The following is a 57,509-nucleotide window of genomic DNA, read 5'->3' on the forward strand; positions in this document are numbered from 1 at the left end:
CAAAAAACAACTCGTTTTTCTCCGCCTGCTTTAATTTGGGGACTTATTGGACAGCCCCAGTCAACATAGGCTTGGCCCTCACCGTGTTTCCTTGATCACATTGCGAATGGTTCCAGTTTGTACGTTGCTGAACGGGCGCTTGCGCTTTTGATCCGTCCAGCTCCAGCGCCCAACAACTAGCAAACTTCACCCTTCTCCATTGCGATAAGTCAACATCGGTTCGTTCCTCACCGTGTTTCCTTTATCACATTGCGAAGGGTTCCAGTTTGTACGTTGCTGAACGGGCGCTTGCGCTTTTGTACTTCTCCAAAGTTTGCCATGCCTACGCCGGGTTGGGTATAGTGGAATTGGTGAATACTTGATACAAATTTGAATGAAAACGAGGTGTCCCATGTTTACGGAAACTCGATTGACACAAGGCGTCCGCCTGTATGTACGCAGGACCGAACAGTTTAAAACGGTCACGTTCTCGATTCGCTTCAAGCAGCCGCTGACTTCAGAGGGGGCTTCAGAGAGGGCCGTCCTGGCCAACATACTGGAAGACAGTACTGAAACCTATCCGAGCCGCGCTGCCCTCCGACAGGTACTCGAGACCATGTACGGAACTCTTTACTATACAGATGTCGGCAAACGGGGGGGCTACCACTATCTGTCGGTTAACGCCGAGTGTGTGGATGACCGGCTCATCCGTGACGAAAACATCACGGACTGGACGATCCGTCTTCTGGCGGATGCCGTGCTCCGGCCGAATCTTCAGGATGGTGTATTCAAACAACAGGTGTTCGAGCGGGAAAAGCAGACTGTGCTTGAACGTGTCCGCTCCCTGTATGACGATAAGACACGCTTTGCGCAGCAGCGTCTGCTGACGCTCCTGCGCCCGGAAGGCCCGGAATCCATACGCGCCACAGGAGAGGAGGCTCATCTTGAGGCGCTGACGCCTGAAAAGACAATGGCGGCCTATCGCAGGATGATCGACGAAGATGAGATCGAAATCTACGTCGTCGGAGCTGTCGATGAAGAGGCTGTCACATCCGCGCTAAAGGAAGCGTTCCATTTCGAGGGGAGGGTTCCGGCCGTGCTGCCTGAGAAAGCGGAACGCGGAAACGGCAAGGAAGGACGGGTGTCCGAAAAGCAGAACATGAAACAGGGCAAGCTGCATATCGGCTTCAGCACTCCTGTTCTGTTCGGCACCGAAGATTTTCCGAAGATGCAGCTGGCGAACGGCATCTTCGGCGGCTTCCCGCATTCAAAACTGTTCATGAACGTCCGGGAAAAGGAAAGCATGGCCTACTATGCAGCGAGTTCTTATCTTTCCCGCTACGGATTGATCACAGTGTCAGCCGGAATTGACGCGGATCTTGCCGACAAGGCCACCAAACTGATTGACGAACAGCTTGAGGCGATGAGGGCAGGCGAGATTTCTGATGAAGAGCTGAGCCAGACAAAGGCAATGCTCGCCAATCAGCTCCGGGAAGCTCTGGATTCTTCTAGGGGCCAGATCGAGATTTTCGACCAGTACAAGGATCTGCCGGGAGGATTCACACCGGAGGGCTGGATTACAAAATGGGAACCCGTCACGCCTGAGGATATCCGGAAAATGGCCGAAAAAATTGAACGCCAACTTGTCTATCTGCTCTCCGGAAAGGAGGAATCTGCTGATGCAAATGCTTGATTACAGCCGCGTCAATGAAAAGCTCTACCACGAGACCCTTCCAAATGGGCTGCAGGTTTTCATACTGCCGAAATCCGGTTTTTCAAAGACTTACGTTTCGTTTACGACCAAGTACGGCTCCATCGACAATACCTTCACCCCGCTCGGCAAAGATGAAGTTGTCCGCGTCCCTGACGGAATCGCGCATTTCCTCGAGCATAAAATGTTCGAAAAGGAAGACGGCGATGTATTCCAGAAATTCGGGATGAACGGGGCGTCCGCAAATGCCTTTACATCATTTACACGGACCGCTTATCTGTTTTCCGCTACGGACAACCTTTATCCGAATACGGAATTGCTCCTGGATTTTGTGCAGGCACCTTATTTCACAGAGGAGACCGTTGAAAAGGAAAAAGGGATCATCGGCCAGGAAATTACGATGTATGATGACCTTCCGGACTGGCGGGCCTATTTTGGCACAATTGAAAACCTGTACAAAGAGCACCCTGTGAAGATCGACATTGCAGGAACGGTCGAATCGATATCGGACATCACGGCGGATCACCTGTATGAGTGCTACAATACGTTTTATCACCCATCCAACATGCTCCTGTTTGCGGTCGGTTCAGTCGATCCCGAGGAAATGATGGAGTTTATCCGTAAAAATCAGGCGTCGAAGACATTCGACAAGCCGGAACGCATCGTCCGGCAGTTCCCTCAGGAAAAGATGGAATCAGCCGTGAAGGAAGGCAGCCTGGAGATGGATGTCTCCAAGCCGAAGGTCCACGTCGGCATTAAACTTCCGGCATTGTCGGAAGAGGGGCTGCAGGGGCTGAAGGAGGAACTGGCTTATCAGATTCTGATCGACCTTCTGTTCGGCAAAACCTCGAAGTTCTATACAGAAGCGTATGAGGAAGGTCTGATCGATGAATCGTTCTCCACAGATTTCACCGCCGAAGAAGGGTTCGCCTTTTCGGTGATCGGCTCAGATAGCGCCAAGCCTGAAGAGCTGACCCGGAAAATCTATGACACGCTGCAGCGGGCATCAGATAAATTTCCATTTGGACAGGACGACCTGGAACGCCAGCGCAGGAGAAGGATCGGCTTCTTCATGCGCGCCTTGAACTCTGTCGAATACATCGCCAATCAGTTTACCCGATATGCATTCAACGGCATGAATCTGTTTGACACCGTAACCGCGTTGGAGGCGCTGGAAGTTAAGGATCTCCAGACAGTTCTCGCTCCGCTTGCCGATGAGCAGGCGCGCACCGTCTTTACCGTAAAACCTCCGGCGAATGGCGGGTGAGCCCGCTCAGGACTGCGGCTGTACTCGGTGCATCCGGAGGCATCGGTACGGCTGTCGCTGAACGGCTTGCCGCCTCAGGGTGGTCGCTATACCTTCATTACAACGCTTCCCGTGAGCCGGCTGAGGCATTGCAGAGCCGGCTGACAGAAGCATTTCCGGACCAAAGATTCGTGGCAGTGCAGGCGGACTTTGCCGTTCCGGACGGAGGAGAGCGCCTGGCCGCGGCTACAGGCGGCCTTCAGGCGGTTGTCTCCTGTACCGGGCAGGGAATGGCCAAGCTGATGTCGGATACGGATATGGATGACCTGGATGCACTTTGGCGTGTGCATGTTGCCAATCCTATGCGGTATATCGGCCTGGTTTCAGAAAAACTCAGGCGCCATCCCGTTTCCCATGTGGTCATGATCGGTTCGATCTGGGGAGACACGGGTGCTGCCGGCGAGGTGGCCTATTCTGCTGTCAAGGGTGCCGTCCACGCATTCGTCAAGGCATATGCCAAGGAAGCAGCCGCCTCCAATTTGCTTGTGAACGCGATCTCGCCAGGTTGGATCGAAACGGAAATGAACAGTCACCTTGATGAAGAAGAGCGGCGGATGGCTTTCGGAGAAATTCCCCTGATGCGTCCCGGTTCTCCGGAGGATGTGGCCGGTGCCGTAGATTTCCTGCTCGGAGAACAGGCGAGGTACATCACCGGGGAAATCATCCGGGTCAATGGCGGCTGGTATATCTGAAAGATGGCGGCAGACTGGAGCAACCGGCTCCGGTCCGCCGCCTTTTGTTGCGAAAACCGCCCGGCTATCTCTTTTCTTCAATAGGCAAATCCGATATGATAGAACTACATTGCGCATCCGGCGCCGATGGAGGCGACCCAAGTTGAGTGAATGGTACATGGAATATGAAATCGAAGTAAACCGGCCGGGGCTTCTGGGGGAAATTTCCTCACTTCTCGGCCTGCTCCGCGTCAATATCGTGACGATCAACGGAGTGGACCAGGGCAGGAGGGGCATGCTGCTCCGGACGGAAAATGATGATGCCATCGAACGGTTTGAGCTGATCGCTTCCACGATGGACATGATTAATGTCAGGAAACTGCGTCATCCCAAGCTCCGCGATATCCTGGCCGTCCGTCACGGCCGATACATTCAGCGGGATGCAGATGATAAGAAGACATTCCGTTTCGTGCGGGATGAGCTCGGCATCCTCGTCGATTTCATGGCGGAGATCTTCAAACAGGAGGGCCACAAGCTGATCGGAGTACGCGGCATGCCGCGGGTTGGCAAGACGGAATCGGTTGTGGCGGCGAGTGTAAGCGCGAATAAGAAATGGATCTTCCTTTCTTCGACGATGCTCCGGCAGACTGTCAGGAGCCAGCTTGCCGGTGATGAATTCTCCCCGGATAATGTCTTTATCCTGGACGGGATTGTAACCCGGAAAGCGTCGGACGAACGGCATATGCAGCTCGTCCGCGAGATTATGCGCCTTCCGGCAATCAAAGTAGTGGAACATCCCGATATGTTCGTGCGTCTTTCCGAATACACGATGGAGGACTTCGATTACATCATTGAAATCCGTCGTGACGAAGATGAAGAGATCACCTATGAGAAGCTGGAAGAGAACGACAGGATGTCGAGCCGGAGCGGGATGGATTTCGGATTCAATATTTGATAGGCAGGTGTTTCGGTTGTCCGAATTGGGCGCTCGGCTAAAACAGGCGAGGCAGGAAAAAGGCTACTCGCTTGAAGATTTACAGGAAATCACAAAGATACAGAAACGCTATCTTGCCGCCATCGAGGAAGGCAAGTTCGGCATCATGCCCGGCACTTTCTACGTCCGGGCATTTATCAAGCAATATGCTGAGGCGGTTGGCCTCGACGCGGATGAAATGCTTGCCATGTATAAGGCGGAAGCACCGGAACCGCCTCTGACAAGTGAAGCATCGGGCATGACGGCCCCTGCAATGAGGCGGACCTCCATGAGACGTGCCGGCAAAACAGCCGAAGCGATGCCAAAAGTCATTCTGGCGCTGTTTATTGTCGTGGCAATCGGCATCGTCTGGTTCCTGAAGGCTAACCAGGCTTCAAACACTGAACCGGCTGAGGAAATTGCCGAGACGGAGAGCACGGTGCAGGTCCAGCAGGTGGGTCCTGAGGAAAACGGAGAAGGCGCACCAACGGAAGACGGGGAAGCGGATAAAGAGGAGCCGGCAGAAAAAGAGGCGGAAAAAGAAACAGAAAAAGCCGAACAGCCGGAAGAACCGGAAGCACCCAAGGCCACTCTCGCGGTTGACAGGTCCGAAGGGGAAAACACCTTTTATAACCTCGCCGGCACCGACAAGGCGACCGTAACGCTTACGGGGAAAGGGCGTTCCTGGATTACTGTTACAGACAATACCGGTAAGCAGTACTTCAGCAAAAGCCTGGAAACCGGACAGACAGAGACAATTGAGGCACAAGGGGTCCAATGGCTCCGATTCCGTATCGGTTATGTGCCTGGCGTGGAAATCGCTGTGAACGGCAATCCGCTCACCTATGCAATTCCCGGGGCGGAGCGGGTGACCCAGAACATCATTATCCAGATTGGATCTGTACAATAGTCATCTTCAGGGATGACTTATTTTTTTTGAAAGGCGGAATCATACATGAATTTACCGAATAAAATCACCGTGGCCAGGATTCTGCTGATCCCGGTGTTTATCCTCTTCATGCTTGCCGACTTCGGGATGGACACCATCAGCGCCGGCGGAGTGGATCTCCCGATTGAGCATCTGATCGGTGGAGTAATCTTCATCATTGCTGCACTGACAGACTGGTTTGACGGCCATCTTGCGCGCAAATACAACCTCGTCACGAATATGGGAAAATTCCTCGACCCTCTGGCTGACAAGCTTCTTGTCTCGTCGGCACTCATCATCCTTGTGGAAATGGGCTTTGCGCCATCTTGGGTTGTCATTCTCATCATCAGCCGCGAATTTGCGGTGACCGGACTTCGCCTGATCCTTGCCGGCGGAGGTGAAGTCGTGGCGGCGAATATGCTCGGGAAGATCAAGACGACCACACAGCTGATCGCCACCATCTTCCTTCTGCTCCATAATGTCTTCTTTGAAGCTGCGGGCATCCCGTTCGGCACGATCATGCTATATATCGCACTCTTCTTCACGGTTTGGTCAGGTGCAGATTACTTCTATAAAAACCGCCGTGTACTGCTGGAATCCATGTAAGGGGGAGTCGTCATGAAAGCGGAAATCATTGCTGTCGGTTCTGAATTGCTTCTTGGGCAGATCAGTAACACGAATGCCCGTCATATTTCGGCAGGCCTTGCCGAAATCGGAATCAGTGTTCATTACCATACTGTGGTCGGTGACAACGCGGATCGGCTTGGCCAAGCCATCCGGATCGCCGAGTCCCGCTCGGATCTGCTGATCTTCACCGGGGGGCTCGGCCCGACAAAAGATGACCTGACGAAAGAAACCATCGCCCGCCATGCCGGAACCCGACTGGTGTATGACGATGAAGCACTCGTCTCGATCCGGGCCTGGTTCGACCGCATGGGGCGCGAGATGACGGAGAACAACAAGAAACAGGCACTGATCCTCGAAGGGTCAACGGTGCTGCAGAATCACCATGGCATGGCTCCCGGTATGTTGCTTTCCGCGGACGGTCATCATTATCTTCTCCTGCCGGGACCGCCCAAGGAAATGGAGCCGATGTTCACCGTTCTGGCGAAACCGCTTCTAGCCCGGCTTGCCGGCTTCTCGGGACCGATCGCATCAAAAGTTTTCCGTTTTTACGGAATCGGAGAGGCTGAACTGGAACACCGGATGGCCGACTTGCTGGACAACCAGTCCAACCCTACACTTGCACCCCTCGCGTCCGATGGTGAAGTGACGATCAGGGCGACCGCAAAAGCGGCAACGCGGGAAGAAGCGGAGAAGCTGCTGGATGGTTCTGAAACTGAAATCCGCAAGATTGCAGGCAAGCACCTGTATGGCTATGACGATGAGACACTCGTGTCGAAAGCGGCAAGCCTTCTGATCGGAAACGGCCTGACGATATCCGCCGCGGAAAGCCTGACGGCCGGATTGTTTATGTCGGAACTTGCGGAACAGCCCGGCATCAGTGCCGCGTTGGCGGGTGGCATGGTGACTTATACTGCACAAGCAAAACAAGAACAGCTCGGACTTCCGGAATCCCTTCTGGAGGAGAAGGGGGCAGTCAGTGAGGAGACTGCCACTGCAATGGCGGTGGCGGTAAGAGGGAAGTTCGGCACCGATTTCGGCGTCGGGCTGACCGGGGCAGCGGGACCGGACCCTCATGACGGCAAGCCCGGCGGCACCGTCTGGATTGCCATCGCTTCCGGAGAAGGTATCCGGACACGCCGTCTTCTCCTATCCGGCATGCGCAACACAAATCGGATCCGAGCCGTAAAGGCTGCAATGCATATGCTGATCAATATTATCAGCGAAACGTCTGCCCGCTCTGAATAAAAAAGAAAAATGAGGCGCCGCGAATTTCAATTTCGGCGCCTTTTCTGATGCTGAAATTGAAAAACAGCCTTTTCTAAAGCCTTGAATTTAAAATACGGTATGCATAAAAGTCGAATGGATGTTCGCTTTTTTCTTGTGTTTTTCTCAATAACCGAGTATAGTAGAGACAGTAAGAAAACCAGCATATACCCATGAGGAGGAACAAGTTTGAGCGATCGCAAAGCTGCATTGGATATGGCACTAAAACAGATTGAGAAACAATTCGGGAAGGGTTCCATCATGAAACTCGGCGAGCAGACAGACCGCGAGATTTCCACATCCCCGAGCGGCTCGCTCACACTCGACGCCGCACTCGGCGTAGGCGGGTACCCGCGGGGCCGGGTTGTCGAGATCTATGGACCGGAAAGCTCCGGTAAGACGACGGTTGCCCTGCACGCCATCGCGGAAGCACAGGCGGCAGGAGGCACGGCCGCCTTCATCGACGCGGAACACGCTCTCGATCCGGTCTATGCACAAAAGCTGGGCGTTAACATTGACGAACTACTTCTGTCCCAGCCGGATACGGGGGAACAGGCACTGGAAATCGCAGAAGCGCTCGTACGCAGCGGCGCGATCGACATCCTTGTCGTTGACTCCGTTGCGGCGCTTGTGCCGAAAGCGGAAATCGAAGGCGAGATGGGGGATGCCCACGTAGGCCTCCAGGCCCGCCTCATGTCCCAGGCGCTCCGGAAACTCTCCGGCGCGATCAATAAATCGAAGACCATCGCGATCTTCATCAACCAGATCCGTGAAAAGGTCGGCGTCATGTTCGGTAACCCGGAAACCACACCGGGTGGCCGTGCGCTTAAATTCTACAGTTCTGTCCGGCTTGAAGTCCGGCGTGCGGAAGCGATCAAGCAAGGCAACGACTTCGTCGGTAACCGGACCCGGATCAAGGTCGTCAAAAACAAAGTGGCTCCACCGTTCCGCACAGCGGAAGTTGACATCATGTACGGTGAGGGGATTTCCCGTGAAGGGGAGATCATCGACCTTGGCGCGGAAGAAGATGTCATCCAGAAAAGCGGTTCTTGGTATTCATACAATGGCGAACGCCTTGGACAGGGCCGCGAGAATTCCAAGCAGTTCCTGAAGGAGCACCCTGAAATCCGTAAAGAGATTGCAGGTAAGATCCGTGAAGCCTACGGCTTGAACGGCCCTCAGATTGCTGCACCTGAAGAAGAAGAGTCCGAAGATGAAATCTTTGACCTGCTCGTGGATGACGAAAAGTAAGAAACTGTCCGGTTTCCGACCGGATCCTGCCGGCAGCGGCGCCCGTTCTTTCTGAAGAACTGCGGCCCCGCTGCCGGTTTTTTATAGGGAAGGGCACCATCGCGGAAAAGGGCTTCACCCCGGAAGGGAAATGCCCTGAAACTGCATTCGCCCGACCTTGACAGCGCTTTTAACCGCCGGTACAATTGAAGATGGATAGATTTATCCAATGACCATCATGACAGAATTTATGCAAGACCGGCATGAACAGCATGAATGCCCGGCATGACGCCGGACAGGTTTGAACAGACGAATGAAAGCAGGGGGAGGTGACCTCAATGGTTGAAGTGATCATCTCCGCTTTGCTCGGACTCATCGTCGGTGCAGTTGTTGGCTATTTTGCCTTGAAACAAGTGAACGATTCTAAAATGACCGGTGCGAAGCAGTCTGCCGAATCCATCGTGGAAGACGGCAGGCGCGAAGCGGAGGCACTGAAAAAAGAAGCGCTACTTGAAGCGAAAGATGAAACTCACAAACTACGGACAGAAGCCGAATCGGAAATCCGGGAACGCCGTGCGGAACTTCAGCGGCAGGAGAGCCGGCTGTTGCAGAAGGAAGAGAATCTTGACCGCAAGGAGGATGCGCTGAACAAACGTGAAGCGGGTCTGGAGCGCAAGGAAGACGCTTTGGCCGAACGACAACAGCATATCGCACAGATGGAGAGCAAAGCGGAACAGCTCATGAGCGAACAGCAGACTGAGCTTGAACGCGTATCGGCACTTACCAGGGACGAGGCACGGCAGATGATCCTATCGGAAGTGGAAACTGAGCTTTCGACGGATATCGCCGTCATGACCAGGGAAGCCGAACTGCGGGCGAAAGAAGACTCCGATAAAAAAGCCCGCGAGATTCTGTCACTGGCACTGCAGCGTTTTGCTGCCGACCACGTGGCTGAAACGACAGTATCGGTGGTCAACCTGCCGAATGATGAGATGAAGGGCCGGATCATCGGACGAGAGGGCCGGAATATCCGAACTCTCGAAACGCTAACCGGCATTGACCTCATTATCGACGACACACCGGAAGCGGTTATCTTGTCTGGCTTTGATCCGATCCGCCGCGAAATTGCACGGTTGGCATTGGAGAAGCTGGTACAGGATGGACGGATCCACCCGGCCCGCATCGAAGAAATGGTGGAAAAATCCCGCAAAGAGGTCGACGAGCAGATCCGCGAAGCGGGCGAGCAGACGACATTCGATCTGGGAATCCACAATCTCCACCCGGATCTCATCAAGATCATCGGCCGGCTAAAATACCGGACAAGCTATGGCCAGAACGTCCTGAAGCACTCAAAGGAAGTGGCCTATCTTTCTGGTCTGCTTGCAGCGGAGCTCGGATTCAAGGATTCCGACATTGCGCTAGCACGCCGTGCCGGATTGCTGCATGATATCGGGAAAGCGATTGACCACGAGGTGGAAGGCAGCCACGTCGAAATCGGTGTAGAACTTGGCTCGAAGTACAAAGAGCATCCGGTTGTCATCAACAGCATCGCGTCCCACCACGGGGATACCGAGCCGACTTCGGTGATCGCAATTCTCGTGGCGGCAGCCGACGCTCTGTCGGCCGCACGCCCGGGCGCGCGGAGCGAGACGCTGGAGAACTATATCCGCCGTCTTGAAAAGCTCGAGGAAATCGCTGAAGACTATGATGGTGTCGAGAAGTCCTATGCCATCCAGGCAGGGCGTGAAGTTCGCATCATCGTACGTCCGGATCAGGTGGACGACATTACCGCCCACCGGCTCGCAAGGGATATCCGGAAAAGGATCGAAAGCGAACTCGATTATCCGGGTCACATCAAAGTGACTGTCATCCGGGAAACCCGGGCAGTCGAATACGCAAAATAACAGCACGCAAAGGCTTCCCGGGAAAGTCCGGGAAGCCTTTTTCATTGCTGAAACGGAAAGGGGAGAGAACGAATGAAAATATTGTTTATCGGAGATATTGTCGGCGAACCCGGTATGGACATGGTCCGGCGTACATTGCCTGGACTGCGGAGGAAATATTCACCGGATGTGGTCATTGCCAACGGAGAAAATGCGGCATCGGGCAAGGGGCTGCGGCGCCAGGATTATGACGACCTCATCTTCGGAGGGGTGGACGTCATTACGATGGGGAACCACACTTGGGATAAAAAAGAGATTTTTGACTTCATTGACGGGACGGATGCGCTGATCCGGCCGGCAAACTTTTCGGCGGAAGCACCGGGACGGGGAATGACGACTGTCACGAAGGAAGCTGGCCTGCTGACGGTCATCAACCTTCATGGACGGGCGTTCATGCCGCCCCACAATGATCCTTTCGAAGTGGCGGATGAGCTGATCGTTCAAGCCAAAGCCGAGTCGCCGCTTGTGTTCGTAGACTTCCACGCGGAAGCGACAAGCGAGAAGATTGCGATGGGTTGGCATCTGGACGGCCGGGTGACGGCTATGGTAGGAACCCATACCCATGTCCAGACCGCGGACGAGCGGATCCTTCCGGGAGGCACGGCTTATCTTACAGATGCAGGGATGACCGGTCCGTATGACGGAATTCTTGGCATGAGAAAAGAAGAAGTTCTGTACCGCTTCCGCACCAATCTGCCTGCGCGTTTCGAGGTTCCCAAAAAAGGCCGTACCCAATTGGGTGGCTTTTTCGTCGAAGCCGACCCGAAATCCGGAAAGGCCGTCCGGTGTGAAAGAATCCTGATCAACGACGATCATCCGCTAAAAGGGTGAGCAGGCCATTTTGGCCGTCTGTTCATGCGCTATCCGGCAACCGCATACAATATGGCATGGAAGAGTCCGGTTCCATAAGAGCGGAAAAACAGGAGGGATAGGCATGGACTCATTGAAAGTATCCTCACGATCCAATCCGAATTCTGTCGCAGGAGCACTGGTCGCGGTTATCCGGGAGAAAGGATATGCTGAAATGCAGGCTGTCGGGGCCGGAGCACTGAACCAGGCAGTCAAGGCTGTCGCCATCGCACGGGGATTTGTCGCTCCGAGCGGCAATGACCTGACCTGCTCGCCGGCCTTCACAGATATCCTGATTGCCGGAGAGGAACGGACAGCCATGAAACTGCTTGTTGAAAAGAGAAAACGGTGAACTGTCGGCCTCCCGATCCGGGAGGCCGTTCGGTTTGAAACGCGCCCGTCCAGATGTGTCAATGTGCCGACATTCGGACGCCCGGCTTGTCGCATGCATGCCCCGTCTCGTATAATGAGGGAAACCATCCGGTCAACGGCCGGTGAAATTTGTCCGATTGCCGCCCCGGCAAACTGCGGACGGCAGAAAAGGTGGATATGATGGAAAAAACATACACGAAACACGAAATTATCGAGAAGGCGAAAGAACTGGCCGGAATGATCTCCCAGACCGAAGAAGTGGACTTCTTCAAGCGTGCGGAGGCGCAGATCAACGATAACCAAAAGATCCGGGAAAAAATCGCCAGCCTGAAGAGTCTCCAAAAACAGGCGGTCAATTTCCAACAGTATGGCAAGGAGCGAGCTCTCGGCCTTGTCGAAAACAAAATCGAACAGATCGAGAAAGAGATTGACGAAGTCCCGATTGTCCAGGAGTTCAAACAATCCCAGATCGAAGTGAACCAACTGCTTCAGCTCGTGTCCAATACGATTGCGAATGACGTGACCAACCGCATCATCGAGTCCACCGGAGGAGACGTTCTTCGCGGTGAAACAGGCTCTATGGTACGCAACGCTCCCGGTGGCAAACAATAACCGAAAGTCCGAAGGAAGAATTTCCTTCGGGCTTTTTTCACTTCCTGGGCGAATGATGCATAGGATGGAAGTGAACCGAAGAAGGAGGGTTGACCCTGAAAAACTTGCGGCAGATCGTCACGAAAGCGGTAGTCGCCAAAGGAAAGAAGAGATCGGAGTCGACGGAGGTGCTGCGGCCGCCAAATAAGCCGTCGGGCATCCTGGGCTGCTGGATCATCAACCACACCCACCAGTCCAAGAAGTACGGCAAGTATGTAGAAGTGTCCGGCAAGTTCGACATCAACGTCTGGTACTCCCACCATGATCACTCGAAGACGTCGGTTTACACGGAAACAATCAGCTACCGGGACAGAGTCCGGCTCCATTACCGGGACGGTGCGACCGGCGGACACGAAGAAGTGTACATCAAGGTCATCCAGCAGCCGAACTGCACAGAGGCGGTCATCACCAAGTGCGGAGAGAAATTCAGCGTTTCGGTCGAGCGCGAACTCCTTGCAGAGGTGGTCGGAGAGACGAAGGTATGCGTTCAGGTACATCCGGATGACTTTGAGGAAGAATGGCGTTTTGATGATGAGAGTTCGTCATCTTCTGACGGACATGGTGAAGGAAAAGATTATACAAAAGGATTTGGGCACGAGAAGGGCGAGTCCGACAAGGATTCCAGCTCACTCTAAAAGCCGGGGAGCTTCCCCGGTTTTTTCTGTTGTCCGGGTCTCTGATATAATTGAAGGAATACTGAGGTTTACGGGAGTTGTGCAACGATGACAGTAAAAACATTAACACCGATGATGAGGCAATACCTCGAGATCAAGGAAGACTACAAGGACGCTTTCCTGTTTTTCAGGCTGGGCGACTTTTACGAAATGTTCTTTGAGGACGCGCTCAAGGCGTCGCAGATTCTCGAAATCACATTGACTGCAAGAGACGGTGGGCAAACGGGGAAGATCCCGATGTGCGGCGTGCCGTATCACTCTTCCGCCGGTTATATCGAAACGCTTGTCCGCAAAGGCTATAAGGTCGCAATCTGCGAGCAGACAGAGGATCCTGCGCTTGCCAAAGGGATCGTCAGGCGGGAAGTCATCCAGCTGATCACACCCGGGACCCTCACGGAAGGAAGGACTGTCGGTGAGAAGTCCAACGTATATATCGGATCAGCGGGAAGAACACGGAAAGGCGAATACGCACTGGTGCGCATTGATCTGTCGACCGGCGAAGGAACTGCAACCTATGCAGGCCACGATCCAAAATCGCTTATTTCCGAAGCGGAGGCGCTTCAGATCCGGGAAATTGTCGTTCCGGATGAACTGTACCTGGATCTGCACGAGCAGGCCCAGTCGCGGTCGATCCTGCTGTCTATTGAAAACGACGAATCAGAACAGGAAGGTGAGGCAGTGCTCACGGGAGCATGCCCGGAACCGATCCGGCCTTCCGCGGTGCGATTGCTCCGGTATCTGGACCGGACACAAAAACGGTCGCTGTCCCATCTCCGCCCGGTTGTTTACCGTGAGCGGAAATCCGTTTTATCCATCGATCCGAACTCCAGAAGGAACCTCGAACTCGTCCGGTCGATCAGGGGCGGCGGAGAAAAAGGCTCGCTGTTCTGGCTGCTGGACGAAACAGTGACAGCGATGGGCGGGAGAAAGCTCAAACAGTGGATCCATGAGCCGCTGGCCGAGAAGCGCGCCATCCTGGACCGGACAGATGCTGTGGAGGAGCTGATCGGTGATTTCTTCGTACGGGGCGAAATCCGTGAGCTCCTGAAGGGGGTTTATGATATCGAACGGCTGGCGGGCAAGATTGCACTCGGGAATGCCACCGGCCGGGAACTGGCCCAGCTCCGCAGATCCCTCTCGCAGGCCGGGCCGATCGGGAGAGCACTCGAGTCTTCCGGAGGAGATAAGCTGAAGGCAATGGGAGGAGCGATCGATCCATGTGCCGCTGTTCTCGGAATTCTGGAGAAGTCCATCACTGATGATCCCCCTCTCAGCAACAAGGAGGGCGGCGTGATCCGTGAGGGCTATCATGAGCGGCTGGATGAGCTGCGCGATGCCTCAAGGAACGGGAAGGACTGGATTGCCGCTCTGGAAGCGGAAGAGCGCCGAAAGACCGGCATCAAATCGCTTAAGATCGGCTACAACAGGGTATTTGGATACTATCTCGAGGTCACCAAGTCGAATGTCCACCTCGTGGATCAGGAGCGTTATGACCGGAAGCAGACGCTGGCCAATGCGGAAAGGTACATCACTCCTGAACTCAAGCAGAAGGAAGCGATCATCCTCAACGCAGAAGAAGAAGCGCTTCTTTTGGAAGCGGAGCTGTTCCAGGCAGTCAGGGAAGAGGTGAAGCAGCATATCCCCAAGATTCAGGGCCTTGCCGACCGCCTCAGCACCCTGGATGTCCTGACCGCTTTTGCGGAAGTATCGGAAAAGTACCGGTTTGCGAAGCCCGCCTTCCACGCCGGCCGTGAGATGAAAATCACAGGAGGCCGTCATCCGGTAGTCGAAAAGATGCTTGATGACGGATCATACGTGCCAAACGACTGCATCCTGGATGAAGGGGCGAATATGCTTCTTATCACAGGTCCGAATATGTCAGGTAAAAGTACATACATGCGGCAGGTCGCGCTGACTGTCATTATGGCGCAGATCGGCTGCTTCGTTCCTGCAGACCATGCTGAGCTTCCGGTGACTGACCAGATATTCACGCGCATCGGCGCTGCGGACGATCTGGCCGGAGGGCAGAGCACATTCATGGTCGAGATGATGGAATCACGGCTGGCTCTTGCAAATGCGACCCCGGAGAGCCTGCTGCTTTTCGACGAGATCGGGCGGGGCACCTCCACTTATGACGGGATGGCCCTTGCACAGGCGATGATGGAATACATTCATGATGAAATCGGTGCGAATACACTCTTCTCCACCCACTATCATGAATTGACCGGCCTTTCCGAGACGCTCGGCCGTCTGCAAAACGTCCATGTGGCAGCAGCCGAACAAAACGGGCGGGTCATTTTCCTTCATAAGGTGAAGGAAGGGGCTGCGGATAAGAGTTACGGGATCCAGGTAGCCGAGCTTGCCGGACTTCCGGAAAGTGTTATCCGCCGGGCTGATGAACTGCTTGGGGAATTCGAAGCCGACCGGCCCGCGAATGCTCCACAGTCAGAACCTGCAGGCCAGATGTCATTATTCGATGAGGTCCAGGAAGAATCCATGCAAAACGCCAAAGCGCCGGTATCTGATCTGTCGGATGAAATTGAACGGCTGGACCTTCTACGTATGACCCCGATGGATGTTTTCCAATGGCTGCACGGCATGCAGGAACGACTGAGACAGAACGGAAGGTGATCTGATGGGACATATTGTTCTGATGGATGAGCCGCTCTCCAATAAAATCGCAGCAGGCGAAGTGGTGGAGCGGCCGGCATCTGTCGTGAAAGAACTTGTTGAGAATGCAATAGATGCCGGCGGCAATTCAATCGAGGTGAGGCTGGAGGAAGCAGGACTCACCTCCATCCGGGTGACCGACAATGGAAAAGGGATGGACGCGGAAGACGCCCTGCTCTGCTTTTCCAGACATGCAACAAGCAAAATAGGCAATGAGCATGATCTGTTCAGGATCCGGACGCTCGGTTTCCGGGGGGAGGCGCTGGCCAGTATCGCGGCGGTTTCCAAGGTGGACATGAAGACCTCAGACGGCGAATCCGGCGGATGCCGGATCCGCATCGAAGGCACCCGCATTATCGGTCAGGAACCGGCCGCCTACCGGAAGGGAACAGATATCACCGTTTCCCAACTTTTCTTCAATACACCGGCCAGACTGAAATACATGAAGACGATCCAGACCGAGCTCGGACATTCCATCGACTACATGAACCGGGCCGCACTCAGCCATCCCGGGATCGCATTCCGGCTAATCCATAACGGACAGGAGCATCTGAGGACTTCCGGCAGCGGCAATCTGCTCAAGGTCATTTCGGACATCTACGGGGCCGGGACGGCGAGGAAAATGCTTGCATTCAGCGGAGAGTCTGCAGATTATGATGTCTCCGGATATTGCGCGCTTCCTGACATCACACGGGCTTCGAAAAATTATATGACCGTCCTGGTGAACGGAAGATGGGTTAAGAGTTTTGCAGTGACGAAAGCTGTAATCGATGCGTATCACACATACCTGCCGATCGGCCGCTATCCGATTGCCGTCATCGACATTAAAGGCGATCCTTATCTGACGGATGTGAATGTACACCCTGCAAAACAGCAGATCCGACTGAGCAAGGAGCCGGAGCTATGCGCGCTGATCCGTGATGCGGTGAGGCGGGCAGTTGCCGGTTCCATCGGCGCGCCTGCCGCAAAGCCGCCGAAGGAAGCGCGGCCCAAAACGGAGCAGACTTCCATTTGGCATCAGCAGCAAGAGAACCGGGTTATGCCGGAGGCCGGAAAAACCATTTACCGTCCCGCGTCCACGATATCGGGTCTTCCCAGGCCGGATCACCCAGTATCCGAACCCGGAACTTCTGCAAAAACATTCGAAGACGGCCTGCAGCTTTCGGTTCAGGAAAACAATCCAAATGAGGAAGCATCCCGTTTTCCTTCGGATGTCCAGGTAATCGCCGAACCTCCTGCCCGTACAGAAACTGAGGATCATACGGAACCTGCTTCTGATTTTGTCCGGGATGCCCACAGAACGGACGAGCATTCCAGGAAAGTCCCGTTCGGCGAGCTCGAGGTGGTCGGCCAGATTCACGGCACATATATTGTCGCACAGAGCACGGACGGGTTTTATCTGGTGGACCAGCATGCCGCCCAGGAACGGATTAAATACGAGTATTTCCGTGAAAAAGTAAAGAGGGCGGACGGCAATGAACGCCAGGCGCTGATGATTCCGATGACCTTCCATTATCCGCCGGATGACATGGAAAGGATCCGTGAACAGCGGGAGACATTGGCATCGGTCGGTGTGGATATGGAGGAGTTTGGAAACAGGACGTTCGTCGTGCGGGAGCACCCTGCCTGGTTCCCTGCAGGATCGGAAGAGGAAATCATTGATGCCCTCGTGGAACAGGCGATGGAAGAACGCAGTGCCGATATCGGCAAACTGCTTGAGGAGACTGCGATCCTGATGAGCTGCAAACGTTCGATCAAGGCCAATCACTATCTGACCCGCGCGGACATGGAGCGGCTTCTCCATGATCTGGGCCAGGCGGAAAGTCCCTATACATGCCCGCATGGCAGGCCGGTCATCATCCATTTCTCCACGTACGAAATCGAAAAGATGTTCAAGCGCGTCATGTAGGACGAAAGGGGAGAGCTGTATGGAAACTTACATTCTTTCAATCGATCAGGGAACGACCAGTTCCCGCGCCATCCTGTTTGACCGGGAGGGCCGGGTGGTCCACTCCGCACAGCAGGAGTTCAGGCAGTATTTCCCGCAGCCTGGCTGGGTGGAGCATGATGCCAATGAAATCTGGGGATCAGTCCTTTCCTGCATCGCGGCGGTGATGACCGAAAGCGGCACTTCCCATGATCAGATCGGGGCGATCGGCATCACGAACCAGCGGGAGACAACAGTCGTCTGGGACAGGAAAACCGGACGCCCTGTCCACCGCGCCATCGTCTGGCAGTCGCGCCAGACACAGCACATCATTAATGAACTGAAGGATGCCGGGCATGAGCGCCTGTTCAGGGAAAAGACGGGTCTGGTGATGGATCCTTATTTTTCCGGGACGAAGGTGAAGTGGATTCTCGACAAGGTAGAGGGAGCGAGGGAAAAGGCAGAGTCGGGTGATCTTCTGTTCGGCACGATCGACAGTTTCCTGATCTATAAGCTGTCGGGGGGAGCCGTGCATGTGACCGATGTGACAAACGCTTCGCGCACGCTTCTGTTCAACATCCACGATATGAAGTGGGACGAGGAACTGTGCGGCATCCTCGATATTCCGATGAAGATGCTTCCTGAAGTGCGGCCTTCATCCGAAGTGTATACCCACACCGATCCATCCGTTTTCTTCGGCGGCAAAGTGCCGGTTGCCGGTGCGGCGGGCGATCAGCAGGCAGCACTTTTCGGCCAGGCCTGCTTCGAGAAAGGCATGGCGAAAAACACATACGGTACAGGCTGCTTCATGCTGATGAATACGGGCAAACAGCCGACAGAATCACGTCATGGACTCCTGACGACCGTCGCCTGGGATATCGGTGACGGGCCGGTGTATGCTTTGGAAGGCAGTGTGTTTGTGGCAGGTTCCGCGATCCAGTGGCTTCGTGACGGGCTTCGCATGCTCAAAAAGGCCGGGGACAGCGAACAGTATGCGGCAAGGGTCAGTTCTGCAGACGGTGTCTATGTAGTGCCGGCATTCGTCGGTCTCGGGACGCCTTACTGGGATCCGGATGCCCGCGGCGCGATTTTTGGCCTCACACGCGGCACGGAGAAGGAACATTTTATCCGTGCCACACTCGAGTCTCTCGCCTACCAGACAAAAGACGTCCTGGATGCCATGGAGAAGGATGCCGGTATCCCCGTCAAGCGTCTCCGGGCGGACGGCGGAGCCGTCGATAACAGCTTCCTTATGCAGTTCCAAAGTGACATGCTTCAGTCCGAAGTGGAACTGTCCGAGCTAAAAGAGACGACCGCACTCGGTGCCGCCTATCTGGCGGGGCTGTCGACCGGCTTTTTTAAGGACTGCGACGAAATCACAACGATGTGGCGGTCCAGACAAGTGTTCGCTCCGGAGATGGACCCCGGGAAGCGGGACCGTCTGTACGGCGGATGGCAGAAAGCGGTGGAAGCAACGCGTTCGTTTAGAATGTGAGAGGAGTGGCGACCATGTTTTCAACATTGCTCAGGCCGAAGATGAAACAGCATGCCTCAAAATTCAAATTCGATCTTCTGGTCATCGGAGGAGGGATCACGGGTGCCGGTATCGCACTGGATGCCGTGACAAGAGGGATGTCCGTTCTGCTCGTCGACATGCAGGACTTCGCGGAAGGCACGTCCAGCCGGTCTACAAAACTCATCCATGGGGGTCTGCGATACTTGAAGCAGATGGAGCTGAAGATCGTCGCCGAAACCGGACGGGAGCGGAAGATCGTCTACGAAAACGCCCCCCATGTAACCGAGCCGGAACGGATGTTGCTGCCATTTTACAAGGGCGGCACATTCGGCCCGTTTATGACATCTGCCGGACTGGCCATGTACGATCGTCTGGCCGGAGTGGAGAAAAGCGAGCGCAGGACGATGCTTTCGCCGGAGGAAACGCTCCGGCTTGAACCGCTCCTGAACCGGGAGGGTCTGCTCGGGGGTGGCCATTACGTGGAATACCGCACGGATGACGCACGCCTGACGTTAGAGGTCCTGAAAAAAGCCGCTGAAAAAGGGGCCCTCTGCCTGAACCACTGCAAGGCAGAAGCGTTCATCTATGACAGGGAGGGCAAAGTCGCCGGCGCTCATGTCCGGGACAGGTTGGACAATAGCCGTTTCCGTGCGGAAGCGGAGCATGTGGTCAATGCCACAGGACCATGGGTGGATGAAGTGAGGGAACTGGATGACGTCAGCAACGGCAAACACCTCCGCCTCTCGAAGGGTGTTCATATTGTTATCAGCCAGTCCCGTTTCCCGCTCAGGCAGGCTGTTTATTTCGACGGTCCTGACGGCAGGATGATTTTCGCCATCCCGAGGGACGGCAAGGCCTATATCGGCACGACCGATACGTTCTACGATGGTGATCCTGCAAAAGTTGCAGCAACCGAAGAAGATGTTGAGTACCTTCTAAAGGCCGCTAACAGTATGTTTCCGGGTGTCAGACTGGTCAGGAATGATGTGGAGTCCACTTGGGCGGGAGTCCGGCCGCTGATCCATGTGGAAGGAAAGAACCCCTCGGAAATTTCCCGGAAGGACGAAATCTGGGAATCTCCATCGGGACTCCTCACCATGGCCGGAGGCAAACTGACCGGGTACAGAAAAATGGCTGAGGATGCCGTCGACCGGATTGTCCGGCGATACAATGGCGGTACGTTCGGTCCGTGCATTACAAAAAACTTGCGCCTGTCCGGCGGAGATTTTGACGATCCGGACCATTTGGAAAACTTCATCAGGGGCAAAGCGAATGAGGCGGAACTATACGGCCTTACGTATGAAGATGGGCTCGAAATTGCCGGTTTCTACGGCACGAATGCCGATCTGGTCTTTCGTTTTGCCCATGCTGCAGGTGACGGTGCTGGTCTCAGTGCCGCTGTCAGGGGGCGCATCCTCTATGCGATCCATGCGGAGATGGCCGCAACACCGGCTGATTTCCTCGTACGAAGAACGGGCTGGATGTTTTTTGATGCCGGCCGTGTACAGGAGGAAGGAAGCAAGGTTGCAGCATACATGGCGGACCTGCTATCCCTGAGCTCGGAGGAAAAAGTAAAGATGCTTGATGAGCTTGACCTTGCCATCGGACAGACGGCAGGTCTGCAAGGAGGATGACCGAGTGGAGAGATTGACCATCCAAACGACTGACGGCCATATGGTCAGTGCGTTTGTAGCTGAGCCGGAAGGGCGGCCAAAGGGCCATATACACCTGCTACATGGAATGGCCGAACACATCGGCAGATACGAAGAGTTTGGAGAAGAGTTAAGGAAGGCCGGCTTCATTGTCAGCGGTCATGACCACCGCGGCCACGGGAGGACGGAACGGCTAAACGGCATCAGGGGGTATTTCGCTGAGGAAGACGGATTTGAACGGGTTGTGCAGGACGTCTATGAAGTCGTTTCCCTGATCCGCCAAAACCGGCCATCCCCCGTCTTCACGATATTCGGGCATAGCATGGGTTCTTTTGTGGCAAGGCGCTATACACAGCGCTACGGGGATACTTTGGACCGGGCCGTCTTCATGGGCTCGGGCGATCATCCCGGCCCTGCCATCATGGCGGGGCGACTGGTTGCGAGGGCATTCAGTGCCGCGGGAATGGAAAAAGAGCCGAACCAGTTATTGAACTCTCTGACGTTCGGTGGCTATAACCTTCAGTTTCCCGATGCGGAGACGCCATTTGACTGGCTGACGGATGATGCCGAGGAAGTCAGGGCGTACTTGGACGATGAAGAATCCGGGTTTGTTTCGACCACGGGATTTTTTTCGGATCTGTTCGACGGGCTTGACCTGATCCATAAAGACCGTGAAGTTGCCAGAACGCCTGCAGGCTTGCCGATTCTGCTGATTTCGGGTGCGCAGGATCCGGTCGGCAAGAGCGGGGCGGGTATCTGGAATGTCGCCCGCCAGTATTCGGAAAACGGGATCGAAAATGTCACCGTTTATCTTGTGGATGATGGCCGCCATGAGATTCTGCATTCGCCGAAAAAAGGCCGCGTCACCGAATTTATCAGGGAGTGGATCTTGCAATGACCGGTAGCTTGTACCCGGAAGTGGTGGCAATCGTGGGCCCGACGGCATCGGGAAAAACCGCATTAAGTGTCAGCCTGGCGGAAGCGGCAGGCGGCGAAGTCATTAACGGTGACGCGTTCCAGGTCTACCGCGGCCTGGATATCGGCACGGCAAAAATCACCCCTGAAGAGATGCACGGCATTCCGCACCATCTGTTTGATATCTTGGGTCCGGGTGACGATTTTTCAGTGGCGGACTACCAGAGGCTTGTCCGTGAGAAAATTGCGGAAATCCGTTCAAGAGGTAAGCTTCCGATCATCGCAGGCGGCACGGGCCTCTACATCCAGTCAGTCCTGTTCGATTTCCGGTTCACCGAGCAAAAACACGATCCGGTTCTTAGGGAGCGGCTGGAGGACATCCTGCAGGAACAAGGGCCCGGCCGGCTTCATGAGCTCCTTAAGGAACAGGACCCTGCCGCTGCAAAGGAAATCCATCCAAACAATACGCGCCGTGTATTGCGCGCCATCGAGATTGCATCCCTCACCGGCAAGTCGAAAAAAGAGGCGGAAGGAAGCAAAGGCTCGGAGCCGCTTTACGACCATCTGATCATCGGCCTGGCAATGGACCGGGACATCTTATACGAGCGGATCAACCAACGGGTTGACCTCATGATCCGGGAAGGCTGGACAGAGGAAGTCCTGCGACTCTTGAATGCAGGGTTCGGCGACAGCCAGTCCATGAAGGCAATCGGATATGGCGAGATTGCATCCTATCTGAATGGCGAGACGGATCTGGAGCAGGCACTTGACCTGACAAAACGCAATACGAGGCGCTATGCAAAGCGCCAGCTCACCTACTTCAGGAACAAGCTGGACGTGCACTGGCTTGAGGCATCGGACGGTACACGGCAGAATACGGAAAAAATACTTACAATGATGAAGGATTTCGGGTCGGTGAAAAGGAATACATAAGACAAGGCCCATGCCAACATAAAGAGAGAGCGGAGGAATAGGTGCAATGAAGTCAGCAAACATCCAGGATACGTTCCTGAACCAGATCCGCAAAAACGGGATTTTCGTAACCGTGTTCCTGACCAATGGTTTTCAGCTAAAAGGGCAAGTGAAGTCCTATGACAACTTCACAGTGCTGCTGGAGACGGACGGAAAACAGCAGCTGATCTACAAGCATGCGATCTCCACGTTCGTCCCCGCCCGTCCGGTCAATCTGGCGCCAAAGGAAGAATCAGCAGAAACGGTGTGAACAATGACGGGCTTCCGGGAAGCAGATGTGCGATGCTTCCCGGAAGCCTGTCTGCTGTTTTTACCGGAAAGCCGATGCCTCGTCTTTATCCGCAGCAGTCCGGCAATGCGGTATACTGGTGGATGACTATGCACCAGAGAGGAAAGAGGACGTTTGAACAACATCATGGACATCACAGGACAAATCGGTACTTGGAAAAAGGATGCCGAGCAAAAAATTACCCCCTTCCTGAAGAAGGCGGATGACATCGCGCTCTTTAACCAGGCAAAAGTACTTGCTGCTTTTAGGGAGAATCGGGTTTCCGACCATCATATGAACCCATCGACGGGCTATGGATACGATGACGAGGGGCGCGAGGTACTGGAGCGGGTGTATGCCTCAACTTTCGGTTCGGAATCGGCACTTGTCCGCAACCAGATCATTTCGGGCACCCACGCCATTTCCATCGCCCTATTCGGGGTGCTCCGACCCGGGGACGAACTGTTGTATATCACGGGTGAACCTTATGATACGCTCGCCTCGATCGTTTCGGGACCGGAAGGGAAAGACACGGGCTCACTCCGTGATTATGGGATCTCCTACCGCCATATCGACCTGAAACCGGACGGAACTGTCGATTTCGATGCCGTCAGTGATGCCGTAACCGAAAAGACGGCAATGATTGCCATCCAGCGTTCGAAAGGATATTCCCTGCGTCCGAGTTTTACAGTCGGCCAGATCGGAGAGATGGTGCAGAAGGTCCGGGAGATTGCGCCAAAAGCGATCATTTTCACTGATAACTGCTACGGAGAATTTGTCGAGACTGCAGAACCGACCGAGGTGGGGGTCGACCTGATGGCAGGCTCACTTATCAAAAACCCCGGCGGAGGTCTCGCCAAAACCGGCGGCTATTTGGCTGGACGTGCAGATCTTATTGAAAAATGTGCTTATCGGATGACTTCTCCGGGTATAGGAGCAGAGGCGGGTGCGTCGCTTGGTACGCTCCCCGACATGTATCAGGGCTTCTTCCTCGCTCCTCATGTGACGGCACAGGCCGTCAAGGGTGCGATTTTCACATCGGCGATGCTGGAAGCGGCGGGCATGTCTACTTCCCCGCACTATACTTCGGACCGGACGGACCTCATCCAGTCGGTGTCTTTCAATGATGCTGAACAGATGATCCGTTTCTGCCGGGAAATTCAGGCACATTCACCTGTTAATGCCCACTTTGCACCGGAACCGTCGTACATGCCGGGCTACGAGGATAATGTCATCATGGCGGCCGGCACCTTCGTGCAGGGCTCGAGCATCGAATTGACAGCGGACGGCCCGATCCGCCCGCCCTATACCGCTTATATCCAAGGCGGTCTTACATACGAACATGTACAGATCGCGATTCTTGGCGCGCTTGATGCGCTGATGAAAGAAAACCTGCTTAAAAATTGAAAGGATGGTAACGTGGCTAAAATTACTAAGGAAGATATTAAAAGCGACATACAAAAACAGAATGTGAATTTTATCCGACTGCAGTTCACTGATATCCTGGGGACTATTAAGAACGTGGAGATTCCGGTTTCCCAGATCGACAAGGCGCTGGACAACAAGATGATGTTTGACGGGTCGTCGATTGAAGGGTTCGTTAGGATCGAGGAGTCGGATATGTTCCTGGTTCCCGACATGGACACGTGGACGGTATTCCAGTGGGATACGGGATCCGGAAAAGTCGCCCGGCTCATCTGCGATGTTCACCGCGCAGACGGATCGCCATTCGAAGGGGATCCCCGAAGCAATCTGAAGCGGGTGCTTAAAGAAATGGAAAAACTGGGCTTTACCAAGTTCAATATCGGGCCTGAGCCGGAATTCTTCCTTTTCAAATTGGATATGAACGGCGAACCAAGCCTGGAACTGAACGACTATGGCGGCTACTTCGACCTTGCACCTACCGATCTGGGCGAAAATTGCCGCAGGGACATCGTACTTGAGCTTGAGGCGCTAGGCTTCGAGATTGAGGCATCGCACCATGAGAACGCCCCGGGCCAGCATGAGATCGATTTTAAATACGCAGACGCCATCCGGGCATGCGACAACATCCAGACATTCAAGCTTGTAGTCAAGACGATCGCCCGAAAACATGGACTTCATGCCACGTTCATGCCTAAGCCGCTGTTCGGCGTGGCAGGTTCCGGGATGCATGTCAACATGTCGCTATTCAAAGAAAGCGAGAACGTTTTCGAAGATCCTGAAGGAGAAGAGGGCCTGAGCCAAACCGCTTACCAGTTTATGGCCGGCCTGCTGCAGCATGCGCATGGCTTTACAGCCATCGCGAATCCTACCGTCAACTCTTACAAGCGTCTGGTGCCGGGCTATGAAGCACCTGTATACGTCGCGTGGTCGGGCACGAACCGCAGTCCGCTTATCCGGATTCCGACCTCGAGGGGATTGAGCACACGGGTCGAAGTGCGTTCGGTCGACCCTACAGCCAATCCGTACATGGCGATGGCTGTCCTTCTCGGAGCCGGGCTCGAAGGAATCCGCAACGGCATGGAGCCTCCGGAATCCGTCGACCAGAACATCTATGAGATGAGCCTCCGTGAACGCCGGAGCATGGGCATCGAAGACCTTCCGGCAAGCCTGAAAGAGGCGCTGGGCGCCCTTGCAGACGACAAGGTCATCCAAAATGCCCTCGGCAGCCATATCTACAAGAATTTCATGGACACAAAAGAAGCGGAATGGAACATGTTCCGCACAACAGTCCACCCGTGGGAGCGGGAGCAGTACATGAAGATGTACTGACTGCACGCAGATAAAAAGTGAGCGCAGCCTAATCGGTTGCGCTCACTTTTCTGTTTAAAGTTGTTCTATGGCTTCCCTGACCGGCGTGTCGCCTGAAACTAGCTCGAAGGAAAGGTTGCGGGTATTCTCCTTGTCCAGCGCTTCAAAGACGGCATGGGCGACATCTTCCCGTGGAATGCCGCCCGGCTCCAGATGTTCTGAAGCGGATACCCGGCCTGTTCCGGGTTCATCCAGCAGCAGGCCGGGACGGACGATCGTATAGTCCAGGCCACTCGCTCGGAGGATGTTGTCGGCGTGGTGCTTTGCCACGTAGTACGGACGGATGGCGTCAGACCAGCGTTCCCTGTCCTCGGCACCGATTGCGCTCACCATCAGGAAACGACCGACTCCCTTTTGTCCGGCGGCTTCGATTGCCTTGGCGGCTCCATCCAGGTCGATCAGCAAGGTTTTGTCAGGGCCGGTATGCCCGCCGCTTCCCGCAGTAAACACAACAGCATCCATATCTGCCATTATCGAAGACAGATCTGCAGTGCTGCCTTCAAGATCGGCAACGACGGTACGTGCTCCCATATTTTCGAAAACTGCCTGCTGCTCTTTTTTTCTGATCATGGCGGTCGGTGTATGCTCACCGCTCTCAACGAGAAGCTTCACCAGCATCTTGCCGATCTTGCCGTTTGCTCCGATGACAAGTACGTTCAAAATGATCCATCTCCCCTCTCATGCTAATGAGTCCACTATATCGGAACGGAGGGGCAGGGGACAATGGAAAGACGTCGGGCTGCAGACATGAAAAAAGCCGGCAGCGCGTTTCCGGAAAGCGGTGCCGACTGAATGATGATCCGACCCTGCAGGATCTTACTGGATATGGCGGTAGACGCCCACAACTTTACCGAGGATGGATACCTGGTCGACGATGATGGGATCCATCGACGGGTTTTCTGGCTGGAGGCGGAAATGCCCGCTTTCTTTGAAGAAGCGCTTGACTGTCGCCTCATCCTCTTCAGTCATTGCGACAACGATTTCACCGTTATTCGCGGTGCTCTGCTGGCGCACGACGACATAGTCACCGTTCAGGATGCCGGCCTCGATCATGGATTCGCCCATGATTTCCAGCATGAACAGCTGGTCGTCCGAGCTGCCGTACTGATCGGGGAGAGGAAAATATTCTTCGATGTTTTCGACCGCTGTAATTGGCTGGCCTGCTGTAACCTTCCCGACGACCGGGACCTGAAGAACATCCGCTTTAGGGATGGCGTCGCCGGTTTCAAGAATTTCAATAGCGCGGGGTTTGGTCGGGTCACGGCGGATGAGGCCCTTGTTCTCCAGGCGGGCCAGATGGCCGTGGACCGTCGAACTGGAAGCGAGCCCGACAGCCTCGCCTATTTCGCGGACGGAAGGCGGATAGCCTTTCGACCTGACCTCTTCCTTGATGAAAGTCAGGATGGCTTCCTGCCTTTTCGACATTTTCTTCAAACGGATTCACCTCTTCTTTTAACGTATTAGCTAGTTCCAAGTATATCAGCCGTCTCAATGAAATGCAAACATAGGTTCGAGAAAACCGCTTGACAAAAACATCTGTTCGCATTACGATGGGGTTATTATACGAACAAGCATTCGAATTTCTATTAGGAGGGGCCATTTATGAACCTGATCCGCAATTATTCTTACGTTGTATTCTTATTTCTCATCGCCATTGTTTCAGTCGCCATGCTGCCGGGACAGGAAGAGCCGGAACGTGCAATGACCGCCGAAATCCGAGTGAATCCCGGCGATACACTGTTCGCCCTGCATCAGAAAGCGGAAACTTCGCTTCCGGCTGACATATGGATAGAGGAAGTGCTCAAGATGAACGGTAAACATGATTCGACGATCCTTGCCGGAGAGACGCTTCTCGTACCCTCTAAAATGATGTATTCCGATGATATACAGCTGGCCGGTGAGGGAGAGTGAAGCGGGCCCGGACATGTGCTGTATATTGCCGGGTGAGCACTGAGAAAGAGTCCCAGGACATGTCACTAGAGCGTCAGGAGGAAGAGCTGCGGGCATTTGCGGACGAGCTTGACTTTACGGTGACCTCGGTTTTTAAAGACCGGCACAGCGGCTACGATATGGACCGGGACGGTCTCCTGGACCTGATCGACCATGTGCGGGAGGGTGAGGCGGAAATCGTCCTTGTCCAGGATGAGACCCGTCTCGGACGCGGGAATGCCCGTGTGGCAGTGCTGCACCTTCTGCAGAAGGCAGGGGCATCCACTTATACATATACGGACAAAGGTCCTGCAGCGCTGGATGAAATGGACACAATGCTGCTTGAGATATTGGCCATCGTCGAGGAATATCAAAGGAAAATGCATAATGCGAAAATTCGCAGGGGCATGCGCCGGGCAGTGGAAAAGGGCTACCGTCCTGAGCAGAATCTGAAAAAGCGGGGCAATCCCGAAGGCCGCGAACGAATTGATGTCCCGCTTGGGGAAATTGTCAGTCTCAGGCAGAAAGGCCTGACATTCGAAGAGATCGCTTCCACGCTTAGAGGACTCGGCCATGATGTCAGCAAGGCGACGGTACATCGCCGCTACAGAGAATATATCGAGGAAGAACAGACGAGCGAATGAGTTGCGCTCGTCTCTTTTTTTACTTATGTTTAGGACAAATGGAAAGGGGAGATTTCATGCTTTCACCCGAAAAGCTCGCCCGTATCAATGAATTGGCGAATAAGAAAAAGACTGTCGGACTGACGATGGAAGAAGCGAAGGAACAGACATTGCTCCGCAAGGAATATTTGGGGGTTTTCCGTTCCAATATGAAGCAGACAATCGAGAACGTAACCGTCATCGACCCGGAGGGCAATGACATTACGCCGGACAAAGTAAAACAGCTCAGAAACAACAAATTTCCGAACTGACATCGCCTTCGCCTGAATCCGGTTGTAAAGACCGCCGGGCTCGTCTAAACTTAAAAAGATTCAACTACTTGTTCGTGAAAGGATGTCGAAAGATGGCGAATCATGCCGATGCACTTGCAATCACCACGATCCGGACTCTGTCCATCGATGCGATCGAGAAAGCGAATTCCGGTCACCCGGGACTTCCGATGGGCGCCGCTCCAATGGCGTACACCCTGTGGACCAAACACATGAAGCATAACCCTTCGAACCCGCAGTGGTTCAACCGGGACCGCTTTGTCCTCTCCGCAGGACACGGTTCGATGCTTTTGTATTCCCTTCTTCATCTCGGCGGTTACGATCTGCCGATGGAAGAGATCAAGAATTTCCGCCAATGGGGTTCCAAGACACCTGGCCACCCCGAATACGGTCACACTGACGGAGTGGAAGCGACCACGGGCCCTCTCGGCCAGGGAATCGGCATGGCAGTGGGCATGGCGATGGCGGAACGCCATCTTGCCGCGACGTACAACAAGGACGGCCATGAGATTGTCGATCACCATACCTTCGCACTTTGCGGGGATGGGGACCTCATGGAAGGGGTAGCCTCCGAGGCGATCTCCCTTGCAGGGCACCTGAAGCTGGACAAGCTGATCGTGCTGTACGACAGCAACGACATCTCCCTTGACGGGGAACTCGACATGAGCTTTTCTGAGGATGTCCGCAAGCGCTTCGAGTCGTATGGTTGGAATTATCTTCGTGTCGGAGACGGCAACGACATCGATGCAGTTTCCAGTGCCATTGAAGAAGCGAAGGGGAACACGGGCGGACCGACCCTCATCGAAGTAAAGACGATCATCGGTTACGGTTCTCCGAACAAATCCGGTAAAGCGGATGTCCACGGCGCGCCTCTCGGCGAAGACGAAATGAAGCTCGTCAAGGAATACTACAAGTGGACATTCGAGGAAGACTTCCATGTGCCGGAAGAAGTGTATGACACATTCCGCAAAGCGGCGGAACAGCAAGGCGAGCAGGCGGAGAAACAATGGAATGAGCGCTTTGCATCCTATGAGGAAGCTTATCCGGAAGAAGCGGCTCAGCTAAAGGCTGCGCTTGAAGGCAAGCTTCCTGAAGGATTTGAGGAAAACCTGCCGGCTTATGAGGCCGGTAAATCGGTTGCGACACGCAGCGCCTCAGGCGATATGATCAATGCCCTCGCTGCAGCCGTTCCTACCCTGTTCGGCGGAAGCGCGGACCTGGCAGGTTCGAACAAGACGATGATCAAAGGTGCAGGAGATTTCTTGCCGGAGAATTACCACGGCCGCAACATCTGGTTCGGCGTCCGTGAATTCGCGATGGGTGCAGCGCTCAATGGTATGGCCCTTCACGGCGGACTCCGCGTATTCGGGGGCACATTCTTCGTCTTCAGCGATTATGTGCGTCCTGCGGTCCGGTTGTCGGCACTGATGGGTGTGCCGGTCACTTACGTGTTCACGCATGACAGCATCGCTGTCGGTGAAGACGGACCGACCCACGAGCCGGTTGAACACCTTGCTTCACTTCGCGCAATGCCGGGTCTGTCTGTAATCCGCCCGGCTGACGGAAACGAAACGGCCGCCGCTTGGAAACTCGCGGTTTCATCTGAAAACAAGCCGACGGTTCTCGTGCTTTCCCGCCAGAATCTGCCGGTCCTCGAACACTCGGCAGAGCGTGCGATGGAAGGCGTCAGAAAAGGTGCCTATATCGTATCCGAGGCGGAGGGAGGCAATCCTGACGGAATCCTTCTTGCGACAGGTTCGGAGGTCAGCCTTGCGGTTGAAGCACAAAAGCAACTCCGGGAAGAGGGCGTTCATGTCCGGGTCGTTTCGATGCCTTCATGGGACCGCTTCGAAGAACAGGAAGCTTCTTACAAAGAAGAGGTGCTTCCGAAATCCGTGACGAAGCGTCTCGCAATCGAGATGGGTGCTTCCCTCGGGTGGCACAAGTACACCGGATTCGAAGGCGACGTGCTTGCTATCGATACATTCGGTGCGAGCGCGCCGGGTGGCACGGTCATGAAAGAATATGGCTTTACGCCTGAAAACGTAACATCCCGCTTTAAGCAGCTTTGATGAAAAAGGAGGACATCCGGCTTGGATGTCCTCCTTTTTGTCGGTTCTATCATACGCCCAACTCCGGACAATTCGACAAAACTAGAGGGGTTCTTCTCCGCACTCTGACATCTTTTTTCCGCATACCGGGATATGATGTTGAAAAAGGGGTGGCAGTCATGCGCGAATACATTATTTATGAAGTAAAAAACGCCCACCAGCCATTTGTATTGGGAAGGGAACGGATGCTGGAGGAACTTCTGGCGGTGGAAGGAGAAGAAAGTCCGGAAGTCCGCTTTCTTTGCCATGAGGTGGATCCCGACCGGGTCATGCTCCAGTTAAAGCACCGGATGGGGAGGAGGTTTCCCGAGGTGGGGCGGGAGGGGGGCCTGCTCCGCCTCCATCATCCGGTAAAAGGGACGATCCGGATCGGTTTCGGCGATTACAGCCTGACTGCCCGCTGCGAGGGAACCAGAATGCTTGATCTTGACCTGTTCGCAGGGTTGTCAGGTCTCAGCGGGGGGTATTTTGCAGTCCGTGGGGGAAGCGGGGAGTGCGGCTGGCTGAAGCCGGTGAAATTCTGGGAAAATGGTGTCGGAACGAGCCGTCAATTGTGCGGAAATAGTAGTATCTGATTCCGGAATGTTGTATACTTCTCCTTGGTGCACATTCCGTGAAACTGATGGCACGAAGGAGGAACCACAATGGCGACCGTTTGGTGGATCGTTCTGCTCATCGTCGCGTTGCTCGCCGGGGTGGCTCTCGGCTTTTTCATCGCTCGCAGATATATGATGAATTACCTGAAAGAGAACCCGCCGATCAACGAACAGATGCTCCGCATGCTGATGATGCAAATGGGAATGAAACCTTCCCAGAAGAAAATCAATCAAATGCTGGCACAGATGAACAAAATGAGCGACAAATAATGACAGCGTCCTTTCCTTTAGGAAGGGCGTTTTTATTAATGAAAAAAGAGAAATGAGCGTCACAGAGAAATTTCTGTGACGCTCATTTTTTTCAGGAATCGCAAAAGAATATGCTCCGGTGAAACATCATTAACAGAGCGTGAGCGTGGACATCTCAAGCGCCGAACGGCAGCGGGAGTGCCACCTCAGCAGGACATTCGCGAAAGTACACCAAGACGCCGCGAAAGTACACTATCGAGTGCCGAAAGTACACTATCGAGTGCCGAAAGTACACTATGCTGCTGCGAAAGTACACCAAACTCCCGCGAAAGTACACCATCCCGAAGCCGCCGCTGATCAGGCAATTCCCGATCGGCTGTCGTCACCGTAAGGGAAGAGCCCGTGTTCTTCGAGGAACGCTCTGACCGTTTGTTCGTATTCCTCTGTGTTTTCATTAAAGGACTGGGCATGCGCCCCTTTTTCAAACAGCCGGATCGATTTGGGCTCCGGCTTCAGTTCGTAGAGTTCCTTCGTCATCTCCGGCAGGATAAAATCGTCTTCCAGACTGTGGATGAAAAGCACGGGTCTATGGATGCTGGCGACTGACTGCCTCGGGGAGACGAGGTCCAGCGTATAGCCGTCCCGCACTTTCAGGAACACATTGGCAAGCCGGATGGCGAAACCGGTCCGCAGCGGCGTAGATCGTCTCAAGATATGGAGGACCTGCTCGGTAAAGTCAGAAAATGGGCAATCGGCTATGTAGAAGTCAGCTTCATCTCCGACACCGCCCGCGTATAGGAGAGATGTCGCCGCCCCCATGGATTCCCCATGAACGCCGATGATCGCCTCTTGTCCCACAAAATTCCGGAGCTCATCGATGACGGCACCAAGATCTGTCTTTTCATAATGTCCGAAACTGGTCGTACGGCCCTCAGAATCCCCATGCCGGCGGTGATCGTAAATGACGGAATTAAAGCCGAGCCGTTCAAACATCCGGGCATACTTGACCGAATTGATCTTATTTTCCGTTACGCCGTGGGATATGACGACGTAATGGCTGGTTTCCAGCGGTTCCAGCAACACGGCTTTTAGCCGGTAGCCGTTTGGGGAATTCACCCAGCGCTCTGTTTTGCTGACGGCATTGTACCATCCCTCATCAAAGCGCTTTGCTGAAATTTCCCGCTGGAGGATCACATCGTCTTCTTTCTTCTTCATGTACATCAGCCGGTTCGTGGCAAGGAGGCCGACCGCCGATCCGACAGCAGCTGAAATGCCTGTCATGATGCCGGTGACAGTCAGCCAGCGCTTCGTGCTTATCCCCATTGCATAGCCTCCTTCATGTATGGCTGTTACCCCATACGTTGTGCATTCTTATATAGTGTATACATCCCCGTGCCGATTGGGCGCGAAACGTGAGGCGCCACTTCATCGACAGCGCGGCAGATGCCGTCAGCCGAAATACCGGTTTCAATGCCCATGCGTTCCAGCATATTGACAACATCTTCGGTTGCGACATTACCAGTCGCGCCCGGTGCAAACGGACATCCGCCGAGACCTCCGGCAGAAGCATCAAATCTGTCGACACCTGCCTGGAGTGCCGCGAAGATGTTGGCGAGTGCCATTTTCCGCGTGTCGTGGAAGTGTGCAGTCAGCAGCATCTCCGGAAGCTCATCTTTTAGACGTCTGAACAGGTTGTAACTTTCTTCTGGTGTCGCCATACCGATCGTGTCAGCCACACTCAGTTCGTCCGCCCCCAGTTCAGCGAACCGTTTGCACAGACTGAGCGTCCGTTCGGGATCAACAGGTCCTTCAAACGGACAATGGAATGCGGTCGAGATGCAGGCCCTCACAAACAGGCCGTCCTCTTTCATTTTCCGGATTTGCGGAGCCAGCTGTTCCATGCTTTCTTCGGTCGTCCTGTTAATATTTTTCTTATTAAATGCATCCGTGACTCCGACAAACACGGCGATGCTTGCGGCGCCGGCAGCCCTGGCATTATCGATACCGCGCTCGTTTGGCGCCAGCACGAACTGCCTGCCTGTCCGCGCTGCCCCCGCCATGATATCCGCTGAATCCCCCATTTGCGGCACCCATTTCGGAGAGACGAAAGACGTGAGTTCCATTTCACTGACGCCTGCATCCTGCAAGGCGCGGATGAAACGGAGCTTCACCTCCGTCGGAACCTGGTTTTTTTCATTCTGAAGGCCGTCCCTCGGGCCGACCTCGATTATTACTGCTTGTTTTGGTAGACTTAACATGACAAACCCCCTCCTTGTTCTCATTGTAAGGATGAGGACGGGGCGGGGCAAGGCAAGAAGCATGATGAATGGAAAGGGGACATGGGGAAATGACAAAAGAAGTGGTAATTGTAAGCGCTGTCCGGACAGCGATCGGGACATTCCTGGGGTCGCTTAAAGATATTCCGGCAACAGAGCTTGGTGGCATCGCGATCCGTGAGGCACTTTCCCGCGCGGGAGTGGGCGGGGAGCATGTCGATGAAGTCATCATGGGGAATGTGCTCCAGGCAGGACTCGGGCAAAACCCGGCCCGTCAGGCATCGATCAAGGCGGGCCTTCCGGAGACTGTACCGTCATTGACAATCAATAAAGTATGCGGTTCCGGATTAAAGGCGGTCCACTTGGCTGCACAGGCGATCAAGGCGGGAGACGCGGATGTCATCGTGGCGGGCGGAATGGAAAACATGAGCCAGGCGCCTCATCTTCTCAAAGGCGCGCGTGACGGCTTTAAGATGGGTGACCAGAAGCTGATCGACAGCATGATTTCGGATGGTCTCTGGTGCGCGTTCAACGATTATCATATGGGCATCACCGCTGAAAACCTGTGCGACCGCTACGGCATCAGCAGAGAAGAGCAGGACGAGTTTGCGGCACGATCACAGGAACGGGCAGCTGTTGCTATTGAAGCCGGCCGTTTCAAGGATGAAATCGTGCCTGTTGAAATCCCGCAGCGCAAAGGAGATCCGATTGTCTTTGACACGGATGAGCACGTGAAAGCTGGTTCCACGGCGGAGAAATTGGCGAAGCTCCGCCCGGCGTTCAAAAAAGAGGGCAGTGTCACTGCAGGAAATGCTTCCGGAATAAACGACGGTGCAGCAGCGTTTGTCGTGATGTCCGGGGAGAAGGCGGAAGAGCTGGGCATTGAGCCGCTCGCGGTCATTGCGGCAAATGGCAATGCCGGCGTGGATCCTGCCGTGATGGGAATCGGCCCCGTCCAGGCAGTGAAAAATGCGCTTGGAAAAGCAGGGCTGGAGCTGAAGGACATGGACCTGGTCGAAGCGAACGAGGCGTTTGCAGCCCAGTCCATTGCCGTCGACCGTGAACTTGGGTTCGATCATGATAAACTGAATGTGAACGGCGGCGCGATTGCACTCGGACACCCGATCGGCGCGAGCGGTGCCAGGATACTTGTCAGCCTGCTTCATGAAATGAAGCGGCGGGACGCAAAGACCGGCCTTGCCACCCTCTGCATCGGGGGCGGACAGGGTGTCGCGACGGTAGTGCGCCGTCCCTGAACTTTAGGAAGAAGGTGACTCGATGGCCAAAAAGAAGCCACAACAGCGTAAGCCGGCTGCCACAAAGCAGGACAGCCGTCCGACTCTCGCCGACAGTCTGGGCGGAGATACGCTGGACAAGCTTAAAGAGGCAAAGCAGGCTCTTCTCAGAAACGAAAAGGAAGAAGAGGAAAAACGCCTCGCCCAGAAGGCAAAAGAACGCCGTGATCGGGAAAAGAACATGTCGTTCGGTGAATTGCTGGAAAAATACGGCGACGGACCGTCCAAGTATTGACGGAACTGATGAATACAGGGAAGCACCGGGAAATCATTCCCGGTGCTTTTCATATTGCTGTTCGGTTGTCAGGGCGGCATATGCCCGAACAGTGTCACTGTCCGGCAGATTGTCATAGGCCCGGAGGGTTTCTTTGAGCTGCTCTTCACTGCTGGCACCTGTGATGGCGGAAGCCACTGTTTTGTTTTCCAGTACAAAACCGAGAGCCGCCCCATGGAGATTGCCCGGAAGCAGCCGGAATTGAGCCGACAGTTCACGGAGTTCACCGGAAGTGAACGAGAGGTAACCGTCCATTTGTTCCGCCCGTTGTTCAGACTCGGCTGTCAGCAGGCCTTTGGCTAGTGGCCCGCGTGCGACGACCGATGCGCCCGCCCTGCTGATGTCGCCGAGCCATTCCTCCGGCCGGCGGTCTAGCAGGCTGTACTGCATCATATTCGAAACTGCGGAGCTGTTTTTTAGAAAAGGCAGGAATACATTCGGACGGATGGACGAAATTCCGTAATGGCGGATCAGTCCTTCCCTCTTCAGTTCTTCGAATACGTCGATCACGGCTTCCAGGTCATCATCGGCCGTCCCGCCATGGAGCTGGTACACATCAATATAGTCGGTGCCGAGCCGCTTCAGGCTATCCCTGACGGATTTCCGGATATGCGCAGGAGATGGGTCCCATTCCCACCCGTCTTTCCCGTCTGTCCACCGGTTGCCGACCTTTGTGGCAAGGACAATGTCCGCCCGCCGGCTTCCGAGCGCCTTGCCGAGCAGTTCCTCATTCCGTCCCTTCATATACAGATCCGCCGTGTCAAAATAATTGATGCCCGCATCGAGAGCGGCCGAGACAATCCGTTCCGCCTGCAAAGCATCGTCCGGAAGCGACATGCATCCGAGACCGATTTCTGAAATGTCCGGACCTGTTTTTCCGAGTTTCCGTGTCTTCATCGTATCCCCTCCCGAATCCATAGTATAATGAATGCGCTAAGACGACCAACAGAAAGGGATGGTCCAATGGATAAGTTTGAGGAACGGACGGTACATACGGAGACAATCTACGACGGCAAGATTATCCGTCTTGAAATCGATGATGTCATCCTGCCGGACGGTAAGCCCGCGAAAAGGGAACTCGTCCGGCACCCTGGGGCTGTCGCGCTGATCCCGATCACCGATGATGGCAAGCTTGTCATGGTTGAACAGTACCGGAAGGCGCTCGGAACGACACTTCTTGAAGTGCCTGCAGGGAAGCTCGAACCCGGTGAAGCACCCGAAGTAACGGCCCGAAGGGAATTGGAAGAGGAGACCGGCTATGCATGCGGGAACCTGGAGCTGGTGACGACATTTGCTACCTCTCCGGGTTTTGCAGATGAAACGATTCACTTGTTTGCCGCCACCGGGCTCCGGAAAATCGACAATCCGGCAGCCGGTGATGAAGATGAGTTTGTCGAGCTGCTTGAAATTCCTGTAGAGGAGGCGGCAGCGATGCTGGATCAGGGAAAGATCCGTGACGCAAAGACCGCTTTCTCCATTTTATGGGCGGAGCGGGCGGGGATAGGGAAATGACATGTCGGGGAGCGGACAGGCATAGGTTGTACAAATCCTCCGGAGGTGCAGCCCATGCAGCGATCGCTCCCTTTTCTTTACCTGCTTACACTACTCATCATCGGGTTTACGGGCGGGACCATCCTGTTCCGCTTTGCGGAAGCGGGCATGGCGGAAACGGTAACCGTATTCCTTGATCCGCGGCTCGACCTCGCGGATCCGGCAAAGCCGTATCGTGCACTGCTTTCTTTTCTGGCGTTTCATGTGCTTGCCCTGTTCCTGGCATCCCACGCCGCGCTCCGGCATGCGGTCATGTTCATCGCCGGCCTGAGGGCGGTTTTCTTCGGTTTTGCTTCGACTTATCTGATCAGCCAGGAAGGGGCGCTCACTTTCTACGCGGCGTGGTGGTTTCCGGCACAGTTGCTTCTGACACTGCTGTTCACCCTGTTCTGCATGAACCTTTCCCCCCCGTTCATGCTGAAGAATTATTTCAGCAGGCACAGGAAAGAGGCGGTAATCAGAATCGCGGCCCTGTCCGCTGCCATACTCGCAGCGGAGATCGGGGTGTTCATATTCCTTGTTAATTGAAAATGATTATCATATTGTAATGATTGTTGTTAAATAACTGGAACTCTTGTAACCATCCGAACAGGTTGATATAATAGGGACAGTTTGAGGGGGGCGTCTCATGGAAAGCCGGATTGAACGCATAAAAAAGCAGCTCCACAATGCTAAATACAAACTGACGCCCCAGCGCGAAGCCACGGTCACTGTACTGCTGGAGCATGAGGAAGACCATCTCAGCGCAGAGGATGTCTATCTGCTCGTCAAGGATAAGTCGCCCGAAATCGGGCTGGCGACAGTATACCGGACATTGGAGCTGCTGACCGAACTGAAAGTCGTTGACAAAATCAACTTTGGAGACGGAGTTTCCCGTTTTGATCTGCGGCAGGAAGGCGCTGCCCATTTCCATCACCATCTGGTCTGCATCGAGTGCGGCGCGGTGGATGAGATCCAGGAAGACCTGTTGGGTGACGTCGAGCAGATCGTCGAAGACCGTTGGAACTTCCGGATCAAGGATCACAGGCTTACTTTCCACGGTATCTGCAGCCGCTGCAGCGGAGAAGCAAAAGAAAACGAACAGGAATAACAGAAATGGACAGGATGGCGAAAGCTGTCCTTTTTTCATATTGGTAAAAACAGAAAGGAGATAGAACATGAAAGAGGCGGAAGATGCGCTGAACGACTACCTGCATTTTCTCAGAGTCGAGCGCCAGCTGGCGGATAACACGATCGGATCGTACAAAAGGGACCTGCTCGGATATATCCGCCATCTGGAAAAGGTGGAGCAGCCCGGCAGCCTGGACAGCGTATCGCGACCTGATATCCTGCGCTATCTGCAAGTCCTGGAAGAATCCGGCAAGTCACCCCGGACGATCTCCCGGCATATATCTTCCATCCGCTCTTTCCATCAGTTTCTGGTGAGGGAGCGGATTACCTCCGCCGACCCGACAATCCAGCTGGACCTGCCGAAGCTCGAGATGAAACTGCCGCGTGTGCTGTCTGTCGGGGAAGTCGATTCGCTTATCGCGGCCCCGGACCGTTCCAAACCCGCGGGCGTGCGGGACCGGGCGATGCTGGAAATGCTGTACGGGACCGGCATGCGGGTCAGCGAATGCATAGGGATTAATACTGGAGATGTCCATCTTTCGATGGGATTTGCCCGTGTGTTTGGAAAAGGCGGCAAGGAGCGCATTGTCCCGCTTGGAAGAACAGCGGTTGACGCCATCACTGAATATATTGGCCAGGCGAGGCCGTCGATGCTGAAAGGGGACCGTGCCCAGGACGCGCTGTTCGTCAATGCGAGGGGCGGACGTCTGACCCGCCAAGGGGTCTGGAAACTATTAAATCAGCATGCCCGAAAGGCCGGGATCACAAAAGAACTCACACCGCACATTCTGCGGCATTCATTTGCTACACATCTGGTGGAAAATGGTGCCGATTTGCGTGCGATCCAGGAAATGCTCGGTCATGCCGACATCTCGACGACACAAATTTACACCCACGTCAGCAAGAATCGGCTTAAAGACGTTTACAGCAAATTTCATCCTCGGGCATGATGCGGGAAAATGTGACGTCAGACCTCTGATTTGTGGTACAGTATTCTTGTAAAGGGTATACGTAGTGCCAAGGAGGTTATGCGACAATGACAGCGCAACCATTTAAACGAATTCATCTGATCGTACTTGATTCTGTAGGCATCGGCGAAGCACCGGATGCCGTTGATTTCGGTGACGAAGGATCAGATACGCTCGGCCATATCGCCGAGGCGACCGGCGGACTCAATATGCCGAACATGGCAGGCCTCGGCCTGGCCAATATCCGTCCTCTAAAAGGACTTGAGGCTGCGGACAACCCGGCCGGCTATTTTGGCCGTATGCAGGAAGCCTCGGTCGGCAAAGATACAATGACCGGGCATTGGGAAATCATGGGCCTGAACATCGATAAGCCATTCAAGGTATATCCGGATGGCTTCCCTGAAGGGCTTGTGAAGGAACTGGAGGAGCGGACCGGCCGCAAGGTGATCGGAAACAAGCCGGCAAGCGGCACAGCCATCATTGACGAGCTCGGCCCGCTGCACATGGAGTCCGGCGGTCTCATTGTCTATACGTCGGCGGATCCGGTGCTGCAGATTGCTGCACACGAAGGCGTCATCCCGATCGAGGAACTCTATGAAATCTGCGAGATCGCAAGAGAGATTACCCTAAAGCCGGAATACCTTGTCGGCCGGGTCATTGCCAGGCCGTTCATCGGGGAACCGGGCAATTTCACCCGGACAACAAACAGGCACGACTACGCTCTTAAGCCATTTGGCCGCACGGTCATGAATGAGCTTCAGGATGGCGGTTTTCAAGTTATCGCAGTCGGCAAAATCTCAGATATTTTCAATGGTGAAGGCGTGACCGATTCGGTCAGGACGTCATCCAATATGGACGGCGTAGACAAGCTGCTCGAAGTGATGGACCGTGATTTTGAAGGGCTGTCGTTTACGAACCTGGTTGATTTCGATGCGCTTTTCGGCCATCGCCGCGATCCGGAAGGCTACGGAAACGCGCTTGCCGAATTCGACGCGAGGCTGCCGGAGATTATGGGTGCCCTTGGCGAAGATGACCTGCTGATCATCACGGCGGACCACGGCAATGACCCGACAGCTCCGGGAAGCGATCATACGCGGGAGTTTGTACCGATCATCATGGCTTCCCCGAGATTCAATGCAGGAGGAGAGCTGCCTCTGCAGGAAACTTTTGCCTCAGTCGGTGCGACAGTTGCAGAAAACTTCGGCGTGAAGAAACCGGAGTTCGGCAAAAGCTACCTTCCAGTTTTGAAATGAAAGCGGGTGGACAGACATGAGAATGGTTGACATTATCACAAAGAAAAGAGACGGCGGCAGACTATCGGAAGAGGAGATCCGGTTCTTCATCTCTGGAATTACGGATGATTCGGTACCTGACTATCAGGCGAGCGCCCTGCTGATGGCCATCTACTTCGAAGGAATGGTTGAAGAAGAGCAGGCATTGCTTACTGAAGCAATGGTGGATTCGGGTGATCGGATCGACCTTTCGGGAATAGAGGGCACGCTTGTCGACAAGCACTCCACAGGAGGAGTGGGTGACACTACGACACTCATCCTGGGCCCGATGGTTGCGGCCTGCGGCGTGCCGGTCGCCAAGATGAGCGGACGCGGACTCGGCCACACCGGCGGAACACTGGACAAGCTTGAATCGATTGACGGCTTCCATATCGAACTGACTGAAAAACAGTTCGCTGACCAGGTGAACAGCCTGAAGCTCGCAGTGATCGGCCAAAGCGGAAACCTTACTCCGGCGGACAAAAAGCTGTATGCGCTCAGAGATGTGACCGCGACTGTGGACAGCATCCCGCTGATTGCAAGTTCAATCATGAGCAAGAAAATCGCTGCGGGAGCGGATGCCATCGTCCTCGACGTCAAGACGGGCGAAGGAGCGTTCATGAAGACCGAAGAAGATGCCAGAAGGCTCGCCGAAGCAATGGTGGGCATCGGCAATGCCGTCGGACGCAAGACGATGGCGGTCATCTCGGATATGAGCCAGCCGCTCGGCTACGCAATAGGCAACGCGCTCGAAGTGAAAGAGGCGATCGAGACGCTGAAAGGCGAAGGGCCGGAGGATCTCACCCGGCTCTGCATCGAGCTTGGCAGCCGCATGGTCGTAGCGGGAGGAAAAGCCGGAAGCATCGAAGAAGCGGAAAGCATGATCCAACAAGCGATCAGCGACGGTTCGGCACTTGCCCTGTTCCGCAAGTTTATTGAGGCACAAGGCGGCAATCCGGAAATTGTGGATGACCCTTCAAAGCTTCCGTCGGCATCTGAAGTGATCGAGTTCCAAGCCGAGGCGGATGGTTATGTCCAGTCCATCGGCGCTGATGACATCGGTCTTGCTGCGATGCACCTGGGAGCGGGGCGCGCGACCAAGGATGAACAAATTGACCTCGGCGTCGGAATCGTCCTGAAGAAAAAGGTTGGAGATGCTGTTAAGAAAGGTGAACCGCTTGCTGAGATCCATACAAATGGCAAAGGCACCGAAACCGCGATTGGCATGCTCAGAGAGCACATTATCGTCGGTTCAGAAAAAGCAGACGCACCTGCGCTCATCCACGGTGATATCCAATAAATCATTCCATCCAGCAAACACTCCGGAAAGAGACCTTTCCGGAGTGTTTTTTTATGTATCCGAAGATTCTGCTCCGATAATTAGGAAAACTGTCCCGAGCGTTAAGAGTGGGCGTCTGAGAGTTAAGAAAGTTCGAAGGAACAGTCGGACCAATCAATTACAAAATGCATTTCCATAACTGTTATTTCCACGTATAAAACCGTTTCCCGAAGGGCAGGCTTGGACGGCGAAGGCTGCCGTGGCCGAAATTTGCCGGATTTCCACTAGTTTCGTCGAGTGCAAGGAGTCCGGGAGGCGGCCGTTGAATTACGAGCCAAAAGGGGGCATCCATATGAATCATATGACATTGGCACCAGGCGGGATTGTAATTGTCCGCCCAGCAGGAGAATTGGATCACCATACAGCGGACAGCATTAAACGGGAAGTCAGCAGGCTGATTTTTGGGGGGAAGGCGACAGGCATCATTTGGGATCTCGGGAACCTTCAGTTCATGGACAGTGCAGGCATCGGACTGATTCTGGGGCGGATGAGGGATCTCGGTGCGGTCGATGGAGGGACGGTTATCCTGAACCCATCACCGACGATGCGAAAAATGTTCGAACTTTCAGGATTGGGCAGCCACTTGGCGGAAGGCACGGAAGAAGACGCGATGAAACGGTTGGGAGGGATCCTTCATGGAAAATGAAATGACGCTATCGTTTGCTGCGATCAGTGAAAACGAAGCACTGGCCCGCATGACACTCACCTTCTTTGTGGCGCCGCTTGATCCGACACTGGAGGAAATCTCGGAGTACAAGACGGTCATCTCGGAAGCGGTGACGAATGCCATCATTCACGGGTATGAGGAGCAGCGCACCGGAATCGTCCGGGTTCATGCCATCCTGGACGGAAGGGAAGTGACCGTCACCATCAGCGACGAAGGCGGCGGGATCGATAATGTGGAAGAGGCGATGCAGCCGATGTACACATCCAAGCCCGAACGTGAGCGTTCAGGGATGGGCTTTACGATCATGGAGAGCTTCACGGACAATCTGACGGTCGATTCCCGCCGGGGCAGCGGAACCACCGTCACCTTCAAGAAAAAATTCTCTCCCGTGCAGGAAGCCTGCTCGTCGGTGGGATGACGGATGCAGGAGCATGTAGAACAGCGAAAACCGCCACTCTTGACACAGGAGACGATGAGAGAACTGATTCAGGAAGCCCAGTCCGGAAACTCCGAGGCCCGGCGGGTCATGGTCGAGGGCAATACGAGGCTCGTCTGGTCCATCGTACAACGCTTTTCATCGAGGGGTGTGGAGCTGGACGATCTTTACCAGATTGGCTGCATCGGGCTGCTGAAGGCGGTCGACAAGTTCGACCTGAGTTTTGAAGTCAAGTTCTCAACATATGCCGTTCCGATGATCATCGGGGAGATCCAGCGCTTTCTCCGCGATGACGGCATGGTCAAAGTAAGCCGGTCAATCAGGGAACTGAACTTCAAGATCCGTCATGCGACCGATGACTTCCTGAAAGAACATGAGCGCTCCCCGACCATTTCAGAAATCGCTGCGGTCCTGGAAGTTCCCGTTTCAGATGTCATCGTCGCAATGGACGCGATGAAGGACCCGGCGTCTCTCCAGGAACAGCTGTATGAAGGCGAGGGGGACTCGGTCACACTGATGGACCAGGTCCGTGACGAACGTTCGGAAAAAGGGTTTGAGCACATTCCGCTAAAAGATATCATCTCAAGGCTTGACCCGAGGGACCGGACGATCATCATCATGAGGTTTTATATGGACTGCACGCAAAGTGACATCGCAGAGCGGCTGGGAATTTCCCAAGTGCAGGTTTCGCGGCTTGAAAAGAAGATTCTTTCGAAGATGAAATCGTATATGAGGCCCGACCTCGTCAAGGAGCCGGTGGAGTCGAAAGGAGAAGGGTGACGATCGAAAGGCTATATGACAGCAGAGAACTGGCAAAAGAAGAGCTGGGCGGATTGTTCGGCAAGGGTGAAACTTATGATTTCGTCATGCTGGACATCCATATCCGGCGGGAGCCCGCCACGATCGTCTTTATGAATGGCTTGATCGGCTCGGATGTCACGACACAGCTCCTGACTTCGATTCAGATGTCGGATGTGTGGGATGAGTTGGAAGAGAAAATCAACCGGGAAAATTTCCTGACTTATTTCCCGTTCCATGCCGTCGAACCGGCCAAGGACAAAAATGCCATGATCAACTCGATCCTGAGCGGTCAGCTGATTTTTATCATGGAGGACGGTTCCGTATTCCAGGCAGATGTCCGTGAGTATCCCGGGAGGCAGCCGGAAGAACCGGACAACGAAAAGGTCATCCGGGGTTCGAGGGACGGATTCACGGAAAATATCATCCTGAATACCGCCCTTATCAGAAGGCGTCTTCGTGATCCTCAGCTGCGTTTTGAAATCCAGCGGGTGACGGAGCGGGGCCGGACGGATATCGCGATCGGCTATCTTAAAGGTGTCGCAAGCGAGGAGCATCTCGACATGCTCAAGAAGCGGCTGGCGGAAATTGATCATGACGGGCTGACGATGTCGGACAAACAGCTGGAAGAGCTGCTGTTCAAGCAGAAATTCCACCCGGTACCGTTTGTGCGGTTTACCGAAAGGCCGGATATCGCTGCAGCCCATCTGCTGGAAGGCCATATCGCGATTGTCGTTGATACGTCTCCGTCGGTCCTCCTCATTCCGGTGACCATTTTTCATCACCTTCAGCACGCGGAGGAATTCCGCCAGGCACCGCTCATCGGAACAGGTGTTCGCGCAATCCGCTTTTCCGGGATCCTGATGGCCGTCTTTTTACTTCCGTTCTGGTATCTGCTTGTCAAGCATCCGGAGTTCGTGCCGAAAGCGCTGGATTTTGTCGGGCCGAAGGAGAGTGGAGAAATTCCGCTGCTGTTCCAGATTATCGCGGCAGACATTGGAGTTGAATTCATGCGTCTCGCCGCAATTCATACCCCGACGCCTCTGTCCACGGCACTCGGCCTGATCGCGGCTGTAATTCTGGGGCAGATGGCAGTCGACGTCGGACTGTTCACCGCAGAAGTCATCCTGTATGTCGCACTGACGGCTGTCGTAACATTCGCGATCCCCTCGTATGAGCTAAGCATTTCCGCGAAGATTTTCAGAACGGTGCTGCTCATACTGACGGCTCTGGCAGGGCCTCCCGGCTTTTTTGCGGGAGGAGTCATCCTATTCTGGTATCTCTGCTCCATCAAGCCGATGGGCGTTCCGTATCTCTGGCCTCTCGCACCGTTTTTCCCGAAGGCACTGGCCCGCGTGATTGTCCGGTATCCGATGATCGGAAGCTCGTTGAGACCTTATATCACGGACTCACCGAGAAGGCAGCGAAGTTGACGGCCGATTGCACGTTCGCCCCCTTCATGGTAAAGTTTTAATAGACTAAGCCGGAAGGATGAGGCCTTGTGCATCTATACGGAACACAGAAGATTAACAGCAACGGACATCTGGAAATCGGCGGGGTCGATGCGGAAGAACTTGCACGCATCTACGGTACCCCGCTGATTGTCTATGATATCGCGCTCGTCCGGGACCGTGCCCGGTCGTTCCTGAAAGCATTTGAAGAAGAAGAGGTAAGCGGCCAGGTCGCCTATGCGAGCAAAGCGTTCTCGAGCATTGCGATGTTCCGGATTGTCCGCGATGAGGGCCTTTCACTCGACGTTGTGTCCGGAGGGGAACTGTATACCGCAATCCGCTCCGGCTACCCCGCGGAACGCATTCATTTCCACGGGAACAACAAAAGTGAAGATGAGATCCGCATGGCTTTCCGGGAAGGTGTCGGCTGCATCGTGGTGGACAACTTCCATGAGATCCGTACAATCGGGCAAATCTCCGAAGAGCTGTCACTGCCGATGGATGTTCTGATCCGTGTCACCCCGGGCATCGAAGCTCATACACACGACTTCATCACAACAGGCCAGGAAGACTCGAAATTCGGCTTTGACCTGAACAACGGTCAGGCGGACGAGGCATTCCGCCTGCTGTCCGGGATCAGCCGCGTACGGGTCCTCGGCCTGCATTGTCATATCGGTTCCCAGATCTTCGATACGGCGGCATTCAACCTGGCTGCCGGCTCCCTGATGAGGAAAGTTGCGGCTTGGCGGGAGGAGCACGGCTACACATGCACGGTCCTGAACCTGGGGGGCGGTTTCGGGATCCGCTATACAGAGGAAGACCATCCGCTCGAACCTGAGGAATATGTGCGCGCCATGATCCGCACAGTCAAGGAAGCCGCTGCGGAATCGGACTATCCGGTTCCTGAGCTCTGGATTGAGCCGGGCCGTTCTCTTGTCGGTGAAGCGGGTACGACTCTTTACACCGCAGGTTCCGAAAAGGAAGTTCCTGAAACCCGTACTTACCTGTCCGTCGACGGCGGCATGAGCGACAATATCCGGCCGGCGCTCTACGGCGCGACCTACTCGTCCGCTGCGGCACTCCGTATGGACGAGCCGCACACTTCGGCGTATACGATCGCCGGAAAATGCTGTGAATCCGGTGACAGACTGATCGAGCAGGCACTGCTTCCTGACATGGCGGCGGGCGATCTGATCGCAGTATTCTGCACGGGGGCCTATGGTTATGCCATGGCGAGCAACTATAACCGGATGACCCGTCCGGCAGTGGTCTTTGCGGAAAACGGGGAGCACCGTATAGCCATCAGGCGTGAAACATACGACGATCTGATCCGCCTTGAGCTGGAGACAGCCGGCATCGGAAAGGAAGAAGTGCGGTGAAGAAGAGGAACATCCTCCTGTTCATCGTCATCCTGCTGATGGCGCTGGCCTGGGGGGCAGTGTACTGGATTTTTGTAGCCCCGAATTTCGGGCCTCCGACAAGCTGACAGCGAGCGGAGAATACGGAAAAGAGGGAGCCGAAGATGTTACTGCGCTATAAAAAATCATTTGAAAAAATCGCAATGGGCCTCCTATCCTTCATGCCCGGCGAAAAAGACGTGAAAAAACTGAAGGAAACGATCACACGATACGAAACAGATGACCAGAGCCAGCTTTATCTTTGGAAAGCGGGTGAAGACTATATCGGCCTGGTCGGTGTAGAGTTTGACGGCGACAATGTCTCCGTCTGCCACCTTTCTGTCAACCCGTCGCATAGAGGCGAGGGGGTCGGGAAAGAAATGGTCTCGAAATTGGCGGCGATCATGCCCGGAAAGACCATTGTCCCGACGGAAGCCACCCGGCCGTTTCTAGAGAAGTGCCAGGAAATTATTAAAGGAGGAGCAGACCGTCAATGACGACTGCTCCTCCTTTTTTCGCGTTCCAGCAGAATATGGCTCCTGTCACGTAGCATATGTTTATGAATGAGACGGGCCCCGGTGAGGGTAGGGACACCTCCGCTCGCGATCAGCTCCATGACAGCCGACCGGATCGCGGAGTCGTCCACGGCAATAAGGAACGGCTTAAAAGGCTGTTCTTTTTCGACAGCGTTTCTTGCATCGATGATATTCCGGAGAAGGGAAGGAACGTCCACACCCTTGGAAAAGGGAGACTCCTCTTCATGAGCTGCCCGGAGCAGACGCTCTGCCTTTGCAAACAGTTTGGCGGCGCCGCGGAAGTTATCGCGCCGCCAGTGATAAAGGGCGACAGCCGTCTGAATATATCCGACGAGCGGATGGGTGCGATCTCGCGGTGCAACAGCATTCCAGTAATCTTCCAGAACTTCGTGGCACTCAAAATAATCTTGATTCTCATTAAAGTACGCAATAAACTTGATGAACAGCGGATGATGGAGCGGATCCACGGATCTTCCTCCCTTCCGCAAAGAATCGACTGCAGGTGAATCCATGTCCTATTTAGTGAAGTTGGAGGCGTTTGAAGGCCCCCTCGACCTATTATTGCACTTAATCAACAGGATGGAAATCGATATCTACGACATACCAATGGCAGAACTGACCCGCCAGTACATCGACCACATCCATACAATGCAGGTGCTGGAACTGAATGAAATGAGCGAGTACCTCGTCATGGCTGCAACGCTACTGGCCATCAAGAGCAAAATGTTGCTGCCTGTACACGAAGAAGAGGCTCCGGATACCGATGAGTTTGTGGAAGATGGTCCGGACCCCCGGGACGAGCTTGTGGAGCGGCTCATCGAATACAGGAAGTACAAAGAGGCGGCGGCTACTCTGAAGGAATACGGGGAAGAACGCGGCAAAAGCTTCACAAGGCAACCGGCGGAGCCTTCCCTCACGGAGGGAACCGCCGCCGCACTGCCGGAAGAGGGGCTGAACGTCCATGATATGATTGCGGCTTTCCGAAAAATGATGGAACGCAAAAAACTTAGGGCGCCTCTTATGACAAGGGTCACCCGCCAGGAAATTTCCATTGCGGAAACCATGGAGAAATTGGTCGGTAGGCTTGGGAGGTCCGGGGGCCGGGCCGTATTCTCCGACCTGTTCGAAACAGGCGAACGTTCTGAGTTGGTGGTGACATTCCTTTCATTGCTGGAACTGATGAAACAACAGCGGATCACCGTCGAGCAGGAACGGAATTTTGACGATTTGACCGTCGTCCTCAGGAAGGAAGTTTTGTAGTTTTGGAAAATGGAAATCTGCTGGCCGGACAGGTCGAAAGCCTGCTGTTCGTAGCGGGCGACGACGGCCTGACTGCCAAACAGCTGTCCGAGCTGACGGAGAGCGACCGGGAAGCCGTTGAGCGTGCGCTTGCACAGATTGATGAGGCGTGCAGGCTGGAGGGCAGGGGGCTGCGCGTTGTGGAATTGGCAGGCACATTCCGGCTTGCGACAAAACCCGAACACGCGGATGCGGTCCGCCGCCTGCTTGAAAACCCGACATCTCAGGCACTCACTCAGGCATCCCTGGAAGTGCTCGCAATCATCGCGTACCGGCAGCCGATCACGCGCGTCGAAGTGGAGGAGATCAGGGGCGTGAAGTCTGAACGGCCGATCCAGACCCTTGTGGCGAGGGGGCTGGTGAAAGAAGCCGGCCGCGCACAAGGGACAGGCAGGGCAATCCTTTACGGAACCACCGATATTTTTCTGGATTACTTTGGCCTTGCAAGCCTGGAAGATCTTCCTCCGCTCGCCGGCAGGGACGATGAAGCAGCCGATGAAGAAATGGATCTGTTCATGACGAGTTTCACAGAAACGTTCGATGAAGAAGGATCCGAAGAATAACGACGGAAGGCGGTGGACCTTGATAAAGCGGATATCCGCAATAATGGCGGTGCTCCTGTTTGTCTGTACCTTTCCGGCTGCAGCTTCTGCAGCGCAGGCATATGCGGTTATCGATGCCGAGACCGGCAGACTTCTGAAAGGAGCCAATGAGGACGCCCGTCTGCCCATAGCGAGCCTGACGAAAATCTGGACGGCGCTCACATATATCGATGCGGCCGGGACAGATGCTGCGGTCACGGTTTCCAAAAATGCCTCGAATCAGGAGGGCTCATCCATCTATCTCCGTTCCGGCGAAAAAGTTTCGGCAGAGAAACTTCTGTATGGGCTGATGCTTCGTTCAGGCAACGATGCAGCGGCCGCGCTGGCCGAAGACGCGGGGGGATCGGTAGAGGGATTTGTTGACATGATGAATGAAAAGGCCCGGTTGGCCGGCCTGGAAAGTACGGTATTTACGAACCCGTCGGGCCTTCATGATGACTTGCATCTCTCGACGGCCTACGAAACGGCGCTTATGCTGAAGTATGCAATGGATAACAATAGCCTGAAAAAAATTTCTTCCACTACCCTATACAATTACGGTGACGGAGCCTGGCAGAACAAGCACCGGCTTGTCCGTGGCGAGGGGGAGGCGGTGGCCGGGAAGACGGGTTTCACCAAGACTGCAGGCCGCACGCTTGCCACCCTCTTCGAAAAGGATGGCAAACGGGTAATTGTTGTCACCCTGAATGACGGCGATGACTGGAACACCCATCGGAATCTGTCTGCGGAAGTTTTCCGGTCTTATAAAAAAGTCATTGTCGCGGAACAAGGAACCTATCAGGTTCTTCCCGGAATCCGCGCAGAGCTCGAGAAGCCGCTTGCGGTCCTGCTTTCGGAAAAAGAGATGGAGGATGTTTCTCACGCCGCCATCATTCCTCGCGGTGCGGGGGACGGTATTTGGCAGGTGCGCCTGGATGGAGTGCCGATTGCCGCTGCAAAACTGAAGATTGAACGGAGATGACCGCCTCGTTGCCGATGCGGTCTTCTTTTCATTTCCCCATGGTTGTGACATAATTTTGTGCAGTAAATGTGATGGGGTGACCAGATGGAAAGACTTCAGAAAGTAATCGCGGCGGCGGGTATTGCGTCACGGCGAAAGGCAGAACAGCTGATCGCTGACGGAAGGGTGACAGTGAACGGCAAGACCGTCACGGAACTCGGAACCAAGGTCAGCGCTTCTGACAAGATAGAAGTGAACGGTGTACGTCTCGAGCGGGAGGAAAAAGTGTACTATTTGCTTTATAAGCCGCGCAGTGTCCTATCTGCGGCATCCGACGACAAAGGCCGGAAAACGGTCGTCGACCTATTCCCGGAGGTCGAGGAGCGGCTTTATCCGGTCGGCAGGCTCGACTATGACACTACAGGGATCCTCCTTCTTACGAACGATGGGGAATTCGCCTACCAGATGACCCACCCGAAATTCGAAATCGAAAAAACATATGTGGCACGCACCAAAGGAATCCCGACGAAAGAGCAGCTGAAGCAACTTGAGCGGGGCATCGTCCTGGAAGACGGAAAGACCGCTCCTGCAAAGGCCAAGTTGCTCAGCATGGACAAAAAGACAGGCAAAGGGATCGTCCAGCTGACAATTCACGAAGGGAAGAACCGGCAGGTGAAGCGCATGTTTGAAGCGATCGGTTGCCCGGTACAAAAGCTGAAGCGGGAATCATTCGGCTTTTTGGACCTGCATGGATTAAATGCCGGTGACCGGCGGGAGCTCACGGCACACGAAGTGAAGCAACTGCGCGTTCTTGCTGAAACAGGAAAGCTCCGGTAAGCCGGAACGTTCACAAACCCTTCATATGTCACGATTTTGGCGTGTTACGCCTTTGTTATAATGGAGAATGAACTGTCCCATCCTGGAAATACCGAAAGAGAGGTGACTTCGGATGTCATCGCAGCAAGACCGGGAAAAAAAGAAGAAAAGACAGCAGATCATCCGGACCGCCATTCTGGGCGTACTGGCGATTGCGATCATCTATACCATCGTGGTCAATGTAACCGCAAACGAAGACATTGTGGAAGTCGGTGACGAAGCCCCGGACTTCATGCTCGTCGACCTTGAAGGCAATACTCACCAATTGTCCGACTACCGCGGTGAAGGAGTTTTCCTGAACTTCTGGGGTACATGGTGCGGTCCCTGCAAAAAAGAAATGCCGCATATGGAAAAGTACTACAATGAGTTCAAGGACGAGGGCGTCAACATTCTGGCAGTCAATATCGCCGAATCGGATCTTAAAGTACAGTCTTTCGCCAACACCTACGGACTCAGTTTTCCGATTGTGATCGATAAAACGAAAAGTGTCCGGGATGCCTATAACATCCGCCCGCTGCCCACCACACTCCTTATCGGACCGGACGGCAAGGTGAAGAAGATCATCCAGCAGGAGATGAGCGAAGAAGAGATCAAGACCTACATGGAAAGCATCATGCCCAGCTAAGGAGTCCTGACAACCATGAGTTTCATTAAATGCGAATGCGGCCATCAAAACCCCGAAGGCACAGATATATGCCAGAACTGCGGTCGGCCGCTTTCAAAAGAAGAGAAATCAAAGCGTCTTGCTGATATGCGCTACGACGGAGCAGCGATCCGTTCGAAAACACATAAACGCTCGATTGTGGACAAGATATGGAACTTTTTCTCCAGTGTCAAGATCGGCGTCAGCATCATTATCGCCATTCTGGTCGCATCAGCGATCGGGACGATCCTGCCGCAGGTGTTTTATGTGCCGGCGACCAGTGAGGCGCAGGCAGCACAGTACTACGAGGACAACTACGGTCTGTTCGGCAAGATCTACAACGCGCTCGGACTAAGTGATCTGTACGGCTCCTGGTGGTTCATGACACTTGTCGGCATGCTGGGCATTTCGCTTGTCGTCGTCAGCCTGGACCGCGGGATCCCGCTATACAAATCTCTGAAAAATCAGCGTGTCGACAGGCACCCGAGTTTCCTGAAGCGCCAGCGCCTTTACGGTGAGGGGAACGTTCAGGATCCTGATGCGGTCATGCAGAAGGCAGCTGAAAAGCTGAAGGAAAAAAGGTACAAGATCCGTGAGAAAAACGGCGCACTGCTTGCTGAAAAAGGGCGCTGGGCCAGGTGGGGGCCCTACGTAAACCACCTTGGCCTGATCCTTTTCCTGTTCGGTGTCATGCTCCGGGCGCTTCCCGGATTCTACGTGGATGAATCCATGTGGATCAGGGAAGGTGAAATCTCGGCGGTCAAGGGTGCGCCGGGACTGTACCTCGAGAACAAGGGCTTCTCATTCGACATGTATACACAGGAAAATACGAATGAAGTCTTTAGCGAGGCAATCGACCGGGTAGGATCTGTGGCATCCAATTACCAGACAGACGTCGCGCTATATGAGACGCCTGAGGGGGCTCTGCCCGGCTCCACGAATGCCGAACTTGTCAAAGAGTATTCAATCGTCGTCAACAAGCCGCTGAAACATGAAGGGTTCCATATCTTCCAGATGGATTTTAAGCTGGATGAGCTAAGCGCGATGACATTTGCGCTGGAACAAAAAGAATCCGGGGAATCCCTCGGGGAACTGACAGTCAATCTCGCCGATCCGCAAAAGGAATACGACCTGGGGAACGGAGCGAAGGTTGAGCTGCTGGATTATTACCCGGACTTCAGCGGTTTTGAAGACGGAGAGCCGCAGACAGCGACGCCTGTCCCGAACAATCCGGCTTTTCTCTTCAAGATGACCACGCCTGAAACACCGGAGGGAGAGACAAGCTTTGTGGCCATTCGCCAGACACTTGAACCTCTCGGTGAAAACACCTACAAGCTCGCCTTCCAATCGGCCGATACCCGCGACGTATCCGGTTTAACAGTCAGGAAAGACAAGACAATTCCGGTCATCGCGCTTGGCGGTCTGATCTTTATGATCGGTGTCGTGCAAGGCTCCTACTTTAACCACCGCCGTTTCTGGATCAGGAAGTCGGATGACGGCCGGATCCAGGTTGCCGGCCATACAAGCAAGAACTGGGTGGCCTTGCAGCGCGAACTGGATGCGGTGACGGAACATGCGGGATTGCCTGCTTATACCGACCAGCGTGACAAGGAAGGGCACTCGGATAAATCGGAAGGAGTTTCCAATACATGAACTTAGTAGATCTTAGCGGAAATCTCCTCTTCACCGCGTTTGTTGCATATCTTGCCGGGACGATTTTGTTCGGCGGTGCGGTGAAAGGATCAAAAAATGAGGCATCAGCCTCGAACAAGCGTTGGGGCAAACTTGGCATCACGGTGACCATCATCGGATTCCTGGCGCACCTGAGTTACTTTATCACCCGGTGGATCGCATCAGGACATGCGCCGGTCAGCAACATGTTTGAATTCACAACGGCATTCGGGATGCTGCTTGTAGGAGCGGCCATCCTGTTCTACTTCCTTTATAAGTCGCCTCTCGTCGGACTGTTTGCGCTTCCGATCGCTATCGTCATCCTCGGATATGCGGCGATGTTCCCGCGGGATATCCAGCCGCTGATCCCGGCTCTGCAGAGCCACTGGCTGACAATTCACGTTATCACCGCGGCACTCGGCGAGGCGATTCTTGCGATCTCTGCGGTCGTCGGCCTGATCTATCTGCTTAAGAATATCGACCTGACTAAGAAATCGAAGGAACGGACTTGGCTGGAATTCATTATGTTCACTCTTGTGCTCGTCCTCGGTTTTATCGTGGTCACAGTCGGTTTCCGGGCAGCGGGCTATGAAGCGGCATTTGACTATGTCGACAAAAACGGCGCGCAGGCCGAAGTGGTCTACCATATGCCGGCGCTGTTCGGAATGAACGAATACAGCGCGAAGACAGAGGGCACGATGCAGCCGCTTGCGGAAATGCCTGCAATCATTAATGCAAAAACGCTCACGACATTTACTTGGTCGGTCATCACAGGAATCATCCTGTACTTCTTGATCCGACTGATTTCCCGCCGCCGCATCGCCGAGCTTGTAAAGCCGCTTGCGGTCAAGGCCAATTCCCAGCTGATGGATGAAATCGGATATCGCTCCGTCCTGATCGGCTTCCCGGTCTTCACGCTCGGTGCACTCATCTTCGCAATGATCTGGGCACATGAAGCCTGGTCGCGCTTCTGGGGTTGGGACCCGAAGGAAGTCTGGGCGCTCATCACCTGGCTGTTTTATGCCGCTTATCTCCATCTCCGCCTCTCGAGGGGCTGGGAAGGCCGCAAATCGGCCTGGCTGGCGGTTATCGGCTTTGCCATCATCATGTTCAACCTGGTGGCCGTCAACCTCGTCATCGCCGGCCTCCACTCCTATGCCTGATAAAGAACAGATCCTCCGGTTTATGCCGGAGGATCTTTTTTGCGTATTATTCTCTACAGGGACTGTCCGGTCACAGCGATTCGTTTTCAATTTTCTGCTCCGGACGGTACAATAGTAAGAGAAGAGCAGTGCAGTTGAAAGGGGAAATGGTTTGTGACTGAACAGGTTTCCATCCTCGTCGTCGATGATGAAGAACGCATCCGGCGATTGCTTAAAATGTATCTGGAGCGAGAGGGCTACGAAGTCGAGGAAGCGACTGACGGTGACGAGGCACTGGAGATGGCGCTGGGCCGCGATTATGATTGCATCCTTCTTGATATCATGATGCCCGGAAAAGATGGCGTGGAAGTGTGTACCGCGCTTCGCGAAGAAAAGATGACACCGGTCATCATGCTGACTGCCAAAGGTGAAGAAGCAAACCGGGTACAGGGCTTTGAAGCAGGCGCTGATGACTATATCGTCAAGCCGTTCAGCCCGAGGGAAGTCGTTCTCCGCGTTAAGGCGGTTCTCCGCCGATCCGCAAATTATGCTTCGGTTGACCCTCAGGCTCCGAAAGATTTGGTCGTCTTCCCTCACCTGATGATTGACAACGATGCACACCGCGTCACGGCAGAGGGCAAAGAAGTGAATCTCACCCCGAAGGAATATGAGCTGCTTTACTTCCTCGCCAAAACACCTGACAAGGTGTTCGACCGTGAGCAACTGCTGAAGGAAGTATGGCACTATGAGTTCTTCGGTGATCTCAGGACGGTGGATACGCATGTGAAGCGGCTGCGCGAGAAACTGACAAAAGTCTCTCCGCGTGCAGCGAAGATGATCGTGACCGTATGGGGCGTCGGCTACAAGTTCGAGGCCGGCAATGAATAGGATATGGAACAGCATCGTCGGGAAGCTATGGGCAACCATATTGCTTCTCGTTTCATTTGTTCTGTTCATTGTGAGTGTGCTGCTCCTTGAGTTTCTTGGGAATTTTTACGGAAACCAGGCGGAAAGCGCTCTTCGCCAACAGGCGCTCACGATTTCAAAGATCGTCGATCAGCATGAAGACCCCTCCAACTCACTTTTCGTCATAGATGATCTTCTCGGCGAAGATACGAGTGCGTTGATCACCTCGCCTTCGGGAGAAGTGGTCAGCGCCTTCCATGAAGAAGGAAACGGCGAGGAAATCCGTGAAATCCTCCTTGGGGACAAGGATCTTACAAAAGTGTTCAATGTAGATGAGCCGGTGATCAAGGAGATGAATCTTCCTTCGCCGTCGGAGGCGGACCGGATGGAGTCATATTCAGTCCTGGCAGCCCCTCTCCATGAGGCAGAAGAACTGAATGGTGCGGTGTTCGTCTACCAGAGCATGCAGGCCGTGCATGATACGGTCCGGCAGACAACCTATATTGTCCTTTTGTCTGCATTTATCGCATTTGTCCTGACGACATTCTTCGCCTTCTTCCTGTCCTCGAGGATCACCTCCCCGCTTCGGAAACTGAAGGAAGCAGCGAACAGCCTTGCAGAGGGCCGATATGATACAGAAGTGCCTACGCCGCAACATGATGAAATCGGGGATCTGGCCGTGGCCTTCAATAAGATGGGCCGCCAGGTAAAGCACAATCTGGAAGTGATCGGACAGGAAAAAGAGCAGCTCCAGAACATCCTCACTTCGATGACGGATGCCGTCATCTCTTTTAACCGGGACCGTTCAATCCTGCTGACAAACCCGCCTGCGGACCGTCTTTTGAAGAAATGGCGGGATGCGAGAAAAGACCAGGAGGGAGATCTCCCTGACGAAATCACGGGCATGCTTGACCACGCCGCCATGTACTCGGAAGAAGTCGAGGATGAATTGGCTCTGGACGGCCAGTATTTCGACATCACGATCAGCCCGCTGTACAGCGGAAACAACATCCGTGGTGCGGTAGCAGTGTTCCGGGACATGACGGAGCAGCACCGACTGGATAAAGTGCGGACTGATTTCCTCGCGAACATCTCCCACGAGCTGAGAACGCCGATATCGATGCTGATTGGTTACTCCGAAGCACTCAGTGACGGGATTGTCGATACGGATGAAGAACGTGAAGAAATGATGAAAATCATACGGGACGAGGCGACACGGATGGGCCGTCTCGTCAATGACACGCTCGATCTGACCCGTCTGGAGTCCGGCTATATGAGGCTCTACAAGGAACCGGTAGCCGTCAGGCCGATGGTGGAAAGAATTGCATCCAAATTTATACAGAAGGCGAAAGATGCAGAAATCACCCTGGCTGTTTCTGCAGAAGGAGCCGGCAGTGCAATCGTCGAACTGGATGAAGACCGGATCGAACAGGTGATGACCAATCTGATCGATAACGCCATCCGCCATACTCCTTCCGGCGGCAGTGTTGAAGTCAGATCTTCCGTTTCGGACGGACTGCTTGAAGTGGCGGTCGCCGATACCGGATCCGGCATCGCAGAGGAAGACCTGACGTATGTGTTCGAGCGGTTCTATAAGGCCGACAAAGCAAGAACAAGAGGAAAAGGCGGCACGGGACTCGGGCTCGCCATCGCGAAAAACATTGTTGAGTCACATGGCGGATGGATCCGGGCTGAGAGCAGTCTCGGCAAGGGAACGACGATGACATTCAGCATCCCATATGACGGACAATGAAACTTTTTTGGCCTGAGTTCGACCAATAACAGTGAACGGAGGGCAGCCGATGGATGAATCCGTATTTCATCGGATCTACGAGGAATACCACCAGGATGTCTACCGGTTCCTCATCTACCTGACAAAAGATCGGGCGCTCTCCGAAGATCTGCTGCACGAAGTTTATGTGCGCGTTCTGAAGTCATATGGAAGTTTTCAGGGCAGAAGCAGTGAGAGGACCTGGCTTTTCTCAATTGCTAAAAATGTAGCGTTCGATCATTTCAGAAAAGCAAACGTCAGGAAAAAAAGGACAGATGATTCGTACGACTGGGAGATTGCCCAGCCTGCGGACAAAGGGCCCACCCCTGAGGAGGCCGCCTTGCATTCAGACGAGATGAGCCGCCTGTTCGGAGTGCTTGATGCATGTACAGACGATCAGAGGGCTGTACTTATCATGAGATATTTGCAAGAGCTGTCGATCGCCGAAACGGCTGATGTGCTCGGCTGGACAGAGGCGAAAGTCAAGACGACCCAACACAGGGCCGTCAGAAAAGCTAGGGAATTGCTGGAGAAATCGGGCGGACTGGGAGGTGGCTGACGAT

Annotated in this window: 59 protein-coding genes (1 of these 59 running past the window's edge); 53 read left to right on the forward strand and 6 right to left on the reverse strand. The window is 54.3% G+C overall.

The genetic code is table 11. From position 1 onward, the window contains the following. Nucleotides 1–391: 391 nt before the first annotated feature. The 22 genes from yfmF (at nt 392) to glnA (ending at nt 25,851) form a co-directional block, all read left to right on the forward strand. Nucleotides 392–1,672: an EF-P 5-aminopentanol modification-associated protein YfmF gene (gene yfmF, locus AC6CHQ_RS10260; RefSeq protein WP_251240459.1), complete on the forward strand. Its 1,281-nt coding sequence runs from the start codon at nt 392–394 to the stop codon at nt 1,670–1,672. Further along, entirely contained in the window at nt 1,659–2,957 is a 1,299-nt protein-coding gene (gene yfmH / locus AC6CHQ_RS10265; RefSeq protein WP_498081512.1) for an EF-P 5-aminopentanol modification-associated protein YfmH, read from the forward strand. Before yfmF ends, yfmH begins: the two co-directional genes overlap by 14 nt. Then, nucleotides 2,954–3,688, forward strand: a complete 735-nt coding sequence (ymfI, locus tag AC6CHQ_RS10270) for an elongation factor P 5-aminopentanone reductase (RefSeq protein ID WP_092048871.1) — start codon at nt 2,954–2,956, stop codon at nt 3,686–3,688. The genes yfmH and ymfI overlap by 4 nt, the downstream gene beginning before the upstream one ends. 142 nt (nt 3,689–3,830) lie before the next feature. Then, complete coding sequence (locus AC6CHQ_RS10275; RefSeq protein WP_092048868.1) at nt 3,831–4,622, forward strand: DUF3388 domain-containing protein; 792 nt, start codon at nt 3,831–3,833, stop codon at nt 4,620–4,622. A 16-nt stretch (nt 4,623–4,638) separates the two neighbouring features. After that, entirely contained in the window at nt 4,639–5,550 is a 912-nt protein-coding gene (locus tag AC6CHQ_RS10280; RefSeq protein WP_498081513.1) for a helix-turn-helix domain-containing protein, read from the forward strand. A 45-nt stretch (nt 5,551–5,595) separates the two neighbouring features. Beyond that, entirely contained in the window at nt 5,596–6,174 is a 579-nt protein-coding gene (gene pgsA / locus AC6CHQ_RS10285; RefSeq protein ID WP_498081514.1) for a CDP-diacylglycerol--glycerol-3-phosphate 3-phosphatidyltransferase, read from the forward strand. A gap of 12 nt (nt 6,175–6,186) precedes the next feature. Then, on the forward strand, nt 6,187–7,440 hold the full coding sequence (locus tag AC6CHQ_RS10290; protein ID WP_498081515.1) for a competence/damage-inducible protein A: 1,254 nt from the start codon (nt 6,187–6,189) through the stop codon (nt 7,438–7,440). 207 nt (nt 7,441–7,647) lie between these two features. Further along, nucleotides 7,648–8,709 (forward strand): recombinase RecA, encoded by a 1,062-nt coding sequence (gene recA, locus AC6CHQ_RS10295; RefSeq protein WP_092048859.1) that lies wholly within the window; start codon nt 7,648–7,650, stop codon nt 8,707–8,709. 317 nt (nt 8,710–9,026) lie between these two features. Continuing rightward, complete coding sequence (rny, locus tag AC6CHQ_RS10300; protein WP_092048857.1) at nt 9,027–10,592, forward strand: ribonuclease Y; 1,566 nt, start codon at nt 9,027–9,029, stop codon at nt 10,590–10,592. A 72-nt stretch (nt 10,593–10,664) separates the two neighbouring features. Further along, entirely contained in the window at nt 10,665–11,462 is a 798-nt protein-coding gene (locus AC6CHQ_RS10305; protein WP_251240463.1) for a TIGR00282 family metallophosphoesterase, read from the forward strand. A 103-nt stretch (nt 11,463–11,565) separates the two neighbouring features. Further along, nucleotides 11,566–11,832, forward strand: coding sequence for a stage V sporulation protein S (locus AC6CHQ_RS10310; protein ID WP_008297102.1), 267 nt, complete (start codon nt 11,566–11,568; stop codon nt 11,830–11,832). 200 nt (nt 11,833–12,032) lie between these two features. Further along, nucleotides 12,033–12,464 carry a YlbF/YmcA family competence regulator gene (locus AC6CHQ_RS10315; protein ID WP_251240464.1) on the forward strand — a complete coding sequence of 144 codons (432 nt, stop codon included), beginning with the start codon at nt 12,033–12,035 and terminating at the stop codon, nt 12,462–12,464. Nucleotides 12,465–12,559: 95 nt separating this feature from the next. Continuing rightward, nucleotides 12,560–13,138 carry an outer spore coat protein CotE gene (gene cotE / locus AC6CHQ_RS10320; RefSeq protein ID WP_177168278.1) on the forward strand — a complete coding sequence of 193 codons (579 nt, stop codon included), beginning with the start codon at nt 12,560–12,562 and terminating at the stop codon, nt 13,136–13,138. An 87-nt stretch (nt 13,139–13,225) separates the two neighbouring features. Next, the gene (gene mutS, locus AC6CHQ_RS10325; protein ID WP_251240465.1) at nt 13,226–15,808 is read left to right on the forward strand and encodes a DNA mismatch repair protein MutS; all 2,583 of its coding nucleotides are present in this window, start codon (nt 13,226–13,228) and stop codon (nt 15,806–15,808) included. 4 nt (nt 15,809–15,812) lie between these two features. Beyond that, on the forward strand, nt 15,813–17,756 hold the full coding sequence (mutL, locus tag AC6CHQ_RS10330; protein WP_498081516.1) for a DNA mismatch repair endonuclease MutL: 1,944 nt from the start codon (nt 15,813–15,815) through the stop codon (nt 17,754–17,756). A gap of 19 nt (nt 17,757–17,775) precedes the next feature. After that, nucleotides 17,776–19,269 (forward strand): glycerol kinase GlpK, encoded by a 1,494-nt coding sequence (gene glpK, locus AC6CHQ_RS10335; protein ID WP_251240467.1) that lies wholly within the window; start codon nt 17,776–17,778, stop codon nt 19,267–19,269. A 14-nt stretch (nt 19,270–19,283) separates the two neighbouring features. Next, on the forward strand, nt 19,284–20,924 hold the full coding sequence (locus AC6CHQ_RS10340) for a glycerol-3-phosphate dehydrogenase/oxidase (protein WP_498081517.1): 1,641 nt from the start codon (nt 19,284–19,286) through the stop codon (nt 20,922–20,924). 4 nt (nt 20,925–20,928) lie between these two features. Continuing rightward, a complete protein-coding gene (locus AC6CHQ_RS10345; protein ID WP_498081518.1) occupies nt 20,929–21,840 on the forward strand; it encodes an alpha/beta fold hydrolase in 912 nt (303 codons plus the stop codon). Next, complete coding sequence (miaA, locus tag AC6CHQ_RS10350) at nt 21,837–22,790, forward strand: tRNA (adenosine(37)-N6)-dimethylallyltransferase MiaA (RefSeq protein WP_498081519.1); 954 nt, start codon at nt 21,837–21,839, stop codon at nt 22,788–22,790. Before AC6CHQ_RS10345 ends, miaA begins: the two co-directional genes overlap by 4 nt. Before the next feature lie 46 nt (nt 22,791–22,836). Continuing rightward, a complete protein-coding gene (hfq, locus tag AC6CHQ_RS10355) occupies nt 22,837–23,079 on the forward strand; it encodes an RNA chaperone Hfq (RefSeq protein WP_092048837.1) in 243 nt (80 codons plus the stop codon). Between the two features lie 165 nt (nt 23,080–23,244). After that, nucleotides 23,245–24,504, forward strand: coding sequence for a methionine gamma-lyase family protein (locus AC6CHQ_RS10360; protein WP_498081554.1), 1,260 nt, complete (start codon nt 23,245–23,247; stop codon nt 24,502–24,504). Between the two features lie 12 nt (nt 24,505–24,516). Then, complete coding sequence (gene glnA, locus AC6CHQ_RS10365) at nt 24,517–25,851, forward strand: type I glutamate--ammonia ligase (RefSeq protein ID WP_092048835.1); 1,335 nt, start codon at nt 24,517–24,519, stop codon at nt 25,849–25,851. Between the two features lie 54 nt (nt 25,852–25,905). On the opposite strand, the gene AC6CHQ_RS10370 is transcribed toward glnA, so the two are convergent. Together AC6CHQ_RS10370 and lexA are read right to left on the reverse strand one after the other, a co-directional pair. Beyond that, on the reverse strand, nt 25,906–26,550 hold the full coding sequence (locus AC6CHQ_RS10370; RefSeq protein WP_251240471.1) for an SDR family oxidoreductase: 645 nt from the start codon (nt 26,548–26,550) through the stop codon (nt 25,906–25,908). Nucleotides 26,551–26,706: 156 nt separating this feature from the next. Then, complete coding sequence (lexA, locus tag AC6CHQ_RS10375) at nt 26,707–27,324, reverse strand: transcriptional repressor LexA (RefSeq protein WP_092048831.1); 618 nt, start codon at nt 27,322–27,324, stop codon at nt 26,707–26,709. A gap of 168 nt (nt 27,325–27,492) precedes the next feature. On the opposite strand from lexA, the gene AC6CHQ_RS10380 reads away from it, so the two are divergent. The 6 genes from AC6CHQ_RS10380 (at nt 27,493) to AC6CHQ_RS10405 (ending at nt 31,748) form a co-directional block, all read left to right on the forward strand. Continuing rightward, a complete protein-coding gene (locus AC6CHQ_RS10380) occupies nt 27,493–27,801 on the forward strand; it encodes a LysM peptidoglycan-binding domain-containing protein (RefSeq protein WP_251240472.1) in 309 nt (102 codons plus the stop codon). Next, entirely contained in the window at nt 27,798–28,463 is a 666-nt protein-coding gene (locus AC6CHQ_RS10385; RefSeq protein ID WP_349773661.1) for a YneB family resolvase-like protein, read from the forward strand. The genes AC6CHQ_RS10380 and AC6CHQ_RS10385 overlap by 4 nt, the downstream gene beginning before the upstream one ends. Nucleotides 28,464–28,519: 56 nt before the next feature. Then, nucleotides 28,520–28,753 (forward strand): DUF896 domain-containing protein, encoded by a 234-nt coding sequence (locus AC6CHQ_RS10390; protein WP_092048824.1) that lies wholly within the window; start codon nt 28,520–28,522, stop codon nt 28,751–28,753. 92 nt (nt 28,754–28,845) lie between these two features. Continuing rightward, nucleotides 28,846–30,843 (forward strand): transketolase, encoded by a 1,998-nt coding sequence (gene tkt / locus AC6CHQ_RS10395; protein WP_498081520.1) that lies wholly within the window; start codon nt 28,846–28,848, stop codon nt 30,841–30,843. 158 nt (nt 30,844–31,001) lie between these two features. Continuing rightward, nucleotides 31,002–31,457, forward strand: a complete 456-nt coding sequence (locus AC6CHQ_RS10400; RefSeq protein ID WP_092048819.1) for a hypothetical protein — start codon at nt 31,002–31,004, stop codon at nt 31,455–31,457. A 69-nt stretch (nt 31,458–31,526) separates the two neighbouring features. Then, nucleotides 31,527–31,748, forward strand: coding sequence for a YneF family protein (locus tag AC6CHQ_RS10405; RefSeq protein WP_092048818.1), 222 nt, complete (start codon nt 31,527–31,529; stop codon nt 31,746–31,748). A gap of 336 nt (nt 31,749–32,084) precedes the next feature. Here AC6CHQ_RS10405 and AC6CHQ_RS10410 read toward each other — a convergent pair whose 3' ends face one another. Further along, nucleotides 32,085–33,050 (reverse strand): alpha/beta hydrolase, encoded by a 966-nt coding sequence (locus AC6CHQ_RS10410; RefSeq protein ID WP_251240475.1) that lies wholly within the window; start codon nt 33,048–33,050, stop codon nt 32,085–32,087. A gap of 26 nt (nt 33,051–33,076) precedes the next feature. Continuing rightward, a complete protein-coding gene (locus AC6CHQ_RS10415; protein WP_092048815.1) occupies nt 33,077–33,985 on the reverse strand; it encodes a hydroxymethylglutaryl-CoA lyase in 909 nt (302 codons plus the stop codon). 89 nt (nt 33,986–34,074) lie between these two features. On the opposite strand from AC6CHQ_RS10415, the gene AC6CHQ_RS10420 reads away from it, so the two are divergent. Beyond that, a complete protein-coding gene (locus AC6CHQ_RS10420) occupies nt 34,075–35,259 on the forward strand; it encodes an acetyl-CoA C-acetyltransferase (protein WP_251240476.1) in 1,185 nt (394 codons plus the stop codon). A gap of 22 nt (nt 35,260–35,281) precedes the next feature. After that, a complete protein-coding gene (locus tag AC6CHQ_RS10425; RefSeq protein ID WP_251240477.1) occupies nt 35,282–35,533 on the forward strand; it encodes a YqkE family protein in 252 nt (83 codons plus the stop codon). A 33-nt stretch (nt 35,534–35,566) separates the two neighbouring features. Here AC6CHQ_RS10425 and AC6CHQ_RS10430 read toward each other — a convergent pair whose 3' ends face one another. Then, entirely contained in the window at nt 35,567–36,469 is a 903-nt protein-coding gene (locus AC6CHQ_RS10430) for an aldo/keto reductase (RefSeq protein ID WP_251240478.1), read from the reverse strand. A 66-nt stretch (nt 36,470–36,535) separates the two neighbouring features. Here AC6CHQ_RS10430 and AC6CHQ_RS10435 point away from each other — a divergent pair, with 66 nt between their 5' ends. From AC6CHQ_RS10435 to AC6CHQ_RS10490, 12 genes are all read left to right on the forward strand, one after another. Then, the gene (locus AC6CHQ_RS10435) at nt 36,536–37,084 is read left to right on the forward strand and encodes an NUDIX hydrolase (protein WP_251240479.1); all 549 of its coding nucleotides are present in this window, start codon (nt 36,536–36,538) and stop codon (nt 37,082–37,084) included. Between the two features lie 54 nt (nt 37,085–37,138). Then, complete coding sequence (locus AC6CHQ_RS10440) at nt 37,139–37,651, forward strand: hypothetical protein (protein WP_498081521.1); 513 nt, start codon at nt 37,139–37,141, stop codon at nt 37,649–37,651. A gap of 100 nt (nt 37,652–37,751) precedes the next feature. After that, nucleotides 37,752–38,213: a ferric iron uptake transcriptional regulator gene (gene fur, locus AC6CHQ_RS10445; RefSeq protein WP_251240481.1), complete on the forward strand. Its 462-nt coding sequence runs from the start codon at nt 37,752–37,754 to the stop codon at nt 38,211–38,213. Between the two features lie 67 nt (nt 38,214–38,280). Then, nucleotides 38,281–39,183 (forward strand): site-specific tyrosine recombinase XerD, encoded by a 903-nt coding sequence (xerD, locus tag AC6CHQ_RS10450; RefSeq protein WP_251240482.1) that lies wholly within the window; start codon nt 38,281–38,283, stop codon nt 39,181–39,183. 86 nt (nt 39,184–39,269) lie between these two features. Beyond that, nucleotides 39,270–40,454: a phosphopentomutase gene (deoB, locus tag AC6CHQ_RS10455; RefSeq protein WP_251240483.1), complete on the forward strand. Its 1,185-nt coding sequence runs from the start codon at nt 39,270–39,272 to the stop codon at nt 40,452–40,454. 16 nt (nt 40,455–40,470) lie between these two features. Further along, the gene (locus tag AC6CHQ_RS10460) at nt 40,471–41,772 is read left to right on the forward strand and encodes a pyrimidine-nucleoside phosphorylase (protein WP_251240484.1); all 1,302 of its coding nucleotides are present in this window, start codon (nt 40,471–40,473) and stop codon (nt 41,770–41,772) included. A gap of 331 nt (nt 41,773–42,103) precedes the next feature. Then, nucleotides 42,104–42,457, forward strand: coding sequence for an STAS domain-containing protein (locus tag AC6CHQ_RS10465; protein WP_092048796.1), 354 nt, complete (start codon nt 42,104–42,106; stop codon nt 42,455–42,457). Continuing rightward, on the forward strand, nt 42,447–42,896 hold the full coding sequence (spoIIAB, locus tag AC6CHQ_RS10470) for an anti-sigma F factor (protein ID WP_092048794.1): 450 nt from the start codon (nt 42,447–42,449) through the stop codon (nt 42,894–42,896). Before AC6CHQ_RS10465 ends, spoIIAB begins: the two co-directional genes overlap by 11 nt. Before the next feature lie 3 nt (nt 42,897–42,899). Continuing rightward, a complete protein-coding gene (locus tag AC6CHQ_RS10475; RefSeq protein WP_092048792.1) occupies nt 42,900–43,694 on the forward strand; it encodes a SigF/SigG family RNA polymerase sporulation sigma factor in 795 nt (264 codons plus the stop codon). Next, complete coding sequence (locus AC6CHQ_RS10480; RefSeq protein WP_251239767.1) at nt 43,691–45,145, forward strand: spore germination protein; 1,455 nt, start codon at nt 43,691–43,693, stop codon at nt 45,143–45,145. The genes AC6CHQ_RS10475 and AC6CHQ_RS10480 overlap by 4 nt, the downstream gene beginning before the upstream one ends. 68 nt (nt 45,146–45,213) lie before the next feature. Further along, nucleotides 45,214–46,542 (forward strand): diaminopimelate decarboxylase, encoded by a 1,329-nt coding sequence (lysA, locus tag AC6CHQ_RS10485; RefSeq protein ID WP_092048788.1) that lies wholly within the window; start codon nt 45,214–45,216, stop codon nt 46,540–46,542. A 143-nt stretch (nt 46,543–46,685) separates the two neighbouring features. Then, nucleotides 46,686–47,057: a GNAT family N-acetyltransferase gene (locus AC6CHQ_RS10490; RefSeq protein WP_498081522.1), complete on the forward strand. Its 372-nt coding sequence runs from the start codon at nt 46,686–46,688 to the stop codon at nt 47,055–47,057. On the opposite strand, the gene AC6CHQ_RS10495 is transcribed toward AC6CHQ_RS10490, so the two are convergent. Further along, on the reverse strand, nt 47,051–47,563 hold the full coding sequence (locus AC6CHQ_RS10495) for a DUF309 domain-containing protein (protein WP_251239770.1): 513 nt from the start codon (nt 47,561–47,563) through the stop codon (nt 47,051–47,053). The genes AC6CHQ_RS10490 and AC6CHQ_RS10495 overlap by 7 nt on opposite strands. 43 nt (nt 47,564–47,606) lie before the next feature. Here AC6CHQ_RS10495 and AC6CHQ_RS10500 point away from each other — a divergent pair, with 43 nt between their 5' ends. From AC6CHQ_RS10500 to AC6CHQ_RS10550, 11 genes are all read left to right on the forward strand, one after another. Then, nucleotides 47,607–48,356, forward strand: coding sequence for a segregation/condensation protein A (locus AC6CHQ_RS10500; protein WP_498081523.1), 750 nt, complete (start codon nt 47,607–47,609; stop codon nt 48,354–48,356). A 2-nt stretch (nt 48,357–48,358) separates the two neighbouring features. Continuing rightward, nucleotides 48,359–48,958, forward strand: coding sequence for an SMC-Scp complex subunit ScpB (gene scpB / locus AC6CHQ_RS10505; protein WP_498081524.1), 600 nt, complete (start codon nt 48,359–48,361; stop codon nt 48,956–48,958). Nucleotides 48,959–48,977: 19 nt separating this feature from the next. Next, nucleotides 48,978–49,958, forward strand: a complete 981-nt coding sequence (locus AC6CHQ_RS10510) for a D-alanyl-D-alanine carboxypeptidase family protein (RefSeq protein ID WP_251239773.1) — start codon at nt 48,978–48,980, stop codon at nt 49,956–49,958. A gap of 84 nt (nt 49,959–50,042) precedes the next feature. Further along, nucleotides 50,043–50,774: a pseudouridine synthase gene (locus AC6CHQ_RS10515; protein ID WP_251239774.1), complete on the forward strand. Its 732-nt coding sequence runs from the start codon at nt 50,043–50,045 to the stop codon at nt 50,772–50,774. A 112-nt stretch (nt 50,775–50,886) separates the two neighbouring features. Beyond that, nucleotides 50,887–51,438, forward strand: a complete 552-nt coding sequence (gene resA / locus AC6CHQ_RS10520) for a thiol-disulfide oxidoreductase ResA (protein WP_092048773.1) — start codon at nt 50,887–50,889, stop codon at nt 51,436–51,438. A 15-nt stretch (nt 51,439–51,453) separates the two neighbouring features. Continuing rightward, nucleotides 51,454–53,109, forward strand: coding sequence for a cytochrome c biogenesis protein ResB (gene resB / locus AC6CHQ_RS10525; RefSeq protein ID WP_092048771.1), 1,656 nt, complete (start codon nt 51,454–51,456; stop codon nt 53,107–53,109). Further along, nucleotides 53,106–54,290 carry a c-type cytochrome biogenesis protein CcsB gene (gene ccsB / locus AC6CHQ_RS10530; protein WP_092048768.1) on the forward strand — a complete coding sequence of 395 codons (1,185 nt, stop codon included), beginning with the start codon at nt 53,106–53,108 and terminating at the stop codon, nt 54,288–54,290. The genes resB and ccsB overlap by 4 nt, the downstream gene beginning before the upstream one ends. Nucleotides 54,291–54,443: 153 nt before the next feature. Beyond that, nucleotides 54,444–55,157, forward strand: a complete 714-nt coding sequence (locus AC6CHQ_RS10535) for a response regulator transcription factor (protein ID WP_092048766.1) — start codon at nt 54,444–54,446, stop codon at nt 55,155–55,157. Continuing rightward, nucleotides 55,150–56,928, forward strand: a complete 1,779-nt coding sequence (locus AC6CHQ_RS10540) for an ATP-binding protein (RefSeq protein ID WP_092048763.1) — start codon at nt 55,150–55,152, stop codon at nt 56,926–56,928. The genes AC6CHQ_RS10535 and AC6CHQ_RS10540 overlap by 8 nt, the downstream gene beginning before the upstream one ends. A gap of 49 nt (nt 56,929–56,977) precedes the next feature. Further along, nucleotides 56,978–57,505, forward strand: a complete 528-nt coding sequence (locus AC6CHQ_RS10545) for an RNA polymerase sigma factor SigX (RefSeq protein ID WP_092048761.1) — start codon at nt 56,978–56,980, stop codon at nt 57,503–57,505. A gap of 2 nt (nt 57,506–57,507) precedes the next feature. Continuing rightward, nucleotides 57,508–57,509, forward strand: a 2-nt sliver of a protein-coding gene (locus AC6CHQ_RS10550; protein ID WP_092048758.1) for a hypothetical protein. 1,222 nt of this gene lie beyond the right edge of the window; only 2 of the gene's 1,224 nt are visible here; only part of the start codon is in view: it crosses the right edge, with 2 bases visible at nt 57,508–57,509; its stop codon lies off the right edge, out of view.

The sequence above is a fragment of the Bhargavaea sp. GQ12 genome, from assembly GCF_059758705.1.

What these genes read in the sequence shown, in the direction of transcription:
- AC6CHQ_RS10430 (WP_251240478.1), bottom strand. Translation starts at nt 36,469, where the DNA reads ATGAAGACACGGAAACTCGGAAAAACAGGTCCGGACATTTCAGAAATC.
- ccsB (WP_092048768.1), top strand. Translation starts at nt 53,106, where the DNA reads ATGAACTTAGTAGATCTTAGCGGAAATCTCCTCTTCACCGCGTTTGTT.
- AC6CHQ_RS10305 (WP_251240463.1), top strand. Translation starts at nt 10,665, where the DNA reads ATGAAAATATTGTTTATCGGAGATATTGTCGGCGAACCCGGTATGGAC.
- AC6CHQ_RS10460 (WP_251240484.1), top strand. Translation starts at nt 40,471, where the DNA reads ATGAGAATGGTTGACATTATCACAAAGAAAAGAGACGGCGGCAGACTA.
- AC6CHQ_RS10380 (WP_251240472.1), top strand. Translation starts at nt 27,493, where the DNA reads ATGAACCTGATCCGCAATTATTCTTACGTTGTATTCTTATTTCTCATC.
- AC6CHQ_RS10465 (WP_092048796.1), top strand. Translation starts at nt 42,104, where the DNA reads ATGAATCATATGACATTGGCACCAGGCGGGATTGTAATTGTCCGCCCA.
- yfmF (WP_251240459.1), top strand. Translation starts at nt 392, where the DNA reads ATGTTTACGGAAACTCGATTGACACAAGGCGTCCGCCTGTATGTACGC.
- AC6CHQ_RS10410 (WP_251240475.1), bottom strand. Translation starts at nt 33,050, where the DNA reads ATGGGGATAAGCACGAAGCGCTGGCTGACTGTCACCGGCATCATGACA.
- rny (WP_092048857.1), top strand. Translation starts at nt 9,027, where the DNA reads ATGGTTGAAGTGATCATCTCCGCTTTGCTCGGACTCATCGTCGGTGCA.
- AC6CHQ_RS10315 (WP_251240464.1), top strand. Translation starts at nt 12,033, where the DNA reads ATGGAAAAAACATACACGAAACACGAAATTATCGAGAAGGCGAAAGAA.
- glpK (WP_251240467.1), top strand. Translation starts at nt 17,776, where the DNA reads ATGGAAACTTACATTCTTTCAATCGATCAGGGAACGACCAGTTCCCGC.
- AC6CHQ_RS10475 (WP_092048792.1), top strand. Translation starts at nt 42,900, where the DNA reads ATGCAGGAGCATGTAGAACAGCGAAAACCGCCACTCTTGACACAGGAG.
- AC6CHQ_RS10515 (WP_251239774.1), top strand. Translation starts at nt 50,043, where the DNA reads ATGGAAAGACTTCAGAAAGTAATCGCGGCGGCGGGTATTGCGTCACGG.
- AC6CHQ_RS10400 (WP_092048819.1), top strand. Translation starts at nt 31,002, where the DNA reads ATGCGCGAATACATTATTTATGAAGTAAAAAACGCCCACCAGCCATTT.
- AC6CHQ_RS10440 (WP_498081521.1), top strand. Translation starts at nt 37,139, where the DNA reads ATGCAGCGATCGCTCCCTTTTCTTTACCTGCTTACACTACTCATCATC.
- AC6CHQ_RS10425 (WP_251240477.1), top strand. Translation starts at nt 35,282, where the DNA reads ATGGCCAAAAAGAAGCCACAACAGCGTAAGCCGGCTGCCACAAAGCAG.
- spoIIAB (WP_092048794.1), top strand. Translation starts at nt 42,447, where the DNA reads ATGGAAAATGAAATGACGCTATCGTTTGCTGCGATCAGTGAAAACGAA.
- hfq (WP_092048837.1), top strand. Translation starts at nt 22,837, where the DNA reads ATGAAGTCAGCAAACATCCAGGATACGTTCCTGAACCAGATCCGCAAA.
- AC6CHQ_RS10405 (WP_092048818.1), top strand. Translation starts at nt 31,527, where the DNA reads ATGGCGACCGTTTGGTGGATCGTTCTGCTCATCGTCGCGTTGCTCGCC.
- mutL (WP_498081516.1), top strand. Translation starts at nt 15,813, where the DNA reads ATGGGACATATTGTTCTGATGGATGAGCCGCTCTCCAATAAAATCGCA.
- AC6CHQ_RS10545 (WP_092048761.1), top strand. Translation starts at nt 56,978, where the DNA reads ATGGATGAATCCGTATTTCATCGGATCTACGAGGAATACCACCAGGAT.
- deoB (WP_251240483.1), top strand. Translation starts at nt 39,270, where the DNA reads ATGACAGCGCAACCATTTAAACGAATTCATCTGATCGTACTTGATTCT.
- yfmH (WP_498081512.1), top strand. Translation starts at nt 1,659, where the DNA reads ATGCAAATGCTTGATTACAGCCGCGTCAATGAAAAGCTCTACCACGAG.
- AC6CHQ_RS10360 (WP_498081554.1), top strand. Translation starts at nt 23,245, where the DNA reads ATGGACATCACAGGACAAATCGGTACTTGGAAAAAGGATGCCGAGCAA.
- AC6CHQ_RS10540 (WP_092048763.1), top strand. Translation starts at nt 55,150, where the DNA reads ATGAATAGGATATGGAACAGCATCGTCGGGAAGCTATGGGCAACCATA.
- pgsA (WP_498081514.1), top strand. Translation starts at nt 5,596, where the DNA reads ATGAATTTACCGAATAAAATCACCGTGGCCAGGATTCTGCTGATCCCG.
- AC6CHQ_RS10340 (WP_498081517.1), top strand. Translation starts at nt 19,284, where the DNA reads ATGTTTTCAACATTGCTCAGGCCGAAGATGAAACAGCATGCCTCAAAA.
- resA (WP_092048773.1), top strand. Translation starts at nt 50,887, where the DNA reads ATGTCATCGCAGCAAGACCGGGAAAAAAAGAAGAAAAGACAGCAGATC.
- AC6CHQ_RS10435 (WP_251240479.1), top strand. Translation starts at nt 36,536, where the DNA reads ATGGATAAGTTTGAGGAACGGACGGTACATACGGAGACAATCTACGAC.
- xerD (WP_251240482.1), top strand. Translation starts at nt 38,281, where the DNA reads ATGAAAGAGGCGGAAGATGCGCTGAACGACTACCTGCATTTTCTCAGA.
- mutS (WP_251240465.1), top strand. Translation starts at nt 13,226, where the DNA reads ATGACAGTAAAAACATTAACACCGATGATGAGGCAATACCTCGAGATC.
- fur (WP_251240481.1), top strand. Translation starts at nt 37,752, where the DNA reads ATGGAAAGCCGGATTGAACGCATAAAAAAGCAGCTCCACAATGCTAAA.
- AC6CHQ_RS10310 (WP_008297102.1), top strand. Translation starts at nt 11,566, where the DNA reads ATGGACTCATTGAAAGTATCCTCACGATCCAATCCGAATTCTGTCGCA.
- AC6CHQ_RS10420 (WP_251240476.1), top strand. Translation starts at nt 34,075, where the DNA reads ATGACAAAAGAAGTGGTAATTGTAAGCGCTGTCCGGACAGCGATCGGG.
- tkt (WP_498081520.1), top strand. Translation starts at nt 28,846, where the DNA reads ATGGCGAATCATGCCGATGCACTTGCAATCACCACGATCCGGACTCTG.
- AC6CHQ_RS10500 (WP_498081523.1), top strand. Translation starts at nt 47,607, where the DNA reads ATGTCCTATTTAGTGAAGTTGGAGGCGTTTGAAGGCCCCCTCGACCTA.
- AC6CHQ_RS10490 (WP_498081522.1), top strand. Translation starts at nt 46,686, where the DNA reads ATGTTACTGCGCTATAAAAAATCATTTGAAAAAATCGCAATGGGCCTC.
- AC6CHQ_RS10390 (WP_092048824.1), top strand. Translation starts at nt 28,520, where the DNA reads ATGCTTTCACCCGAAAAGCTCGCCCGTATCAATGAATTGGCGAATAAG.
- miaA (WP_498081519.1), top strand. Translation starts at nt 21,837, where the DNA reads ATGACCGGTAGCTTGTACCCGGAAGTGGTGGCAATCGTGGGCCCGACG.
- resB (WP_092048771.1), top strand. Translation starts at nt 51,454, where the DNA reads ATGAGTTTCATTAAATGCGAATGCGGCCATCAAAACCCCGAAGGCACA.
- AC6CHQ_RS10415 (WP_092048815.1), bottom strand. Translation starts at nt 33,985, where the DNA reads ATGTTAAGTCTACCAAAACAAGCAGTAATAATCGAGGTCGGCCCGAGG.
- AC6CHQ_RS10290 (WP_498081515.1), top strand. Translation starts at nt 6,187, where the DNA reads ATGAAAGCGGAAATCATTGCTGTCGGTTCTGAATTGCTTCTTGGGCAG.